We start from the raw sequence: 49,421 nt of genomic DNA on the forward strand, positions 1-49,421 counted from the left end.
GGGAGACCGTCGCCCGGTGGCTGGTCGACTTCTGCGTGGAGGCCGAGGTCCGGCCGCCCGGCGACCCGTTCGCCGACACCGACCAGCGGATCGCCGCCGAGACCCTGGTGCTGTGGGAGACCGAGGACCAGCGGGTGGTCGCGCTCGCCGGGGCCAGCCCGGCCGTCGCCGGGATGTCCCGGATAGGCCCCGTCTACACCCCGCCCGCCGACCGCGGCCACGGCTACGCCAGCGCGCTGACGGCCGCCGCCACCGTGCACGCGAAGTCGCGCGGCGCGGACGAGGTGCTGCTGTACACCGACCTGTCCAACCCCGTCAGCAACGCGATCTACCAGCGCCTCGGCTACCGGCCGGTCAACGACGCGGCCGAGGTCGCGTTCAAGTAGCGGAGGTCGCGGTCAAGTAGCGCGCCACGAAAGGGCCTTGGGGAAGACCCCCCGGGGCCCTTTCGCATGCCCGGGCGCGAGAAACGGCAGCGGCGTCAGCGGCCGCGCAGGGTGCGGTAGCCGGGGTGGACGCCGGGGGTGAGCTGCTGCTGGGCGGCGATCCGGCCGAGCAGGGCGATCAGCTGGGTGTGCTCCTCGGGGGTGAGGGCCTGGGTGACGTCCTGCTCGTGGGCGATGGCGGTGTCGCGCAGGCGGGCCAGCAGGGCCAGGCCCTGGTCGGTGAGGTGCAGGGCGTACAGCCGGCGGTCCTCCGCGTTGCGGCGCCGCTCGATCAGACCGCGTTGCTCCAGGCCGTCGGCGAACGGGACGAAGCGGCTGGGCGGCATGCCGAGCGCGTCGGCGAGCTCGCGCTGGCTGCGGCCCGGGTTCTGCACCAGCAGCCGGAGCAGGCCGGCCTGCGCGGGGGTGAGGTCGAGCTCGGCGATCCGCTGGGCGAACCGCTCGGCGGCGTGCGCGCCGAGCTGGGCCAGCAGGAACGCCGCCCCGCCGCCGGGCGGGCCGCCCGGGCCGGGTGGGCCCTGTGGGGGGCCGCCGTGCCAGTCCTTCTGGTCCGCCGCTCGATCCATGCTCATGCCGACATCGTACCCGTTTGACAATCGTTCCACGGTGTAATCATTATTCGGAGTGTATCGATCGGCGCGTGTCGACGAACGCCACGGGAGGAACCATGAGCACCACCGCCCAGCCCCGCCCGGCCCCGGCCGGACGGCCGAAGAGCCGCCCGCAGACCGGCCCGCCGCTGCTCGCGCCGACGATCTCGGTCACCGCGCTGACGGTGGCCTACACGGTGGTCAACCGCGCCACCCCGCATCCGGACGCCACCGGTGCCGAGGTGGTGCGGTACGCGCAGGAGCACGGCGGGGCGGCCCGGCTGGGCGCGCTGCTGCTGCTCGCCGCGTCGGTGCCGCTGGCGCTGTGCGCGGCGCTGCTCTACCGGCGGCTGCGGGCGCTCGGGATCACCGCACCCGGCTCGGCGATCACGCTGGTCGGCGGCGTGCTGGCGTCGTCCGCGCTGGTGCTGAGCGCGGCGGGGGCGTGGGCGGGCGGCCGGTTGCCGGCCGACGCGCCGCCCGCGCTGGGCCGGGCGCTGGCGGACGTGTCCTTCCTGGCGGGCGGGCCCGCGTTCGCGGCGGGCTTCGGCCTGCTGGCGGCGGGGGTCTCGGTGTCGGCGATGCTCGCCGACCTGCTGCCCCGCGCCGTGACGTGGGCGGGCCTGGTGGTGGCCTCCGCCGCGATGCTCGCGCTGTTCGCCCTGCTGGCGGGCGGCTTCATGTACCTGCTGCCGGTGGTCCGGTTCGGCGGCCTGGTGTGGCTGCTGTTCGTGGCCGCCCTGCTGCCGAAGACCCGCCGCCGCGGCACCGACGACCGACCGATGGGGAGTTGAGCGAGATGACCGGAATGTACGCGGAGCTGAAGGGCCGGACGGTGGTGGTCACCGGCGGTTCGCGCGGGATCGGCGCGCACACCGCGCGGGCGTTCGCCGCCCAGGGCGCGGCCGTGTGCGTGGTCGGCCGGGACGCGACGGCGCTGGCGGCGGTGGTCGAGCAGATCACCGGCGCGGGCGGCGAGGCGATGTCCGCGGTGGCCGACGTGACGGACGGCCGGGCGCTGGACGAGGTGCGGCAGGCGGTGACGGAGCGGTTCGGCGAGGTCGACGTGCTGGCGGCGTTCGCCGGTGGCCAGGGCTTCCCGGTGCCGGTGGCGGAGCTCACCGAGCAGCGCTGGCGCGAGGTGCTGGACTCCGACCTGACTTCGGTGTTCCTCACCGTGCAGGCCTTCCTGCCGGGCATGCTGGCGCGCGGCGCGGGCTCCATCCTGACGATGTCCTCGGCGGCCGGCCGCCAGCCCAGCGGCGCCAACCTGGCGTACGGGGTGGCCAACGCGGGCGTGGTGATGCTGACCAGGCACCTGGCCACCGAGCTGGGGCCGCACGGCATCCGGATCAACTGCCTGGCCCCGTCGGTGATCCTGACCGAGAGGGTGCAGGCCCGGATGCCCGCCGAGGTGCAGAGCAAGGTCGCGGCCACCCACCCGCTGGGCCGGCTCGGCACCCCGACGGACGTGACGGAGGCCGCGCTGTTCCTGTCCTCCGACGGCGCGGGCTGGCTGACGGGGCTGACGGTCGACGTGGCCGGCGGCCGCATCACCAACTAGCGCAGCACCAGCCAGCGGTCTGCTACTCCCAGTCCCAGCGCAGCCCGAGCAGGCAGGGCGGCAGCCCCTCGGCCACCAGGTGTGCGCAGTGGTGCCCGTCGAGGGTCAACTCCTCGGTCTCCAGCGGGGACTGGCCGGGGGTGCGACGGGTGAAGCGGTCGCAGCGGACGGGGAGGGCGGCCGGGTCGAAGGTCACCTGGAGCACGTACTGGCCGGCGCCCGCGTTGAAGCCGCGCACGTACTCGCGGCTGGGCTGCGGCGACGGCGACTCGTCGAAGCCGTAGCCCAGCAGGTGGGTGTCGCCGGTGCGCAGCCGGCGCCGGAAGGGCTAGGCGCCGGCGAAGGTCTTCCGGTAGGCGAGTGGTGAGACGCCGATCGCCGAGTGCAGGTGCTGGCGCAGCGACACCGCGTTGGCGAAGCCGACCCGGCCGGCGATCTGGTCGACCGTCAGGTCGGTGGCTTCGAGCAGGTGACGGGCCAGGGCGACGCGCTGCTGGGTGAGCCAGCGGCCGGGGCTCTGGCCCGTCTCGTCGTGGAAGCGGCGGGCGAAGGTGCGGCTGCTCATCGCGGCGTGCCCGGCCAGTTCGGCGAGGGTCAGCGGCTGGTGCAGCCGGGCCAGCGCCCACTCGCGGGTGGCGGCGGTGCCGGTGGCGCCGGCCGCCGGGACGGGCTGCTCGATGTACTGGGCCTGGCCGCCGTCGCGCCAGGGCGGGACGACGGCCAGCCGGGCGGCGTGATTGGCGACGGCCGCGCCGTGGTCGCTCCGGAGCACGTGCAGGCACAGGTCGACGCCGGAGGCGGCGCCCGCCGAGGTGAGGATGTCGCCGTCGTCGACGAACAGCACGTCCGGGTCGAGCCGCACCTTGGGGAAGAGCTCGCGGAACCGGTCGGCGAGCGCCCAGTGGGTGGTGGCGGGCCGGTCGTCGAGCAGGCCGGCGGCGGCGAGCACGAACGCGCCGGTGCAGATCGAGATCAGTCGGGTGCCGGGCCGGATCAGCGCGAGTGCCTCGGTCACCGCGGGGTCGAGCGCGCCGGTGGCGAGCGCGAAGTCGAAGGGCGGGATGACCACGGTGTCGGCCGTGCGGAGGATCTCCGGGCCGTGCGCGACGGTGATGGTGAAGTCGGCGTCCGAGCGCACCGGTTGGCCGTCGACGGTGCAGGTGGTCAGCTCGTAGCTGCCACCGGCGGCGGCGAACACCCGCCGGGGGATGCCGAGTTCGAAGGGGTACACGCCCTCCAGGGCGAGCACCGTGATCCGGTGCGGCGACGTCTTCGTGGGCTTCGGCACGGCCACCCTCCTGGCAGGATCCCATCGGACAGTGACTATCATGCCACTGCCGCGGGCGCCCCGGGCAAGCCAGGCTGGGGGCATGACGACGAACACGATGCGAGCGATCAGCCAGGACGTCCTGGGCGGCCCCGACGTCCTCAAGGTGGTGGAACTCCCGCGCCCGGAGCCCGGGTTGAGCGAGATCCTGGTGAAGGTCCGGGCCGCGGGCCTGAACCCGACGGACTGGAAGCACCGGGAGGGCGGCCTGTTCCTCGGCGAGCCCCCGTTCGTGCTCGGCTGGGACGTGGCCGGCACCGTGGAGGCGGTCGGCTTCGGCGTCACCCTGTTCAAGCCCGGCGACGAAGTCCTCGGCATGCTGCCCTACCCGCACGGCGTCGGCGGCCACGCCGAGTACGTGACCGGCCCCGCCCGGGCGTTCGCCGCCCGGCCCGCCGGCGTGGACGTCGTCCAGGCCGGCGCGCTGCCGCTGGCCGCGCTGACCGCCTGGCAGGCGCTGGTGGACACCGCGCAGGTCAAGGCCGGCGACCGGGTACTGGTGCACGCCGCGGCCGGCGGCGTCGGACACCTTGCCGTGCAGATCGCCAAGTCCCGCGGCGCGTACGTGATCGGCACCGCCGGCGCCGCGAAGCACGACTTCCTGCGCGGCATCGGCGTGGACGAGCCGATCGACTACCGGAGCACCGACTTCGCCGAGACGGTCCGCGACGTCGACGTGGTGCTGGACGCCGTCGGCGGCGAGTACCAGCTGCGTTCGCTGCGGACCCTGCGGCGCGGCGGCCTGCTGGTGTCGATCCTGCCCGTCCCCTTCGAGGGGCTGGCCGAGGAGGCCGAACGGCTCGGCGTGCGCACCGAGATGATGATGGTGGAGGCCGACCACGCCGGGATGGCGGCGATCGCGGACCTGGCCGAACGCGGCCTGCTGCGCGCCGAGATCGCCGGGACGTTCCCGCTGGAGCACGCCGCGAAGGCGCACGCGCTGGGCGACACCGGCCGCACCACCGGCAAGCTGGTGCTGGTGAACTGACCCGTCAGAGGCTCTGCAGGTGGGCCAGGGCCCGGTCGAGCAGGTCGGCGAGGTCGTCCCGGCCCTCGTGGTCGGCCCAGTACAGCGAGGTCTCGGTGAGGGCGGCGGCGACCGCGGCGGCGGTGATCCGCAGTTCGAGGGTGGGGGTGTCCAGGCCGGCCCGTTCGGTGAGCAGGTCGAGCATCATCGTGCGCGGCTGACCGGCCGCGTCGAGCATCCGCAGCCGCAGGGACGGGACGGAGGCGGTCAGCCGCATCCGCGCGTACAGCTCCTCCCGCTCCTGCTCGGCGATCCGGCGGACCAGCCCGACCAGCACCTCCCGGGCGGAGGTGAGGAACGGCTCGTCCGCCGGCCGGGCCCGGATCGCGGCGGCCATCACCGGGTCGTACTCGTCATTGAGGACGATGTCCTCCTTGGTCGGGAAGTACCGGAAGAAGGTGGCCGGGGAGACCTCCGCCGCCGCCGCGATCTGGTCGACGGTGGTGGCCTCCCAGCCCTGCTCCGCGAACAGCCGGAAGGCCTCCCGGCGCAGGGTCTGGCGGGTCTTCAGCTTCTTCCGCTCGCGCAGCGACATCGGGGCTTCGACCAGCTCCTCCAGCGAACCGGAGGAGCCTTCGGACGGGCGGGGCCGGGCGCTGCGCGGGGTGCTCATGCGGACGATTCTCCGGGATCACCGCCCGCCGCGGCCAGCGGCCGCGCCTCGGGAGCGGCCGGGGCCGGCGGCCGTGCCTGGGGAGCGGCCGGGGCCGGCGGCCGTGCCTGGGGAGCGGCCGGGGCCACGGGGTCGCCGCCGCCCGGCATCCGGGCCGCGACCAGCACGGCGGACAGCGCCGCCAGCACCCCGGCGGCCAGCAGTACCAGGCCCATGCCGTGCACGTACGCGACGTGCGCGGACGCGGCGAGCGACGGGTCGCCCAGCCGTTCGGCGACCGCGTCGGCGGCGATCACCGAACCGCGGACCCGGGGCGCGGCGTCCCCGGGGAGCGCCGGGAGGTGCAGCGCGGAGCGGTAGCCGGCCGCCAGCAGGCTGCCGAACACGGCGACGCCGACCGCGCTGCCGACCTGGCGGAGCGTCTGCACCAGCCCGGAGCCGACCCCGGCCTTGGCGGGCGGCAGCAGGAGCAGCGCGGAGGCGGTCGCGGTGATCAGCACCAGGCCGAGCCCGGCACCGAACAGCGGCAGCCACAGCGCCGTCCACCCGTAGCCGTCGCCGGGCGCGGTGCGGCTGCCGAGCAGCAGGGCGAGGGCGGTCAGTGCCAGCCCGGCGGCGATCACGCCGCGCGGGGCGAAGCGGCGCACCAGGCGTTCGCCGAGCCGGGCGGCCACCAGCAGGCCGCCCATCATCGGCATCAGCCGCAGGCCACTGCCGAGGGCGTCGGTGCCCAGCACGCTCTGGAAGTAGGCGGGCAGCACGAAGAATCCGCCGAAGAGGGCGACCGAGACCAGGGTGACGGCGATCGCGCACCAGCGGAACACCGGTTCGGCGAGCAGCCGCAGGTCGAGCATCGGGTGGTCCTCCCGGCGGCTGCGCAGCACCAGCGCGGTCAGTGCGCCCGCCGCGCCGAGCAGTGCGGCGAGCACCAGGGCGTCGCCCCAGCCGCGTTCGGCGCCCTCGATGATGCCCCAGGTGAGCGCGGCCAGGCCGCCGGCCGCGAGGGCGGCGGAGCGCAGGTCGATCCGGGGCGCGGCCGGGTCGGCGGACTCGGGGAGCAGCAGCAGGCAGGCCAGCACGCCGAGCACCACCAGCGGCACGTTGATCAGGAAGATCGAGCCCCACCAGTAGCCGCGCAGCAGCAGCCCGCCGACGACCGGCCCGAGCGGCACGCCGATGGCCGTCACGGTGGTCAGCAGCGCGGTGGCGCGGCGCTGCTCGGCGGGCGGGAAGACGGCGGGGATCACCGCCATCGACATCGGCATCACGAACGCGGCGGCCAGGCCCATCCCGGCGCGGGCCGCGATCAGCGTGGCGGGGCTGCCGGCCAGGGTGCCGAGCACGGAGGCCGCGCCGAACAGGGCGAGGCCGGTCACCAGGGTGCGGCGGCGGCCGAAGCGGTCGCCGAACAGGCCGGCCGGGAGCAGGGCGGCGGCGAACACCACCGTGTAGGCGTCGACGATCCACTGCTGCTGCCCGGTGCCGGCGTCCAGCTGCCGGGCCAGGTCGGGCAGGGCGACGTTCAGCACGGTGGTGTCGAAACCGATGACGAGCACGCTGAGCGCGACCGCTACCAGCGCGATCCAGCGCCGCGGGTGCGGAGCGGGCATGACGGACCTCCATCCGAGTGGATCTCTCAAATGAGAGTAACTCTCAAAAGATGTTGAGTGTCAACCGAAGCCCGCGCTGTGGGATCCCCACTTCTGGAATTGATGCGCTGTTGATCCCCCGTTCGCCCGCGCTGCGTGCCGAACGTGTCACTGTAGGTGGGGAGTTCTCTGACGACTCGTCAGATGACCTGTCGGCCGGTGGGAGGTTTGCCAATGGAGTACGGAGCGACCGGGTTCTGGAGCGGCGTGGTCGGTGTGCTGGCCGCGCTGGCCGTCATAGCCGGGTACTTGATCGGCGGGGCGCGCGCGGTCTGGCTGGTCTCGGCGGTCGAGGTGCTGGCGGTGATGGCCTGGGTCGCGTACCGCTTCCGCGGCCGGGCGCACCAGCGCACGGCAGGCGAAGGGCCCGACGCGGCGCACTGTGAGCGCTGCCGTCGGGCCCGGGAGCGGCTGGAGGCGAGGGCGGCCCAGCCGGTGCGGTACTGACCGAACGGGTCGGTTCCGCGGGGGATCGTTTCTGTGGGGGGCTCAGGTGGCGGTGTACGCCACCAGCGAGATCCCCACGTACTGCACGATGAACGCGCCGAGGGTGAAGGCGTGGAACACCTCGTGGAAGCCGAACAGGCGCGGTGACGGGTTCGGGCGCTTGAGGCCGTAGATCACCCCGCCGATGGTGTAGAGCGCGCCGCCGACGATGATCAGCGTCAGGACGGCCGCGCCACCCTTGTGCAGGAAGTCCGGCAGGAAGAACACCGCCGCCCAGCCGAGCGCCACGTAACAAGGGGTGTACAGCCAGCGCGGGGCGCCGACCCAGAACACCCGGAACGCTATTCCGGCCAGCGCGCCGCCCCACACCAGCCACAGCAGCACCTGCTGCCGCGCGCCGTCCAGCAGCAGCATGGTGAACGGGGTGTACGTCCCGGCGATGATCAGGAAGATGTTGGCGTGGTCCAGTCGGCGCAGCACCGCCTCGCCGCGCGGTCCCCAGGTGAAGCGGTGGTACACCGCGCTCACGCCGAACAGCATCCAGGCGCTCACCGAGTAGACGACGCAGGCGATTCGCGCCGCCGTCGACTCGGCCAGGCAGATCAACACGATTCCGGCGGCCAGCGAGGCCGGGAACATGCCGGCATGCAGCCAGCCGCGCCACTTGGGCTTTGCGAGATCGAGGGCTTCCGCGGTCATGGCAGCATCTTACGGAACCGTAGGTTACCGGCGCGTAGGAAAGTGGCGATCCTCACTTTTAGACGTTCTGGAGTGTTCGGGGGGTGCCGGGGAGGGTCGAACTGGGTGCGTGGAGCGTGACTCGGAGTCCCCGAATCGGACAGTCTGGAGTAAAGATCTCGTCAATGACGACAGTTTGACGAATGGAGGGCGGGTCGCCAGGTCTACCGTGTAAGGACCCTCAACCCCCGCGATGCCGTCTCCTGGCCGAGATGGTGTGAAACGGAGCGATCGTGTCGACTCAGATCTCTGCGCGCGCCGAGTCCGCGCCCACCCGCCACCAGCGCCTGGTGGAGTGGGTCAACGAGATTGCCGACCTCACCCAGCCCGACCAGGTGGTGTGGTGCGACGGTTCCGAGGAGGAGTACCACCGTCTCGCCGAGCAGCTCGTCGCCCAGGGCACCTTCACCAAGCTCGACGAGACCAAGCGGCCCAACTCCTACTACGCGGCCTCCGACCCGTCCGACGTCGCCCGCGTCGAGGACCGCACCTTCATCTGCTCGGAGAAGGAGGAGGACGCCGGCCCGACCAACCACTGGAAGGCCCCCGCCGAGATGCGGGACATCTTCTCCGGTGAGAACGGCCTGTTCCGCGGCGCGATGAAGGGCCGCACCATGTACGTGGTGCCGTTCTCCATGGGCCCCGTCGGCTCCCCGCTGGCCGCGTACGGCGTCGAGATCACCGACTCCGCCTACGTCGCCGTCTCGATGCGCGTGATGACCCGCATGGGCCAGGCCGTGCTCGACCAGCTCGGTGAGGACGGCGAGTTCGTCAAGGCCGTGCACACCGTCGGCGCCCCGCTCGCCGAGGGCGAGGCGGACGTCGCCTGGCCGTGCAACACCACCAAGTACATCTCGCACTTCCCGGAGACCAAGGAGATCTGGTCCTTCGGCTCCGGCTACGGCGGCAACGCCCTGCTCGGCAAGAAGTGCTACGCGCTGCGCATCGCCTCCACCATGGCCCGCGACGAGGGCTGGCTGGCCGAGCACATGCTCGTCCTCAAGCTCACCCCGCCGTCCGGCGAGGCGAAGTACGTCACCGCCGCGTTCCCGTCCGCCTGTGGCAAGACCAACCTCGCCATGCTCCAGCCCACCATCCCGGGCTGGAAGGTCGAGACCATCGGCGACGACATCGCCTGGATGCGCTTCGGCGCCGACGGCCGGCTCTACGCCATCAACCCCGAGGCCGGCTTCTTCGGCGTCGCCCCCGGCACCGGCGAGGACACCAACGCCAACGCCATCAAGACCCTCTGGGGCAACACCGTCTTCACCAACGTCGCCCTCACCGACGACGGCGACGTGTGGTGGGAGGGCCTCACCAAGGACGCCCCCGCCCACCTCACCGACTGGCGCGGCAACGACTGGACCCCCGAGTCCGAGGCCCCCGCCGCCCACCCGAACTCCCGGTTCGCCGTCCCCGCCGCGCAGTGCCCGACCATCGCCCCCGAGTGGGAGGACCCGGCCGGCGTCCCGATCTCGGCGATCCTGTTCGGCGGCCGCCGCGCCACCGCCGTTCCGCTGGTCACCGAGTCCTTCGACTGGCAGCACGGCGTCTTCCTCGGCGCCAACATCGCCTCCGAGAAGACGGCTGCGGCCGAGGGCACCGTCGGCGAGCTGCGCCGCGACCCGTTCGCGATGCTGCCGTTCTGCGGCTACAACATGGGCGACTACTTCGCGCACTGGCTGAAGGTCGGCGCCGAGGCCGACGCCGCCAAGCTGCCGAAGATCTACTACGTCAACTGGTTCCGCAAGAACGCCGAAGGCAAGTTCGTGTGGCCCGGCTACGGCGAGAACAGCCGCGTCCTGAAGTGGATCGTCGAGCGCCTCGAAGGCACCGCCGAGGGCGTCGAGACGCCGATCGGCGTGCTGCCGACCGTCGAGAGCTTCGACCTCGACGGCCTGGAGATCCCGGCCGCCGACCAGGAGCTGCTGTTCACGGTCGACCGCGAGATCTGGAAGCAGGAGGCCGCGCTGGTTCCGGCCCACCTGGAGATGTTCGGCGAGCACACGCCGAAGGAGCTGTGGGACGAGTACCAGGCCCTGGTGAAGCGACTCGGCTGACGCCGGACGACCACAACGGCAAGGTCCGGTCGAGGAGGGATGCCCCTCCTCGGCCGGACCTTGCTGTGCGTTCCGGGTTGCTCGCGCAGTTCCCCGCGCCCCTGGTTGCTAGGTCTGGACGTAACCCGACAGGAAGTCTCCGATGCGGGTGACCGCGCTGGTGATGTCGTCCGGGTGGGGGAGGGTGACCAGGCGGAAGTGGTCGGGGGCGGGCCAGTTGAAGCCGGTGCCCTGGACGATCAGGATCCGCTCGGCGCGGAGCAGGTCGAGGACCATCCGCGCGTCGTCCTTGATCTTGTAGACCTGCGGGTCGAGCCGCGGGAACGCGTACAGCGCGCCCTTGGGCTTCACGCAGGAGACGCCGGGGATCTCGTTGAGCAGCCGGTACGCGGCGTCGCGGGAGGCGAGCAGCCGACCGCCGGGCAGGATCAGGTCCTGGATGGACTGGCGTCCGCCGAGGGCCGCGGCGACGGCGTGCTGGGCGGGCATGTTGGCGCACAGGCGCATCGAGGCGAGGACGTTGAGGCCCTCGATGTAGGAGCGGGCGCGCTGCCGGTCACCGGAGAGCACCATCCAGCCGCTGCGGAAGCCGGCCACCCGGTAGGACTTGGACATGCCGTTGAAGGTGACGCAGAACAGGTCCGGGGCGAGGGTGGCGAGCGGGATGTGCTCCACGCCGTCGTAGAGGATCTTGTCGTAGATCTCGTCCGCGTAGATCACCAGCTTGTGCTGCCGGGCGAGTTCGACGATCCCCTCCAGCAGTTCGCGCGGGTAGACCGCGCCGGTGGGGTTGTTGGGGTTGATCACGACGATCGCCCGGGTGCGGTCGGTGATCTTCGCGGCGATGTCGGCCAGGTCGGGGTACCACTCGGCCTGTTCGTCGCACCGGTAGTGGACGGCGGTGCCGCCGGCCAGCGAGACCGAGGCCGTCCACAGCGGGTAGTCGGGGGCGGGGACGAGGACTTCGTCGCCGTCGTCGAGGAGGGCGGTCATGGCGAGCTGGATCAGCTCGGAGACGCCGTTGCCCAGGTAGACGTCCTCGACGGTCAGGCCGTGCAGGCCGCGGTCCTCGTAGTGCATGACCACGGCGCGGCGGGCCGACAGGAGGCCCTTGGAGTCGCCGTAGCCGTGCGCGGAGGACAGGTTGCGGAGGATGTCCTGGAGGATCTCGGGCGGGGCTTCGAAGCCGAACGCGGCCGGGTTGCCGGTGTTGAGCTTGAGGATGCGGTGGCCCTGCTCCTCCAGCCGCATCGCCTCGTCGAGCACCGGGCCGCGAATGTCGTAGCAGACATTGGCGAGTTTGCTGGACTGGATGACCTGCATGCCCGATTACTTTACGGGCGCGCCGGGCCCGTCTCCGCGTGGTGTTCGCCACCTGGACACGGACGGGTGAACGGTGGTGCGGCGGTAGGGTCGCGGCGGGCCGTCAGGGGAGGCGTCGGATGCTCGGGGCAGTGCTGGGTGCGGTGCTGGGTCTGCTGGTGGGGGTGCCGCTGCGGTCGGCGGTGGTGCGGTACGCGGTGCCGGGCGGCGAGCCGTGGCGGGCCTGCGCGGTGACGCCGCTGGGCCGTTGCGTGCGCTGCGGGGAGCGGGCCGGACCGCCGCCGCTGGCCGTGGAGCTGACCGCCGGGGCGGTCGGCGCCGCGCTCGCCGGGTACGCGCCGGGGCGGTGGCTGCCGCTGCTGGCGTGGGTGGCGCTGTTCGGCGTGGCGCTGGGGTTCGTGGACGCCGCGGTGAAGCGGCTGCCGGACGCCCTGACGCTGCCGCTGCTGGCGGGCACGGCCCTGCTGGTCCCGCTCGCCGACCACCGACCGGAGGTGTGGCTGCGCTGCGCGCTGGCGGCGGGCGCACTCGGGGGCGTGTTCCTGCTGCTGGCGCTGTTCGCGCCGATGGGCCTGGGGGACGTCAAACTCGCCCCGTCGCTCGGCGCCGTGCTCGGCCTGGCCGGCTGGCGGACGTTCTACGCCGGTCTCCTCTACATGTGGCTGATCGCCGCGCTGTGGGCGGTCGCCCTGCTGGTGCTGCGCCGGGCCGGCCGCCGCACCGAACTGGCCTTCGGCCCGGCGATGCTGCTGGGCACCCTGGCGGCCGTCCTGGTCACCGTCCGCTGAAAAGGGGCGGGGCCCGTCGTACCCCCAGTGGTGCGACGGACCCCTGGTGTGCACCTGCCCCCCCCTCAAGGAGCGGTGCACCGGCGGAGAGTCACGGCATGTTGCGGAGGAAGGCCCCGACGTTGTTGGAGAACTCGTTGCCGTTGTTGGCGTCCCAGTTGGTGGACCAGGTCATCGCGCCGCGGATGGTCGGCCACTTGGCCGGCGGGACGAAGGTGCCGCAGTGGTTGCCGGTGGCCAGGCAGTCCAGCGCGTTGTTGACCACGGTGGAGTTGACGTAGCCGCCGCCCGCCGCCTTGCTGGAGGCGGGGACGCCGATGCCGACCTGGTCGGGCCGCAGGCCGCCCTGGATGTGGGTGCAGACCTGCGCGGTGATGAAGTCGACGGTGCCCTGGGTGTAGACCTTGCCGTCGCAGCCGTTCATGCCACCGGAGTTGTAGAACTGGGTGTTGACGACGGTCAGGATGTCCTTGGTGGCCAGCGCCAGCTGGAAGTACGCGCCGGCGGTGGAGTACATCCCGATGGTCTCGGGGGCCATGGTCAGCACGAAGCCGGAGCCGACCTTGGCCTGCAGGGTGTGCAGCGCCTGCGCCATGTAGGTGGCGTTGACGCCGTTCTCCAGGTCGACGTCGATGCCGTCGAAGCCGTACTGCTGGATCAGCTTGTACGCCGAGTCGGAGAACGCGGTCGCGGCGGCCGAACTGCCCACCGAGATCGCGCCGTTCTGGCCGCCGATGGAGAGCACGACCTTCTTGCCGGAGGCGTGCTTGGCGGCGATGTCGGCCTTGAAGTCGGCGTCGGTGTAGCCGCCGAGCTTGGTGGCCAGCGCCGGGTCCAGGGTGAAGGAGATCGCGCCCTGGGTGGTGGTCGCGTCGGCGAAGGACACCGCGATGATGTCGTACGCGGACTGCACGTCGCGCAGCCGCTGCACGGTCGAGCCGTTGTCGAAGTTCTGCCAGTAGCCGGTCATCGCGTGCTTGGGCAGGCCGGTGTTCGGCGGCGGGGTGGTCGCCGAGCCGGACGGGCTGGGCGAGTTGGACGCCGACGGGGAGGCGCTCTGCGACGGCGAGGCCGACGCGGACGGCGAGGCGCTCTGCGACGGGGAGGCCGACGCGGAGGTGGACGGCTTCGGCGAGACGGAGCTGGCGGACGGCGACGGGGAGGCGGTGCCGCCCGGGCCGATCAGCTGGATGTCGTCCGCGTAGTAGGTGGGCTGGCCGTACCAGCCGTGGATGTACAGGGTGACGCTGGTGGTGTTGGCGCCGGTGGTGAAGGTGGTGTTCAGCTGGTTCCAGCTGCTCTGCGCCGACCAGGTGGACGGGTCGGTGCCGCCGGTGCCGCGGGCGCCCAGGTAGACGTACGAGCCCTGGACCCAACCGTTCAGCGAGTAGGCGGTGTTGGGGAGCACCGAGACGGTCTGGGTGCACTCCGCGGTGTCGCCGGCGCCCGGGGTGGCGGCCAGTGCGCCGGTGCCGGAGTGGACCGGGGTGGTGACCGTGCCGGCGTTGCCGGTGCAGGTCCAGCCGGCGAGGCCGGAGTCGAAACCGCCGTTGGTCACCAGGTTGCCGACCGCGGCGTTCGCGCCGCCGGCCGACAGCGCCAGGCCGGTGCCGGCCAGGGCCAGCGCGGTCGCGGTGGCCAGCACCGCCGGGATCTTGTTGCGGCGCCGGTGGGACGGCTGCTGCAGGGTACGGGCCATGACAGGCTCCAGTGCAGGAGTGGGGGAGGGGGGCGTGGGGGGAGAGCAGACGTGGCGGGGGAAGGAAGAGCCGCCGCGGTGGGGGTCGCGGCGGCTCCGCTGTGGGGGTGGGTCCGCTGTGGTGCTGACCACACGCTGGACTAGACCAATGGCAAGCGTCAAGACCCGGAATCCGGTTTAGGGACCGTTTAAGGATTCGGAGACCGTTCCGTATCCCGCCCCGTGCGCGCACTGTGACAAGACCGGTACCTGCGGTTTTACCTCCGGTAATGCCGGGCGGAGTAGGCTGCGCCAGGGGATTCGCACCCGGAGCAATCAGCACGGAGGGGCCGTTCACGATGGGTCTGCGCGATGTGGTCGAGCGCACGCCGGGACTGCGCATCCTGCTGGACCGGGCCTACCGGCTGTACGGCCGCCGGGTCGAGGTGCACCTGGCCAACACCCCCCGCCACATCGGCGTGATCCTGGACGGCAACCGCCGCTGGGCCAAGGCCACCGGCGGCACCACCGCCTACGGCCACCAGCGCGGCGCCGACAAGATCAGCGAGTTCCTGGGCTGGTGCGAGGAGACCGACGTCCGCGTCGTCACCCTCTGGATGCTCTCCACCGACAACCTGGCCCGCCCCGCCGAGGAACTCGTCCCGCTGCTCGGCATCATCGAGGACGCCGTCCAGGGCCTGGTCGACGCCGGCCGCTGGAAGGTCCACCCGGTCGGCGCGCTCGACCTGCTGCCCGCCCCCACCGCCGAGGTGCTCAAGCGCGCCGAGCAGCAGACCGCGCACATCGACGGACTGACCGTCAACGTCGCCATCGGCTACGGCGGCCGGCAGGAAATCGCCGACGCCGTCCGCTCGTTGCTCCAGGAACACGCCGGCCGCGGCACCTCGATCGAGGAACTGGCCGAAATCCTCGACGTCGAGCACATCGCCGAGCACCTCTACACCAAGGGCCAGCCCGACCCCGACCTGGTGATCCGCACCTCCGGTGAGCAGCGGCTGTCCGGCTTCCTGCTCTGGCAGTCCGCACACAGCGAGTTCTACTTCTGCGAGGCCTACTGGCCCGCCTTCCGCAAGGTCGACTTCCTGCGGGCACTGCGCGACTACCAGCTGCGCAACCGGCGGATGGGGCGCTGACGCCCGGCCAATTCCCTTGGGTGCCCGGTCGGTTCCTCATACCCGTGCTGCCCCCGGGCTGTGCTCATCCGCTATGGTGAGGTAGTGGTGCCCGGTCGGTTCCTCATACCCGGACGCCCACCGGGAAAACGTTCACCCGTTGTGATCCCGCCGTTCGTCCAGGCGCGAATGCGGGCCTCCTCGCCTGGGAATACTCCGCTCAGACCGTCCCCCCGGCCAGCGGGGCCGCGGGGACCGGTGGGCCGCGGGTGACGTCGGGTCACCCGCTCTGGAGGGCTAGTGGTCAGTACCAAGAGCCGCCGGACACCAGACCGGCGCACGTACGTCCTCGACACCAGCGTGCTCCTGGCCGACCCTCTCGCCATGACGCGCTTCGAGGAGCACGAGGTGGTCCTCCCGGTGGTCGTCGTGACCGAGTTGGAGGCCAAGCGGCACCACCCGGAGCTCGGCTACTTCGCCCGCCAGGCGCTGCGCCTGCTGGACGACTACCGGATCCGCTACGGCCGGCTCGACGAGCCGATCCCGGTGGGCGAGTTGGGCGGCACCATCCGGGTCGAGCTGAACCACTCCGACCTGTCGATCCTGCCGGCCGGCTACCGGACGGGCGGCGGCGAGGCGGACACCCGGATCCTCGCGGTCGCCCGCAACCTGCAGGCCGAGGGCTACGACGTCACCGTGGTCTCCAAGGACCTGCCGCTGCGGATCAAGGCGAGCTCGGTCGGGCTGCTGGCCGAGGAGTACCGGGCCGAGCTGGCGATCACCTCCGGCTGGACGGGCATGACCGAACTGCACGTCCCCGCCGACCAGGTGGACGAGCTGTTCGCCGGCCAGGAGCACGCCCTCTCGGTCGACGGCGCCGAGCAACTCCCGGTGCACACCGGACTGGTGCTGCACTCCGAGCGCGGCCGCGCGCTGGGCCGGGTGGCCCCCGACGGCCGGGTGCGGCTGGTCCGCGGCGACCGCGAGGCGTTCGGCCTGCGCGGCCGCAGTGCCGAGCAGCGGATCGCGCTCGACCTGCTGCTCGACCCGGAGATTGGGATCATCTCGATGGGTGGCCGGGCCGGCACCGGCAAGTCCGCGCTCGCCCTGTGCGCCGGCCTGGAGGCCGTCCTGGAGCGCCGCCAGCACCGCAAGGTGATGGTGTTCCGCCCGCTGTACGCGGTCGGCGGCCAGGAACTCGGCTACCTGCCGGGCAGCGAGGCCGAGAAGATGGGCCCCTGGGCGCAGGCGGTGTTCGACACCCTCTCCGCCGTCACCACCCAGGACGTGATCGAAGAGGTCATCTCCCGCGGCATGTTGGAGGTGCTGCCGCTCACCCACATCCGCGGGCGCTCGCTGCACGACGCCTTCGTGATCGTGGACGAGGCGCAGTCCCTGGAGCGGAACGTGCTGCTCACGGTGCTCTCCCGGATCGGCCAGAACTCCCGTGTGGTGCTCACCCACGACGTCGCCCAGCGGGACAACCTGCGGGTCGGCCGGTACGACGGCGTGGTCGCCGTGGTGGAGAAGCTGAAGGGCCATCCGCTGTTCGCCCATGTCACGCTCACGCGTTCGGAGCGTTCGCCGATCGCCGCACTGGTGACCGAGATGCTGGAGGACATCCAGCCGTAGGCATAACCGGACACACCGGGGCAAAGGGGTCTGACGCGTACCGTCAGGCCCCTTCGCTGTCAGCCCTGTTGACGACCCCTCTGCCGATCGTCCGCCAAACGCCCAGGTGGCGAAGTTTGTGAGATCCGCCACGGCACAGGGAATTGCGTAGACACCGTCGCGTGCGGCATGGTGAGGGTTCTGTCAGGCCCCGCGTACGGCAATTCCTCGCCCGGCAACTCCGGTCGGCGGGCGGAAAACTGAACACCGCAAGGCCGTACGCCGCTCGATTCCACCGCCGCTCCGGGCCCGCCCGGGGGGACGGCCGAGCCAGCGCCTCCCGTGACCAGAGTTCGACGGAGGCCAGTGACCAGGGGCATCTTGCGCCCGGAGGTCACACGCCGGGCGACGCTGGAAGGAAACCATGTGACTCGGATCTCGGTCCGGGGAGTCGCTGTCGCCTCCGCCACCGCGGTGACCGCCGTCGGTGCTGTCGTAGGTGCGGCCTCTGGCAGTGAGGGCAAGACCGTTCAGACGGTCGACGTCGCGAGCGCCACCCTGCTCGCCGACGCGCCCACCGGTGCACAGGCCCAGAACGTCAGCGACGGCATCAGCCGCCAGGCCAACGCCCAGCAGGTCTCCGCCGACGCCGCCGCCAAGAAGGCCGCGGAAGAGGCTGCCCGCCAGAAGGCCGCCGCCGACGCCCAGGCGAAGGCCGACGCGGAGAAGGCCGCCAAGGCGGCCGAGGAGAAGCGTCAGAAGGAGGAGGCCAGCCGCGCCTCCGCCCGCAGCGTGCTCGCCACCGTCCCGGCCGGCTCGGTCCAGGACATGGCGCTGCAGATCGTCGGCGACGCCAACCAGTTCCAGTGCTTCAGCCAGATCGTCAAGCGCGAGAGCGGCTGGGACTACACCGCCACCAACGCCTCCTCCGGCGCCTACGGCCTGGTCCAGGCGCTGCCGGGCTCCAAGATGGCCTCGGCCGGCGCGGACTGGCGCACCAACCCCGCGACCCAGATCAAGTGGGGCCTCAACTACATGAACAGCCGCTACGGCAGCCCCTGTGGCGCCTGGTCGTTCTGGCAGTCGCACCACTGGTACTAGGCCCAACGGCTGGTACCACGCCTTAAGGCTTCGTATCGAAGGGCCCCGTTTCTCGCACGGCCGAGAACGGGGCCCTTCGTGCTGCCGCGAGACAGCGGCCTCTGAGCGGGCCGTGCCGCCCGGGCGGCGCTGACCAGTGCGCTGCGGGCGGCGACGGTCCGGTGCGGACGCGGGGGAGCGGAGCGGGTCCTGGTTCCACCACTCCCGGCCGGTCCGCCGACAGAAGGTCCGTTGAGGCCCCTTCCCATCTTTGGCCGGACGAAACGGGCGCATTGATGATGATTTGCCCGGAACCTCCTGGAACCGGTCCTTGATACCACCGCGCCCCGGGGCCCCGTCGGCAGGTAGCGTTTCTGGCCGACGGCCGCGCGACCCGCGGCCGCGGAGCAGACGACGCGGGGGAGACCGGGCAGTGACGGAAGAGACGAACGGCGGCCGCTGGCGCGGTGTCGCCAAGATAGGGGCGTTGGCGGCCGGGCTGTTCGCCGCCGCCGAACGCCGCCGCCGCGCGGCCATCACCGCCGAGGCGCAGGCGCTCGCCACCGAGCAGGCCGTCGAACTCGCCGCCGAGCGGGCCGCCCGGCGCACCGTTGAGCAGACGGCCCGTCAACTCGCCGGTCACGAAGGCGCATCGGCCGAAGGCCCGGCCGTCGCCGTCGCGCCCCAGGAGCCGGCGGCCGGGCCGACCGTCCCCGCCCCGCGCAGCGCCGAACAGCAGGCCGGCGCGCCCTCGTTCGGCCGTCCCGCCACCCCCGCGGACGCGGTGCCGTGGACGCTGCGGGTCGCCGCCGAGTCCACCTGGCGGCTGCTGCTGATCGGCGTCGCCCTCTACGTGGTCTTCCGGGTCATCGACACGCTACGGCTGGTCGCCTTCTCGGCCCTCGCCGCGGTGCTGATCGCCGCGCTGCTGGAACCCACCGTGTCCTGGCTGCGCCGGCACGGCGTCCCGCGCTCGGTGGCCGCCGCCGGCACCTTCATGTCCGGCCTGGCCGGCATCGGCCTGGTCGGCTGGTTCGTGTTCTGGCAGGTGTCCACCAACCTCGACTCGGTCACCGTCAAGGTGCAGGACGGTGTCCGGCAGCTGCGGGACTGGCTGCTCAACGGCCCGTTCCACCTCACCCAGGACCAGCTGAACAACTTCACCAACCAGATCACCACGGCCATCGGCAAGAACTCCGACCAGCTGACCTCGGCCGGCTTCACCGGCGTCAGCATCGCCGTCGAACTGCTCACCGGTATCGCGCTGGCCGCCTTCACCGTCTTCTTCCTGCTCTACGACGGCGCCGGGATCTGGAACTGGACGCTGCGCGGCCTGCCCCGGCACTCCCGGTACGCGATGGCCGGCGCCGGGCCCAAGGCCTGGGCCACGCTGACCGCGTACGTCCGCGGCACCGTCACCGTCGCCTTCATCGACGCGCTGTGCATCGGCATCGGGCTCCAGCTGCTCGGGGTGCCGATGGCGATGCCGCTCGCGGTGATCATCTTCCTGGGCGCGTTCGTGCCGCTGGTCGGCGCGCTGGTCACCGGCACCATCGCGGTGCTGATCGCGCTGGTCACCGTCGGACCGTTCAAGGCGCTGATGGCGCTGGTCGTGCTGGTCGCCGTCCAGCAGCTGGAGGGACACATCCTGCAGCCGCTGATCCTCGGCCGGGCCGTGCGGGTCCACCCGCTGGCCGTGGTGCTCGGCGTCGCCGCGGGCTCCATCGTCGGCGGCATCGCCGGCGCGATCGTGGCGGTCCCGCTGATCGCCGTGACCAACACCGTCACCGGGCACCTGCGGCAGCGGAACGCCGCCGGGCAGGAGGTCTTCCAGGCGATAGAGGCGGCCCGCAAGCAGTAGATACGGCAAACGGAAAGGTCCGCCGATGGAGGGGTTCCCTCCGCGGGCGGACCTTTCCGTCTGTTTGTCGCTGCCCGTCAGGCCAGCTGCGCTTCGGCGTCCAGCACCGAGGCGACGGCCTGGACGGTCGCGGCGATCTTGACGGAGGCCTGGATGACCTCGCGCTCGACGCCGGCCTTGCGCAGCACGCCCTCGTGCGAGTCGAGGCACTGACCGCAGCCGTTGATCGCGGAGACCGCGAAGCACCACAGCTCGAAGTCGACCTTGTCGACGCCCGGGTTGCCGATGATGTTCATCCGCAGACCGGCCCGCATCGTCCCGTACTCCTTGTCGGAGAGCAGGTGCAGCGTCCGGTAGTAGACGTTGTTCATCGCCATGATCGCGGCGGCGCCCTTGGCGGCCTGGTAGGCCTCCGGGGACAGCTGCGACTTGGCCTCGGGCTCCAGCTCGCGCAGCACGGCCGGCGAACCGGTCGCCATCGCGCAGGCCAGCACGGTGCCCCAGAGCTGCTGCGCCGGCAGGTCCGAGTTGCCGATGACCGAGCCCAGGTTGAGCTTCAGGTCCTTGGCGTAGTCCGGCAGCGCGGCCTTCAGTTCGTCGAGAGCCATGGGGGTCAGCCGGCCAGCAGGGCCTGGGCGTCGAGGGTGTCCTCGCCCTTGTTCCAGTTGCACGGGCACAGCTCGTCGGTCTGCAGGGCGTCCAGCACCCGCAGGACCTCCTTGGGGTTACGGCCGACGGAGCCGGCGGTCACCATGACGAACTGGATCTCGTTGTTCGGGTCGACGATGAACACCGCGCGCTGGGCAGTGCCGTCCGCGCCCTCGACGCCGCAGGCGCGCATCAGGTCGTGCTTGATGTCGGCGAGCATCGGGAAGGGCAGGTCGCGCAGGTCCTTGTGGTCCTTGCGCCAGGCGTGGTGGACGTACTCCGAGTCACCGGACACGCCGAGGACCTGGGCGTCACGGTCGGCGAACTCCTCGTTCAGCTTGCCGAACGCGGCGATCTCGGTCGGGCAGACGAAGGTGAAGTCCATCGGCCAGAAGAAGACGACCTTCCACTTGCCCTCGTAGGTCTTGTGGTTGATCTCGGCGAAGGCGTTCGCGGCGTCGAGGTCAACGCAGGCGTTGAGTTCGTACTCGGGGAACTTGTCGCCGATCGTCAGCACGTCGTTACTCCAAGGGTTGAGATGAGGGTTGTCCGTATTGCGGACATTTCAAGCGTCGCACAGGGGCTACTGATCAGTGAAATCGGATCTGCCGCTTTGCCTGATAGGCAATCCCGATCAGTGCGGCACACTGGAGGCAGCATCGGACCACATCGGATCACCGCAGGAAGCGCCGTCGTGAAGCACCCTACGCAACGCACCCCCACCCTCTCCCAGCTGCGGGCCTTCGCTGCCGTCGCCGAACACCTGCACTTCCGCGAGGCTGCCGCCGCGATCGGCACCAGCCAGCCCGCGCTGTCCGGCGCCGTCGCCGCGCTCGAGGAGACCCTCGGCGCGCAACTCGTCGAACGCACCACCCGGCGCGTCATGATCACCCCGCTCGGGGAGCGCGTCGCCGCCCACGCGCGCCAGGTGCTGTCCGCGCTGCACGCCCTCACCGAGGAGGTCGAGGCCGCCCGCCGCCCCTTCACCGGGCCACTGCACCTCGGCGTGATCCCCACCGTCGCGCCCTACCTGCTGCCGACCGTCCTGCGACTCGTCCGCGACGCCTACCCCGACCTCGAACTGCACGTCCACGAGGAACGCACCCCCTCCCTTCTTGACGGCCTCGCCACCGGACGACTCGACCTGCTGCTGCTCGCCCTGCCCGCCGGCGGGAGCGCCCCCGTGGCCGAAATCCCGCTGTTCGACGAGGACTTCGTGCTGATCGTGCCGCCCGAACATCCGCTCGCCGGACGGTCCGACGTCCCGCGCGACGTGCTGCTCGACCTCGACGTACTGCTGCTCGAAGAAGGCCACTGCCTGCGCGACCAGGCCCTCGACATCTGCCGCGAAGTCGGCGCCGACGCCTCCGGCGGCAGCACCCGCGCCGCCGGGCTCTCCACCCTCGTCCAGCTGGTGGCCGGCGGACTCGGCGTCACCCTGCTCCCCGCCACCGCACTCGCCGTCGAGACCGGCCGCACCGACCGCCTCGCCGCCGTCCGCTTCGCCGCCCCCACCCCCGGCCGCCGCATCGGCCTCGCCCACCGGCCCGGCTCCGCCCGCACCCCGGAATACGACCGCTTCGCGGCGGCCCTCTGCGACGCGCTACGGGGCTTGCCGGTCCGCATCGCGCCCACCCACCCGCCCGTGACCCCACCGCCGAGGTGACCCCCCGGGGGCGCTGGCGCTCGGCGGTTGACGTGCACGTTGCCCCGGCCCGCCCACCCGCCCGTGACCCCGCCCCGCCGAGGTGAACCCCCCGGGGGCGCTGGCGCTCGGCGGTTGACGTGCACGCCATCCCGGCCCGCCCACCCGCCCGTGACCCCACCGCCGAGGTGGAGCCGGGGGGCGCTGTCGGCGGCCACGGGCGTTCGCACCACCCCGGCCCGCTCGCTCGCGGCCCCACCGCCCGTGGCCCCGCCGCCGCCGACCGCAGGCGTTGCCCCGCTCGTGGTCCCGTTCCTGCTCGCCGCAGGCGTTGCCCCGCCCGTCTGCCCGCCCGTGACCCCTCCGCAGAGGTGGGGCCGGGGGGCGCTGTCGGCGGCCACGGGCGTTTCGGATCGCCCCGGCCCGCTCGCCCGCGGCCCCGCCGCCGCCGGCCGCAGGCGTTGCCCCGGCTCTCTTCGCCTTCTGCTGTCGGGGTCACGGGTGGGTGGGCGGGCGAGGGCTGGGCATAACACCCCGCAGGGGGTGGTGGCCCGGTGTATGTGTCGCGGATCAGGGTTTCCGGCGTGAAGTGTTTCGGCGGGGCGCGGGAGGTGGATCTGGCGCTCCCTCCGGGGCCGGGGTGGAACGTGGTGGCGGGGCCGAACGGGAGCGGGAAGAGCACGCTGCTGCGGGCGGTCGCGATGGCGCTCGGGGCGTTGCCGGGTGGCGCAAAAACGGCATGGGGCGACGGCTGGGTGGAGGCGGAGCCCGCGCCGCGCTGGCGGGTCGGTGAGGCGCAGGGCGCGCGGCAGGCGCGCTTCGTGGAGCCCGGCCAGGGCCGAGAAGTCCCGTTGGACGCCGAGCTGGTGGCCGGCGTGCTGCCCCCTGGCTGGCGGGTCAGCGATCCGGAGCGGCAGTACGTCGCGCACGGCGCGCTGGAGCTGCCGCTGGACGAACTGGGCGACGGCGTCGCCGCGTTGGCCCGCCTGGTCGGTCAGGTCGCGGCAACCCCGCACCCGGGCCCGGTGCTGATCGACGACGTGGACCGCCACCTGCACCCGGTGTGGCAGCAGCGTCTCGGCCCGTGGCTGACCGAGCACTTCCCGCGCACCCAGTTCCTGGTCGCCACCCACAGCCCGTACGTCTGCCAGGCCGCCGACCCGGGCGCGCTGATCCGTCTCCCGGGCCCGGGCGAGGAGTTCGCGCCGCACCGGCTGGACGAGGACCTGCGGCAGCGGGTGCTGTACGGCAGTGGGGAGGACACCGTCCTGTCGGAGCTGTTCGGGCTGCCGAGCGCCTACTCGCCGGCCGCCGAGGCCGAACGCAGGCTGCTGGTACGGCTGGAGCGCAAGATGTACGCGGGCCGGGCCACCGACGCGGAGCTCGCCGAGTACCGGGAGCTCGGGGCGAAGCTGAACAGCTCGCTGACCGCCCGGGTCGACGAGGTCACCGCGCGGCTGCTCGGCCGGGACCAGTGATCCCGCTCCAGCGGCCGGCCCTGCAGCCGCGGCTGGCCGCCGACCTCGAGCGGGCCACGGCCGGGATCCGGACGGCGGGCCCGAGCACCGCGTCCGGCCGTGCCGCGTGGCGCAAAGCCGTCCGTCCGAAAGCCCAACTGCGGTTGATGCTGCGGCAGATGGCGCCCGGGCTGGAGCGCTGCATGTACTGCGGGGACAACCTGGGCACCGACATCGACCACTTCGAGCCGATCGCCCAGGCGCCGCTGCGCACCTTCGACTGGCAGAACCACCTGCTGGCGTGCGCGCACTGCAACAGCAACCGCAAGCGCGACCGCTTCCCGCGCGACCCGGCCACCGGCGACGCGCTGCTGGTCGACCCGTGCCGCGAGGACCCGGCCGACCACCTGCGGCTCTACCTGGACTCCGGCGCGTACGACCCGCTGACCGTCCGCGGCGAGGCCACCATCGAGGTGTTCGGCCTCAACGAGCGGCCCGAACTGGTGCGCGGCCGACGGCTGATGTTCGCCGTGGTCAAGGCGCTGCTGCTGACCTGGCAGGCGGCCGACGGGGCCGCGGCCGAGGAGTACGTGGCGGCGCTGCGCGAGATCCACCACGCCGACGTGCTGCGCACCGTCCTCGGACTGCGCCGCAGTCGCCCGCTGGCGCTCGCCGTGCTCGGCCCGGACGTCCTCGGCGCACTCGACCAACTTGCCGCCGCCGACCCAAGGTTCAGTGCCTGAAGGCGCTCAGATGCGCTGCTCGAACCAGACCACTTTGCCCGCCCCCAGCCGGGTCGCACCCCACCGGTCCGCACACCGGGCGACTATCTGGAGGCCGCGCCCACGCTCCTCGTCGGGGCCCGCCCGGCGGGTGCGGGGCAGCGCCGCCGAGTCGTCGCCGACCTCGCAGCGCAGCCGCGAGGTGCGCACCAGCCGGAGCGTCACCGGGCGGGTGGCGTGCCGGATCGCGTTGGTGACCAGCTCGCTGACCATCAGTTCGCAGTTCTCCCGCAGATGGTCCAGGCCCCAGTTGTGCAGCGCGTGCCCGGCCAGCCGGCGCGCCCGGCCCGGCGTCTCGTGCCGCGGCTGGAGGTACCAGTAGGCGACGTCGGAGGCCGGGATCCCGTCGAACGCGGCGGCCAGCAGCGCGATGTCGTCGGCCCGGTCGCCCGGCGGCAGGATCCGCAGCGCCTCCTGGCACAGCTGCTCGGGGGTGAGCCGGTTCGCCCCCTCCAACCGGGCCCGCAGCAGTTCGAGTCCGGTGCCCAGCGGGCGGCGGCGGGTCTCCACCAGGCCGTCGGTGAACAGCAGCAGCGAGGATCCGGGCGGCGCGGCCAGCTCCACCGAGGTGAAGTCCACGCCGCCGACGCCGATCGGCGCGCCGGGTGGCAGGTCCAGCAGCTCACTGGTGCCGTCCGGGCCGACCAGCACCGGCGGCACGTGCCCGGCGTTGGCGATCACCACCCGGCCCGCGATCGGGTCGTACACCGCGTACACGCAGGTCGCCAAGTGGTGCTCGCGGCCCAGGCGTTGAGCCTGCTCGTCGAGGTGGTACAGCACCTCGTGCGGCGGCAGGTCCAGGCCCGCCAGGGTCTGCGCGGAGGTGCGCAGCTGGCCCATCACCGCGGCCGAGGTCAGCGAGTGGCCCATCACGTCGCCGGCGATCAGTGCCACCCGGTTGCCCGGCAGCGGGATCGAGTCGTACCAGTCGCCGCCGACCTGCGCCCCGCGCTCGCCCGGCAGGTAGCGGTGCGCCAGGCGCACGCCGTGCGGCTGCGGCAGGTGCGCGGGCAGCATCGAGCGCTGCAACTCGTCCGCGATCTCCCACTCGCGGGTGTAGCGCAGCGCGGTGTCCACGGCCAGGCCCGCGTGGGTCGCCAGGTGCGCGGCCGTCGCGGTGTCCGCCGGGTCGAACGACACCGGCTGCCCGTCCGCGGCCGGGCGCCGGATCAGCAGCAGCATGCCGAGCGCGGCCTGCCGCCCGTGCAGCGGAAGCGCCAGCAGCGCCGTCCCCGCCGGCAGCCGGCCCAGCGCCCGGGCGCCGAGCAACTCGGCGGGCAGGCCGCCGCGCCGCTCGTCCAGCACCGTCGGGCCGTGCGGGGCGCGCCGTTCCAGGGCACGCTCCAGCGCGCTGCCGGGCGGCACCGGGCGCAGGCCGCCGGAGCGGCCCAGCTTCGTCCCGGCGGTGTGCAGCACCCGCAGCGCGCGCGGACGCCCCAGGTCGCGCTCGACGTCCGGCAGGGGGTCGCGGACCAGCACCACCAGGGCGTCCGCGAGCTCCGGCACCAGCACCCGGCCCAGGTTGCGCAGGGTGGCCGTCAGATCCAGCGAACTGTTGATCCGCCGGGCCGCACCGTCCAGGTACGCCAGGCGCTCGGCAAGCCGGGGCAGCCCGTCGGGCGGCGGATGCCGCTGGACGGGGACGGCGGGCTGCTGCCCCGCCAGGGGCTCCAGGTGGTCGCGCACGGGCTGCCCGATTCTGTGCAGATGTGGAGGACGTCGAAGGCGGCGGCTGACTCCCGGTCAGCCGGTGCGCCGACAGCGCAGGTACAGCTGGGTCTCCGGCGGCTGCGCAGACCCCGCCGGGGCGTAGGACTGGCTGTCCACCGCCTCCACGGCGAAACCGGACCGCTCCAGCAGGCCGACCAGGTCCTCACGCAGATAGCCGCTGACCCGGATCCGCTGGTCCAGGAACGGCAGCGCCGCGTCGTCCAGGTCCGCCTCCACCATGCCCAGCGCCAACAGGCCGCCCGGGCGCAGCAGTTCACGGATCCGGCCGAGCGCCTCGGCGATCTCCGTCCGCGGCAGCATCAGCAACGAGAAGAACGCCGCCGCACCGTCCAGCGTCCCCGCCCCGGCCGGCCCCAACTCGGGCACGCCCCACAGTTCTTCGGCGTTCCCGGTGGCCAGATCGACGACGTCGAAGCGGTGGAACACCGCCTCCGGCACCGCCTTCCGGGCCTGCTCCAGCATGCCCGCCGAGAGATCCACACCGATCACCCGCAGCCCACCGTCCGCCAGCTGACGCGCGGTCGGTTCACCCGCGCCACAGCCCACGTCCAACACCACCGCCCCGGCCGGAAGCTGCTCCACCAGCCACCCGGCACACGCCAACTGGCCCGACCTGGCCGGAAACACCTCCTGGTACCGCTCCCCCATCGCATCGAAGGCAGCGGCCTGGCCGGCCCGCTCGGCCCGGCGGCCCTCCCCCGCGGACGCCCGCTCGGCGTCGGCGGGGACTTCAGTCTGTTCGTCCGTCACGTGATCTGGGCACCTCTCCCGCGCGCGTCCTGCCCCACCCGTCGTGGTCCGCACACCACTCCCGACCCTGGTTTATGAGAATAAACGCGATCACCGCACCGTGGAGTCCGTTTCCGGCCAACTCGTTCGCCGTTGGGCGATTATCGCCCGCCGACCGAAGCACACCGTCGCCCGCAACGGAGCGCACCAGCCCCCCGCACGCCGCCCGCCACGCCCGCACCACACCCCTGACCAGTCCCAATACCCCATCAACCACCCAGCCGCCGGCGTTTATCGAACGTCAATCGCGGCCTGGCAGAGTCTTCCTCAGCGCCGGGGAAGCGTCAAAGCGTTCCCGCAGCCGGGGGGCTGCGGGAACGCTGACGCCCCGGGGGGACAGGCCTTCGCCGGGGGACCAGGGGGGTACCACGGGGGAGCGAAGGCCTTACGGCGCGGGGGGAGGAGAAGGCTCGGTGTGCCGAGAGTCGATGAGGTCCTGCACGGGCTGGGCCTCGGGCACACCGAGCCGCGTGAACACCGTCAACGCCTCCTGAAGACACGCCAGACCGCGCGAAGGCTGCCCGAGTTCGAGCAGCGCCTCGCCGAGAGCGGCGTTGGCCATGCCCTGGCAGTACGCCGCCTCGATCTCCTGCGCGATCGACAACGACTCCTCCGCCGCCTCCGCCGCCGCCGCGAACTGACCGTCGGCCAGCAGGCAGGCCGCGAGGCGGGCGAGGGAGTAGCCCTCCCAGATCGGGTGTTGATGAGCGCGGTACAGCTGATGAGCTTCACGCAGGTGTATGGCCGCCTCGCCCGGCTCGCCGGTGGACCGCAGCACCACGCCCAACTGGTAGAGGGTGTCCGCCAGACACGGCACGTTGCCGGACGCCCGGGCAGCCGTCACTGCCGCGCGGGCGGCCTCCACTGCCTCCTCGTGCCGGTCCAGGCCTGCGTAGGCACGAGCCATATTGGCGAGCAGCCGGGCCTCGTTGATCGGCGCGTCCATTCGGGACACGATCAGGCGGGCCTGCTCGTAGAACGGCAGCGCCTCCGCCGGTCGACCCGCCATGATCAGAACGATCGCGAGTGCATTGGTCGTGACCAGCCGCAGCATGGTGGCCCGATCATCCGAAAGAAGCGCCAGGCTGGCGGCCAAAGCCTCTTCTGCCTCGGCGAGTTCGGCTGCCACCTGATGCATGTGACCGAGCGCGTAGTGCACCCGGGCCAGGGTCGCCGCGTCTCTCCGCGCTGCCGGATTCGCTGCGACGCCGTGCAGCACACTTCGGATGCGCGGGGCGAGCGATGGGTCTTCGACCACGCTGGTCATGCTCTGCAGGATGTCCACTGCTGGCTGCAGCAGCTCCAGCGGGGCACTGGCCGTCGCCTCCACCGCGCCGAGCAGGACCGCAACCTCGGAGCGGAGCCACTCGCGGGCCGTTGCGGTGTCGGAGAACGTCAGCCCGGACGACTGCGCGACGTGCAGTGGCTCTACCGAAATGTCGTCAGGTTCGAGTACCTGCTCGGCGTTCCGCATGGTGGCATGAACCAGATCCAACAGCCTCAGCAGCGCATCCTGCTGGAGCTCAATGTCCGCGATCTTCGCATTCTGCCGCTGAGCGTAGAGCCGCAGCAGGTCGTGGTAGCGGTACCGGCCGGGCGTGAAGCACTCCAGCATGTTGGCCTCGACCAGCGCCTCCGCCAGGTCCTCCGCTTCCTGCTCGGGAGCGCCGAGCAGCGCGGCGACGGCCGCCAGCGGGAGGTCCGGCGAGTCCACCAGCGCGAGCAGCCGGAACGCCCGGGCCTCCTCGGGCTGGAGCTGGGCGTAACCGAGCCCCAGGGTGGTCTCCACGGCGAGGTTGCCGAGTTGGAGCTCCTGGAGACGGTTGCGCTGGTCCGCTAACCGGCGCGCGAGGTCCGAGACGCTCCAACGCGGCCGACTGGCCAACCGGGCGGCGGCGATGCGGACCGCCAGCGGCAGGAAGCCGCAGGAGGTCACCACCTGGAGCGCGGCCTCGGGTTCGGCGGCCACCCGCTCGACACCGACGATCGCGGAGAACAGCGCCAGTGCCTCGTCCGGGGTCAGCTCCTCGATGTCCACCAGGTGCGCGCCGGGGATGTCCGCCAGCCGCGAACGGCTGGTCACCATCACCGCGTTGCCGGAGACACCAGGGATCAGCGGCCGCAACTGCTGGGCGTCGCGGGCGTTGTCGAGCAGGATCAGCATCCGCTTGTCGGCCAGCAGCGAGCGGTACATCGCGGAGCGCTGGTCCAACGAGTCGGGGGCGTCGGGCGTGCCGAGCGCGTGCAGGAAGTCACCGAGCACGACAGCCGGGTCGGCCGGGGACGCACCCGCGCCGCGCAGGTCCACGTACAGCTGCCCGTCCGGGAATTCCGGCCGCAGCAGGTGTGCCACGTGCACCGCGAGGGTGGTCTTCCCGACACCGCCGATGCCGGCCAGCGAGGTGACGACCACGGCTTGGCCGGAACCTGCCCTCAGCACGTCCCGGAGCTCGTTCACAATCTTGCTGCGACCGCTGAAGTCCGATACGTCGGCCGGGAGTTGAGCAGGCGGGACGAACGGGGTCGACTCCTCCGCGGCGGCCTTGGACGGTGCGGCGAGGACCGCCATCAACTCCGGGTCGCCAGCCAGGATGCGGGCGTGCATAGCGGCCAGCGCGGTGCCGGGCTCCACGCCCAGTTCCTCGATCAGCAGCTTCCGGGTGTCCGCGTACACACCCAGGGACTCGGCCTGCCGGCCGCTGCGGTACAGCGCCAGCATCAGCAGCTCGCGCAGCCGTTCGCGCAGCGGATGGGCGGCGGAAAGCGAGTTGAGCTCGGCCACCACGTCGGCGTGCAGGCCGATCTCCAGCGCCATCGCGCAGCGCTCCTCGGCGACTGCGAGTCGACGTTCCGTCAACCGACTGCGCTGTGACTCCGCGTAGGGCCCAGGCACTCCCGGAAGCGGGCGGCCGCTCCACAGGTCGAGCGCCGACACCAACCCGTCGTGGGCGGAGCGGAACGCACCCTCCGCCCGCGCGTTCGTGGCCTCGGCGACCCGCTGCTCGAAGACCGCCAGGTCCATGGACTCCGTCGGAATCCGCAGTGCGTAGCCGTCGCTCACCGAGACCAGAACCTCGGCGGGCTTGCGGACTTCGCGGTTCGGTTCCAGTACCGAGCGCAGCCGGGAGATGTACGTGCGCAGTGCGGCGACCGCCTGCGGCGGGGTTCGATCACCCCAGATGCCGTCCACCAGGTCGTCGGTGGTCACCGGGCGGCCCTCGCCGAGCAGCAGGGCGACCAGGACCGCCTGCTGTTGCGGCGATCCGAGTGCGAGCGGTGCATCACCGCGCCATGCCTGGACAGGGCCGAGCACTTGGAAGCGCAACGCCTCGGCGGAGCGCGTGCCCTGAAGCTCCATGTCCTCCCCTGTGGCCGATGAACCGTCTGTTCCCCACGCTGACACCGGTCGTGTGGGGGCGTCAGCTTATGAGGGTGTGAGCAAACGTCCACCAAGCGGATGCAGGGTACGACGTTTATGAGACATTTAGCGCCCCCTACGATACTGGCCGCGAGCCCGGGGAGAGTCGTCCGGGCAATCACCCTTTAGCTGAAAGGCGGCCCACCCCATGGCCGACGAGACCATCACGGCTGCGCCCGCGACCGAGCACACCGCTGCCCCCGCCGACCCGAACTCGATCGAGAAGGCCCTCGAGGTGCTGGCCGAGCAGCCGGCTGCGGCCCCGGTCGAGAAGCAGATCGAGAAGCCGATCGCGCCGAAGGACGACGAGACCTTCGAGCCCCTCGGCACCATCATCAACTGCCCGTGACCAGTACCCGCGTCACCAGAACGAGCCCCGACCCTCACCGGCCGGGGCTCGTCCCGTTTCAGCGGGTCACTGCGCCGAGCGCACCCGCAGGTTGGTGATCAGCGGGCCGTCCGTGACCTCGGCGAAGAAGTCGTTGCCCTTGTCGTCCACCACGATGAACGCCGGGAAGTCCTCGACCTCGATGCGCCAGACGGCTTCCATGCCGAGCTCGGGGTACTCCAGGACCTCGACCTTCTTGATGCAGTCCTGCGCGAGTCGCGCCGCCGGGCCGCCGATCGAGCCGAGGTAGAAGCCGCCGTGCTCGTTGCAGGCCTTGGTGACCTGCTTGGAGCGGTTGCCCTTGGCGAGCATGACCATCGAGCCGCCCGCGGCCTGGAACTGGTCGACGTAGGAGTCCATCCGGCCGGCCGTGGTGGGGCCGAAGGAGCCGGACGCGTAGCCCTCGGGGGTCTTGGCGGGGCCGGCGTAGTAGACCGGGTGGTCCTTCATGTACTGCGGCATGCCCTCGCCGGCGTCCAGGCGCTCCTTGATCTTGGCGTGCGCGATGTCGCGGGCGACGACCAGCGTGCCGGAGAGCGAAAGCCGGGTCTTCACGGGGTACTTGGAGAGCTGCTCGCGGATCGCGGCCATCGGCTGGTTGAGGTCGACCCGGACCACGTCGCCGTCCAGGTGGGCCTCGGTGGTCTCCGGCAGGTACTTGGCCGGCTCGGTCTCCAACTGCTCCAGGAACACGCCCTCGGCGGTGATCTTGCCGAGCGCCTGGCGGTCGGCCGAGCAGGAGACGGCCATCGCGACGGGCAGCGAGGCACCGTGGCGGGGGAGGCGGATGACGCGGACGTCGTGGCAGAAGTACTTGCCGCCGAACTGGGCGCCGATGCCGATCTTCTGGGTGAGTTCGAAGACCTTCTGCTCCAGCTCCAGGTCGCGGAAGCCGTGGCCGGTCTTGGCGTCGCCGCCGGTCGGCAGGTTGTCCAGGTAGTGCGCGGAGGCGTACTTCGCGGTCTTCAGGGCGAATTCGGCGCTGGTGCCGCCGACCACGATCGCCAGGTGGTACGGCGGGCAGGCCGCGGTGCCGAGCGAACGGATCTTCTGCTCCAGGAAGTTGAGCATCGACGATTCGTTGAGGATCGCCTTGGTCTCCTGGTACAGGTACGACTTGTTCGCCGAGCCGCCGCCCTTGGCCATGAACAGGAACTTGTAGGCGTCCCCGTCGGTGGCGTACAGCTCGATCTGGGCCGGCAGGTTGTTGCCGGTGTTCTTCTCGTCCCACATGGTCACGGGGGCCATCTGGGAGTAGCGCAGGTTCAGCTTGGTGTACGCGTCGTACACGCCGCGGGCGATCGCCGACTCGTCCTGACCGGAGGTCAGCACGTTCTGGCCGCGCTTGCCCATCACGATCGCGGTGCCGGTGTCCTGGCACATCGGGAGGATGCCGCCGGCCGAGATGTTGACGTTCTTCAGCAGGTCCAGCGCGACGAAGCGGTCGTTCGGGCTGGCGTCCGGGTCGTCCAGGATGCGGCGCAGCTGGGCCAGGTGGGCCGGGCGCAGGTAGTGCGAGATGTCGTGCATCGCCTCGGCGGTGAGCAGCCGCAGGGCCTCCGGCTCGACCTGCAGGAAGGTGCGGCCGCCGGCCTCGAAGGTGGAGACGCCCTCGGAGGTGAGCTTGCGGTACGGGGTGGTGTCCGCACCGAGCGGGAGCAGGTCGCGGTAGGCGAACTCTGAAGCCATGGGGGAGATCCTTCAGTTCTTTCGGCGTCGTCGACGAGGCACCCTCCAGGTTAGGCGCACGGAGCACGGCCCCGGCGCTCAGGTCGGCCTGCGTGACGCGGGTCACGCGTGCGCGCCCGTGAGTGAGCCGCCCGCTCGCGCCATCCGTACGCGCCCGCCGTGCTTCCGGTCCGTGCCACGCGCATTGCGTCGAACCGGCGTTCGGGCCGGGAGTGGGCTCGCTAGGCTTGTGACGTGGACAACTCTCCCGAGCAGCAGCAGCCGCAGGGCCAGCCGCCCGCCCCGATGAAGAAGAACGAGCCCGCGCCGGCTCCCGGCACCGACCTGGCCGGCGAGCTCCGGGCCGCCGACGCCGACCGCGAGCGGGTCGCCGACCTGCTGCGGGACGCCTACGCGGAGGGCCGGCTCACCGTCGACGAGCACGCCGAACGGATCGAGGCCGCCTACAACGCCCGCACCTTCGGCGAACTGGAACCGCTCACCCGCGATCTGCCCAGCCACCCGGGGCCGATCCGGCACAACCTGACCAAGCCGCCGCTGGACGCCCCGGCCCCCGCCCCGCAGCAGCAGCAGCCGCTGCCGCCGGCCCGGGCCGAATCGCCCACGATGCTCGCGGTGTTCGGCGGCGCCGCCCGCAAGGGCCGCTGGCGGGTGAGCTCGCACCTGAAGGCCGTGGCCGTGTTCGGCGGCGTCGAGATCGACCTGACCGACGCGGTGTTCGAGTCGCCCGAGGTGGTCATCGAGGTGTTCGCGGTGTTCGGCGGCGTCGAGATCCGGGTCCCGGAGAACGTCACCCTGCAGGGCAGCGGCGCCGGCATCTTCGGTGGTTTCGACGTCCGCGAGCAGACCTCGCCGGACCCGTACGCGCCGGTGGTGCGGATCAAGGGCGCGGCGGTGTTCGGTGGCTGCGAGGCCAGGCCGAAGCGCGGCAAGAAGCTCAAGGAGTGGGTGCGCCGGCAGCTGGAGGGCTGACCTGCGGAAACCTCACGGGGCGTCAACTCACCTGGCGGCACTCGTCGTTGTTCCGAGTGCACTGGGTAGTCGATTGCGTGCGGTGTGCATGAATCCGGGGGCGGCGGGGTAGTTCCAATCGCACATCGTTCCTGTACGGCTGTGACCCCGCGGGTCGGCGACGGTGCCACGGCGAGGGAGCACGGGGCAGTCGGGCAGGAGGCGACCGATCCCCGAGCCTTGAGCCTGGTCAGGAGTCACCGTGCTGCATCCGATCGAGTCCACCGCCGCCGCCCGCCGCCCCGCGGCCCCGCCGGATCAGGACGACAGCCCCTGGCACACTTCGGCCGCCTGCCGCAGCGACGAGGCCGGGTTGTTCTTCGCTCCCTCCAAGGAGCCGACGGCCACCCGGCTCTCCCGCGAGGAGCAGGCCAAGCGGGTCTGTGCGCGCTGCCCGGTGCTGCTCGAATGCCGCGAGCACGCGCTGGCCCAGCCCGAGCCGTACGGCGTCTGGGGCGGGCTGACGGCCGCCGAGCGCCGCGTGGTGCTCGCCCGCCGGCGCCGCCGGGAGGCCGAACTGCTGGACGCCAGGCGCCTGACGGGCCGGATAGCCGGCTGAGAACGGACGCGGGGCCGGCCGGGGAGGTTCTCCCCGGCGGCCCCTGAACGCCTGCTCGTCATCGCCGACCGGTCCACGCCGATCCGTCAACGCCGATCCGTCAACGGCGATCCGTCAACGGCGACCGGTCAACGCCCGTTCGCGGGCGTCTCGTTCGCGTACGCGCCGGTCCGGCCTCAGTTGGCCCGGCCGAAGTCGATCGCGCTGTAGGCCCGCAGCTTCGACAGCTTGTGGGTGGAGTCGATCTGCCGGATCGTTCCGCTCTTGGAGCGCATCACCAGCGACGAGGTGGTGGCGGTCTCCGAGCGGTAGTGGACGCCGCGCAGCAGCTCGCCGTCGGTGATGCCGGTGGCGACGAAGAACACGTTCTCGCCGCTGACCAGGTCGTCGGTGTGCAGCACCCGGTCCAGGTCGTGGCCGGCGTCCAGCGCCTTGCGCTTCTCGGCCTCGTCCTTGGGCCACAGCCGGCCCTGGATGGTGCCGCCCATGCACTTCATCGCGCAGGCCGCGATGATGCCCTCGGGGGTGCCGCCGATGCCCATCAGCAGGTCGACGCCGGTGCCCTCGCGGGCCGCCATGATCGCGCCGGCCACGTCGCCGTCGGAGATGAACTTGATCCGGGCGCCGGCCTCGCGGATCTCCCTGACCAGGCCGTCGTGGCGGGGCCGGTCGAGGACGACGACGGTGACGTCCTCGACGGCGGAGCCCTTGGCCTTGGCGACCCGGCGGATGTTGACGGCCGCGGGGGCGGTGATGTCCACGAAGTCGGCGGCCTCGGGGCCGCAGACCAGCTTGTCCATGTAGAAGACCGCGCTGGGGTCGAACATGGTGCCGCGGTCGGCGACCGCGAGGACCGCGACGGCGTTGTTCATGCCCTTGGCGGTCAGCGTGGTGCCGTCCACCGGGTCGACCGCCACGTCGCATTCGGCGCCGGTGCCGTCGCCGACCCGCTCGCCGTTGTACAGCATCGGGGCTTCGTCCTTCTCGCCCTCGCCGATGACGACGACACCGTTCATCGAGACGGTGGACACCAGGGTGCGCATCGCCTTCACGGCCGCGCCGTCGGCGCCGTTCTTGTCGCCCCGGCCGACCCAGCGGCCGGCGGCCATCGCGGCGGCCTCGGTGACCCGGACCAGTTCGAGGGCCAGGTTGCGGTCGGGGGCTTCCGGCGCGACCTCCAGGGCGCTGGGAAGGTGGTGCGGGTACTGCGTGGTCATCGTCGTTACCTCTCTGTACGCGACGACAAGTCAGCATCGGGTCACGGAGGGTCACCGGCGCTGCTGCGAGGGTTGCTGCGATCGTATCGGCAGGTGGAACGGGAGTCTGCGGCGCACTCCGCGCGCACCGTGACGGGGCGGCCCGAGCGCCGGTCTTCCGTAAGCGCCGCCTACCATGGGCGGGTGGCAGGCAACAGCAGCAAGAAGGGCCGTCAGTCGGTACGGGACATGGTCCTGTCGATGGCGGCGGTCGGCATCGTGGTGGCGGTCGCGTACTTCAGCATCCCCAGCGCGGACGGCAAGGGCGGCGTGCACCGGGTGCCGTTCCAGGCGGAACTGTCCTCGGCGAAGCGCGCCGCGCCGTACCCGCTGCTCGGCCCGCAGCCCCTGCCGGAGGGCTGGCAGGCCACCTCGGTGAGCTACAGCCCGAGTGACAAGGGCCACGCCGTCTGGCACCTGGGCCTCAGCACCGCCTCCGGCCAGTACGCGGCGGTCGAGCAGAGCGACGGCAAGCCCGACGACGTGGTCGCCAAGAACGTGCCCGGCGGCAAGCCGGACGGCACCTCCACGGTGGCCGGCCAGGAGTGGCAGCGGGTGCAGGGCGACCGCTACCGGGCGCTGACCCGCCCGGCCGGCGACAAGGGCACCACGGTGCTCACCGGCACCGCCTCGTACGAGGAACTCGCGCAGCTCGCCGAGACGCTGAAGTAGTCACGCGAGCACGCGGAAGGCCCCCGCCGGGGAACGGCGGGGGCCTTCGCTGTCACGGTGCCGAGCGGACTCAGACGGTGGTGACGACCTCGTCGTAGGCCAGGCGCGGGCTGCGCGGGAACCAGGCGTCCTCGCCCGGCTTGCCGATGTTGACGACGGCCAGCACCGAGTGGTCGCCGTCGCCGAAGAACTCCTTGTTGATGCCCTCGGCGTTGTAGCCGGTCATCGGGCCGGCGGCCAGGCCGGCGGCGCGCACGCCGATGATGAAGTAGGCGGCCTGCAGGGCGCCGTTCAGCGCGGCGGAGGACTCGCGGACCGGGCGCTCGCTGAAGAACATGTCCTTGGCCTGCGGGAAGTGCGGCAGCTGCGAGGGGAGCTCCTCGTGGAACTCGTTGTCGGCGGCCAGGATGGCGACCAGCGGCGCGCCGGCGGTCTTGGCCTGGTTGCCCTCGGCCATGTGCTGCACCAGGCGGGCGCGGCCCTCCTCGGAGCGGACCAGGACGATGCGCAGCGGCTGCTGGTTGAACGCGGTCGGGCCGAACTTCACCAGCTCGTAGATCGCCTGGATCTGCTCGTCGCTGACGGGCTCGTCCGAGAAGGTGTTGGCGGTGCGGGCCTCGCGGAACAGCAGGTCCTGGGCGGCGGCGTCGAGGGCCAGGGTCATGGCGTTGTCCTACCTCAAAGCTGTGGGGCGGTTCGGGGCACGGCCGGTGCCGTACAGACCGATTCAACTTCGGTGAAAGTTAAACCATTCCCAAGATCCACTGTGATGCGCGCCACACCTCGCTGCGGCTACTCGCCGGCGGACTCCTCGGCCGCCAGCGCCGCGTCCAACCGGGCCCGGGCACCGTCCAGCCAGCGCTGGCACACCTTCGCCAGCTGCTCGCCGCGCTCCCACAGCGCCAGCGACTCCTCGAGCGTCGTCCCCCCGGTCTCCAGCCGCCGGACCACCTCCAGCAGCTCGTCCCGCGCCTGCTCGTACCCGAGCACCTGCTCGACATCCGCACCCTGCTGATCAGCCATGCCGCCCACCCTAGGGGCTCGCCCGGACAAAGCACTTGCGCCCCCGCCTACGCTGCCCGACATGAGCACCCCACGCCCGGCCCGCCCCGAGGACGCCGCCGAACTCGTCCGCCTGCGCACGCTGATGTTCGAGTCCATGCAGGGCGAATCGCGCCCCGGCCACTGGCAGCACACCGCCCAGGACCTGGTGGCCCGCCGGCTCGCCGAGCCCGACCGGCGCCTGCAGGCGTACGTGATCGACGACCCGGACAACCCCGGCCGGCTCGCCAGCTGCGCCGTCGGCACCCTGGAACAGCGACTGCCCGCCCCCGGCCACCCCGACGGCCTGTTCGGCTTCGTCTTCAACATCTGCACCGACCCCGACCACCGCGGCCGGGGCCACGCCCGGGCCTGCACCGAGGCGCTGCTCGCCTGGTTCGACGAACGCCGCGCCACCCGGATCGATCTGCACGCCAGCGAGGGCGGCGAGGCGCTCTACCGCAGCCTCGGCTTCCACGAGCACTCCACCGCGCTCTCCCGCCAGCGGCTGCTCACCGACCTCCCCGACTGAGCCGTCAGCCCTGCTCGGGCACCCGCACCTCGAACGCGCCGCCCGCCACCCGGGCGTGCAGCGCCTCGCCGCCGGCGACCTGCGCCGGGTCCGTCACCACCGCGCCGTCCTCGCGCTGCAGCACCGCGTACCCGCGCTCCAGGGTGGCCAGCGGCGACAGCGCCACCACCCGGGCCAGCGCGTGGCCCAGGTCGGTCTGCGCGTGGTCCAGCCGGTGCCCCAGCACCCGGCGGGCCCGCTCCACCAGCGCCGTCACCTCCGCGCCGCGCGCCGCCACCGCCTCGGTCGGTGCCGCCAGCGCCGGACGGCTGCGCACCGACGCCAGGCCCGCCGCCTCCCGGTCCACCCGGTGCACCACGTACCGCCGCGCCCGGTCCCGCAACTGCCGCACCCGGGCCAGCTCCTCGCCCACGTCCGGCACCACCCGCTTCGCCGCGTCGGTCGGCGTGGACGCCCGCAGGTCCGCGACGAAGTCCAGCAGCGGCTGGTCCGGCTCGTGCCCGATCGCGCTCACCACCGGCGTCCGGGCCGCCGCCACCGTCCGCACCAACTCCTCGTCGGAGAACGGCAGCAGGTCCTCCACGCTGCCGCCGCCGCGCGCCACCACGATCACCTCGACGTCCGGATGCGCGTCCAGCTCGCGCACCGCGGCACTCACCTGTGACACCGCCTGCGGCCCCTGCACCAGCACGTTCCGCACCTCGAACCGCACCGCCGGCCACCGCCGCCGGGCGTTCTCCAGCACGTCCCGCTCGGCCGCCGAACCCCGACCGGTCACCAGGCCCACACAGCCCGGCAGGAACGGCAACGGCTTCTTCCGGGACTCCTCGAACAGCCCCTCGGCGAACAGCTTGCGCTTCAACTGCTCCAGCCGGGCCAGCAGTTCACCCAACCCGACGAGCCGGATCTCGGACGCCCGCAACGACAGCGTGCCGCGCGCCGCGTACCACTCCGGCTTCGCCAGCACGATCACCCGCGACCCCTCCTGCACGGCATCCGCGACCTGCTCGAACACCGACCGGAAGCACGTCACGGTCAACGAGACGTCCCGATCGGGGTCGCGCAGCGTCAGGAACACCATCCCCGCCCCCGGCCGCCGCGAGAGCTGCGCGATCTGCCCCTCCACCCACACCTCGCCCAGCCGATCGACCCACCCGCCGATCAGCGCCGAGACCTTAGCCACGGGCAGGGGCGCTTCGGGACTGCTCGCATTAGCCATTCCCAGAGGCTATGCGAACAGGGCGACAGGGCGCGGGCAAGGAGCGCACGTCCGCAAGATCGCGATCACGTGCAGGTCATTGTCCTGCGTCGTGATCCTGCGGTCGGGTGCCTCCCGATTCGCGCCGTTCCCCCCTCCCCTGACCTCGCATCCCCGCCAGCAATACCAACAAGCCCACCGCCAGCCAGATCCCGCCCACGATCAGCGCCGTGTGCGAAGCCTCCACCAGCACCGCGACGATCACCGCGATGCCCAGCAGCGGAACGACGGCGTGGCGCAGCCAGTCGCGGGAGTGACCACGCACCATGTACCAGCCCACCACCGAGGCGTGCAGCAGGATGAACGCGGTGAGCGCGCCGACGTTGACCACCGAGGTGAGCCGGTCGAGTCCGTCGTCGCGGCGGGCGGCCCAGACGGCGGCCACCAGCGTGATGACGGCGGCCGTCAGCAGCGCCCGCCGCGGGGTGGACGTGCGTTCCTCGACCACGCCGAGCCGCCGGGGCAGCCGCCCCTCCCGTCCCATCGCGAACACCAGCCGCCCGGCGGCGGCCTGCCCGGCCAGCGCGGCGAACGCGGCGCCGATCGCCTTGGACGCGGCGATCAGCACGTGCAGCCAGTGCCCGACGGCGGCTTCGACGGTGTCGTAGAACGCCGACCCCTGCGCGGCCGGGTCGGCGGCCAGCTGGCTCGGTGTCATGGGTTCCAGCACCGCCGCCAGGTAGGTCTGGACGACGAACAGCAGGCCGGCCAGCGCCAGGCACCACAGCACGGCCCTGGCGACCGCCGCCGACGCGCCGACCGCTTCTTCCACGAACGAGGCGATCGCGTCGAAGCCGAGGTAGGAGAGCACGGCGACGGACACCGCCGACAGCACCGCCGTCAACGAGAACCCGCCGGTTCCCCCGAACGGGGACCCCCAGCTCCGGGCCGCCCCGTGCAGCGCGAGTTCCACCGAGGCCGCGACCACGAACACCGCCAGCACCACGATCTCCATGGCCAGCACCGCGAAGCCGACCACGGCCGCCGTCCGCACCCCGATCAGGTTGAGCGCGGTGGTGATCAGCACCGCCAGCGTGGTCCACACCCACCGGGAGACGCCCGGCACCAGCGAGTTCAGCGCGATGCCGGAGAACAGGTACGCGACCGCGGGAATCAGCAAGTAATCGAGCATCGCCATCCACCCGGCGATGAACCCCGGCCCCTCGCCCAGTCCGGCCCGCGCGTACGCGAACACCGACCCGGCCCGGGGCACCGCCCGCACCATCTCGGCGTAGGACAGGGCGGTGAACCCCATCGCCACGGTGGCCACCAAGTAGACGGCGGCCACCGCCCCGTGGCTCTTGGCGTCCAGCACGCCGAACACGCCGACCGGCGCCATCGGGGCGATGAACAGCAGCCCGTACACCATCAGATCGCGCACCCCGAGAGTGCGCCGCAGTTCCGTCGAAGCCGCCTGTGTGCTCACCCTCGCCATTCCACCGGCCGCACCTGCCCCGACAGTGGCGACTCGCGTCCGTGCGGGCGGGACTCGCCCGTACGATGGAGCCATGTCCGCCAGTGCTCAGCGCCGTGTCCTGCTCGCCGCCCCCCGTGGCTACTGCGCGGGTGTCGACCGCGCCGTGATTGCCGTGGAGAAGGCCCTGGAGCAGTACGGGGCGCCCATCTACGTCCGTAAGCAGATCGTCCACAACAAGTACGTCGTGCAGACCCTGGAGAAGCAGGGCGCGATCTTCGTCGACGAGACGGAGGAGGTGCCCGAGGGCGCGATCGTGGTGTTCTCCGCGCACGGTGTCGCCCCGTCGGTGCACGACGAGGCCGAGGCCGGCAAGCTCGCCACCATCGACGCGACCTGCCCGCTGGTCACCAAGGTGCACAAGGAGGCCCGCCGGTTCGCCGACGAGGACTACGACATCCTGCTGATCGGCCACGAGGGCCACGAGGAGGTCGTCGGCACGATGGGCGAGGCCCCGGACCGGATCCACCTGGTGGACGGTGCCGAGGACGTCGCCAACGTGAAGGTCCGCGACGAGTCCAAGCTGGTCTGGCTCTCCCAGACCACCCTCTCCGTGGACGAGACCATGGAGACCGTCGGCGCCCTCAAGGAGCGCTTCCCGCTGCTGGTCTCGCCGCCCAGCGACGACATCTGCTACGCCACCCAGAACCGCCAGGTCGCCGTCAAGCAGCTCGCCCCCGAGGCGGACCTGCTGATCGTGGTCGGCTCGAAGAACTCCTCCAACTCGGTCCGCCTGGTCGAGGTCGGCCTGGAGTACGGCGCCAAGGCCGCCCACCTGGTCGACTTCGCCGACGAGATCGACCTCGCCTGGCTGGAGGGCGTGCAGACGGTCGGCCTGACCAGTGGCGCGTCCGTGCCGGAGATCCTGGTCGACGGCGTGCTGCAGCTGCTCGCCGCCCACGGCTTCGAGGACGTGCAGATCGTCAAGACCGCGGAGGAGCACCTGATCTTCTCGCTCCCCAAGGAGCTCCGCCGCGACCTGCGCGCCGAGGCCGCCGACAAGCTCTGAGCCCCCGTCAGCCCCGTCCGGCGCCCGGTTCCCTCACCTGCGGGGGCCGGGCGTCGCTCGTGCGGGCGCCGACCGTCCGGGAACGGCTGCGCCCGCCCCCGCGCCCCCGTACGTTGGTGCGAGAGCAGGCGGGCAGCGGAGGCCCCCGGCGGTACGGAAGGCGACGGCAGTGACGACGGTCTTCGGCGTGGACATCGGCGGCTCGGGCATCAAGGGCGCACCGGTCGACCTGGACAAGGGCGTGCTCGCGCAGGAGCGGCTCAAGGTGCTCACCCCGCACCCGTCCGGCCCGGACGCGGTGATCGACGCGGTCTGCGAGGTCGTCCGGCACTTCGGCCACCACGGGCCGGTCGGCCTGACCTTCCCCGGCGTGGTCGTCGACGGGCAGACCCGCACCGCCGCCAACGTCGACAAGAGCTGGATCGGCCTGGACGCCGCCACCCGGTTCACCGAGGCGCTCGGCATGCCCGCCACCGTGGTCAACGACGCCGACGCGGCCGGCCTCGCCGAAGTCACCCACGGCGCCGGCCGCGGCCGCTCAGGCGTGGTCCTGCTGCTCACCTTCGGCACCGGCATCGGCAGCGCGCTGTTCTCCGACGGCGTGCTCGTCCCCAACACCGAACTCGGCCACCTCGAAATGCGCGGCAAGGACGCCGAACGGCGCGCCTCCTCCGCCGCCAAGGAACGCCACGACCTCAGCTGGCCCCAGTGGGCCGGGCGGGTCGACGAGTACCTCGACCTGGTCGAGATGCTCTTCTCCCCGCAGCTGGTGATCGTCGGCGGTGGCGTCAGCCGCAAGCACGAGAAGTTCCTGCCCCTGCTCAAGGACCGCCGCGCCGAGATCGTCCCCGCCGAGCTCCGCAACGACGCGGGCATCGTCGGCGCGGCGATGGCCGCCGGCCGGCAGCCGCTGACCGCCGGGCGCTGACCGGCAGCCGCTGACCGCCGGGCGCTGACCGGCCGCCGCCGGCCTACCGGGCCCGGTGGCGGCGGCGCTGGGCGATGTAACGCGCGGTGACGATCGCGGCGGCCAGGCCGGTGCCGGTGAACAGCCAGCCCGCACGCAGTGCCAGTCCGCCGGCCAGCGCCACCACCTGCCCGGTGACGCCGTTGGTGGCACCCGGCTGCAGCAGCACCAGCGCCGCCGCGAACGCGATCGGCCCGCAGATCGGGGCCGCCGGGAGGTCCGGGTACCGCACCCGCACGGCCAGCTGGAAGCACACCACCAGATAGCCGAGCCCGAACAGCACCCCGAGCCCCCCGAACACCAGCCGGTCCACCCCCGCGGCCACCAGCGTCCCGGCCGCCGCGACCACCCCGGTGCCCACCGCCGTCAGCCGGGCGGGCCGCCCGCCGGCCCGCCTCCGGCGGGCAGTCAGCAGCCGGTGCGGCAGCCGCTGCAGCCACTGCACGGCGGGCGGCCCGGTCCGGCCGCCGGCGGCCGTCCGCAACCGGGACTCTGGGGGCCGGCTCTGCCCCGGAACGGCGGCCTCGTCGGCGCCGCGCCCCGGCGCTCGTCTTCTCGGCCCTGGCGGCTGGGTACGGATGCTCTGCTCCACCCGACCAACGTACGGTCCGATCATCGACACCCTGTGTAATGGCTTCCCGGCAATTGGTCCGTGTCCGGCCGGTGCACGCCCCACCACGCTGCTTCGGGCCCGCGCACGCCCCGTAGACTGGGGGATCGGCCCGCACGGGCCACCTCGACGCCCTCCAAGCCACGGGACACCACTCTCCATGTCGCTCACGATCGGAATCGTCGGCCTGCCGAACGTCGGCAAGTCGACCCTGTTCAACGCCCTGACCAAGAACGACGTGCTGGCGGCCAACTACCCGTTCGCCACCATCGAGCCCAACGTGGGCGTCGTCGGCGTCCCGGACCCGCGGCTGGACAAGCTCGCCGAGATCTTCGGCTCGCAGCGCATCCTGCCCGCCACCGTCGACTTCGTGGACATCGCCGGCATCGTCCGCGGCGCCAGCGAGGGCGAGGGCCTGGGCAACAAGTTCCTCGCCAACATCCGCGAGGCCAACGCGATCTGCCAGGTCGTCCGTGCCTTCACCGACCCCGACGTGGTCCACGTCGACGGCAAGGTGTCCCCCAAGGACGACATCGACACCATCCACACCGAGCTGATCCTCGCCGACCTGCAGACCATCGAGAAGGCGCTGCCCCGGCTCCAGAAGGAAGCCCGGCTCAAGAAGGACACCGCCCCCGTCCTCGCCGCCGCCGAGGCCGCCCAGGCCGTCCTGGAAACCGGCAAGACCCTCTTCGAGGCCGGCTTCGACACCACCCTCGTCCGCGACCTCCACCTGATGACCGCGAAGCCGTTCCTCTACGTCTTCAACGTCGACGAGGACGCCCTCTCCGACGAGGACTTCAAGAACACCCAGCGCGCCCTGGTCGCCCCCGCCGAGGCCATCTTCCTCAACGCCAAGATCGAGTCCGAGCTCATCGAACTCGAGGACGACGAGGCCCTCGAACTCCTCCAGTCCATGGGCCAGGACGAGCCCGGCCTCGCCACCCTCGCCCGCGTCGGCTTCGCCACCCTCGGCCTCCAGACCTACCTCACGGCAGGCCCCAAGGAAGCCCGCGCCTGGACCATCAAGCAGGGCGCCACCGCCCCCGAGGCCGCCGGCGTCATCCACACCGACTTCCAAAAGGGCTTCATCAAGGCCGAGGTCACCTCCTTCGAAGACCTCGTCGCCACCGGCTCCATCGCCGAAGCCCGCGCCAAGGGCAAGGCCCGCATCGAAGGCAAGGACTACGTCATGCAGGACGGCGACGTGGTGGAGTTCCGCTTCAACGTCTAGTTCGGGCGTTATCTGCGCAGGTCGGACGGGGTTCGTCTCTCTTGAGGCGGGCCCCGTCCGCTTTTCCGTGCTGACCTGGTGCTGACTTTTCAGCCCGCTGAACCGCCTGAGTGGTACGTTATGTGGTACCAGTCTTGGAGGGAGTTCAGTCGATGTCGATCACTGCCAGCGAGGCGCGCAAGGCTCTCTTCCCGTTGATCAAGAAGGTCAACGACGACCACGAGGCCATTGAAATTGTCTCCAAGCACGGCAACGCCGTACTCGTGTCGGCCGAGGACTACGCCGCCCTCCGCGAGGGTTCCTACCTGCTGCGCTCGCCGGTGAACGCCCGCCGCCTGCTCAAGGCGTACGAGAACGCCCTTGGCGGCGCAGGACTCTCCGAGCGGGAGCTCATCGACCCTGATGAGGCGGATGCCGAGAAGGGCGCCGCGTGAGGCTCGTCTTCGAAGAGGGCGGCTGGGAGGACTACACGTCCTGGCTCAAGAACGACCGCAAGATGCTCGCCCGGATCAACAAGCTCATTGAAGATGCCGTGCGCGACCCGTTCACGGGGATCGGCAAGCCCGAGCCGCTGAAGTACCACCTGCCCGGGGCCTGGTCGCGACGGATCGATGACGAGCACCGTCTCGTCTACCTCGTCACGGACCGGGAAATCGTCATTCTGGCGGCCCGCTACCACTACTGATTGCCGGTTGGGTGCATGCTCCCGCTGGTTGACGTTCCCAGCACCATGAAGGGGTCGGCCCGCCAGGGCCGGCCCCTTCGGTGCGTTCGGTCAGAGATCGGCGACGAGTTGGTCGAGGTCGAGGTCGATCTTGAACGGGACCGGACGTTGGAGTGCGCCCCGGAAGATGCCGGCCGGGGCGTAAATCCGGGTGGCGTCGTCGAGTTCGTAGACGTGGACGGCGGGATGGCCGTCCTCGTCTTCGATGCGCCAGTAGTGCGGGATCCCGGCTTCCGCGTACTTGCGGAGCTTGACGGTGCGGTCGCGGTGGGCGGATTCGGGGGAGACGACTTCGACGGCCAGCGCGACCTCTTCCGGGGCGAGCCACGTGCGGTCGCGGTCGACCGGGGCGTCGGTCACCAGCAGATCCGGTTCGGGTCGGTTGCGGGAGTCGAGCCTGATGGTCATTTCCCTGCCCACTTTGAATCCCTGCGGGCACTGGCCCATGAGCGCGACGGTGAGCATAGTGACGAGGTGGCCGTGCCACCACCGCTGCGGCGACATCATGAAGACGAGTGCTCCGTCGATGAGTTCGGTGTGTCGAGGCGCCTCGGGGAGGCGGTCGAGATCCTCCGCGAACCAGCCCTCCGCGCGCGGCGGGCGCATCCAGTCGGGCAGTGAGGTCATGCTCCTCAGGGTAGTGGGTAGACACTGTCTGCGCTCCGCTGGTAGACAGTGTCTATGGATGAGGAGCAGACGTCCCTGCGTGAGCGCCTGGTGGATGCCGGGGTGGAGTTGATGCTGGCGGAGGGGTCGGGGGCGGTGGGGTTGCGGGAGATTGCGCGGCGGGCGGGGGTGTCGCACGGGGCGCCGCGGCGGTATTTCGCTACGCATCGGGAGTTGTTGTCGGCGGTGGCGCGGCGGGGGTTCGAGGAGTTGGGGCGGCGGTTCGCGGGGGTGCGGGCGGAGGGGGCGCGGGGGCGGTTGGAGGGGGTGGCTCGGGAGTACTTGGCGTTCGCGGCGGAGCGGCGCGGGATGTTCGAGCTGATGTTCCGTCATGACCTGCTGAGCAGTGACGGGCGGGAGCCGGAGGGGCCGAGGCTGCGGGAGTCGACGGGGCCGCTGTTCGGGGGGATGGTCGGGCTGGTGGCGGAGTGCACGGGAGACGGGGAGCGGGCGCCGGTGGTGGCGGCGGCGTTGTGGGCGAACCTGCACGGGCTGGCGCAGTTGCAGGGGTGGGGGAGCGTCGAGTTGATGCTGGGGGCGGGGCGGGAGGACGCGCTGCTGGAGGCGGTCCTGGTGGCGCACCTGGGCGCGCGGTGAGCCGGTTCGCGCTGCCGGTGAGCGTCGCGGCCGCGATGCTGGTGGCCCTGGACGGCACCGTGCTGCTGATCGCCCAGCCGAGCATGCGACGCGAACTCGGGGCGGGTGCGGCCGCGTTGCAGTGGACCAGCACCGGCTACCTGGTCGCGGTCGCCGCCCTGCTGGTGGTGGCCGGCCGGCTCGGCGACCGGTACGGGCACCGGGGGACGCTGCTGGCGGGGGTGCTGGGGTTCGGCGCGGCCTCGGCCGGGATCGCGGTCGCCCCCGACGTCGGCTGGGTGATCGGGTTACGGGTCGCCCAGGGCGCGTTCGGGGCGCTGCTGCAGCCGGGAACGCTCGCGCTGCTGCGGCTGTGCTGCCCGCCGGAGCGGCTCGGCCGGGCGATCGCGGTGCGGACGGGCGCGATCGCGGTCGCCGCCGGCGCGGGCCCGCTGCTCGGCGGTGCGCTGGTGGCGCAGTTCGGCTGGCGGGCGGTGTTCTGGATCAACGTGCCGGTCGCCGTTCTGATCGCGGCCATGACGCTCGCGCTGCGACCGCCCGAGGTCGAACGGGGCCGCCAGCGGCTCGACCTGGCGGGCGCTGCGCTGCTCGCCGCCGCGCTTGCCGTCCTTGTGCATGCCCTCGCCGGGATTCCCGACCGGGGTTGGCGCGACGCCGGCATCGTCGTCGAACTGGCCGTTGCCGCAGGTCTGTTGGTGGCGCTGGTCGGTCACGAGCGGCGTACCGCCGAGCCGGTGGTGCCGCGTCCGGTGGCCCGGTCGCGTCCGGTGATCGGCTCGCTGGCGTTGCTCCTGACGTCCTCCGCCGGGCTGTTCGGCACCCTGTTCAGCACCACGTTCCGGCTCCAGGACGCGCTGCGCCTCGGCCCGCTGGACACCGCGCTGCGCATGCTGCCACTGACCGCGCTGATGGTGCTGGGCGCCCCGGTCGCCGCGCGGGCGCTGCGCCGGTACGGTCCGCGCCGCACCGCGTTCGGCGGAACGCTGCTGCTGGTGACGGGAATTGCCGCACTCGCCGGCCCGGGCGGCGGCGGGGCGGCGCCCGTCGCGACGGCGGTGGCCTCGGCGCTGCTGGGAGCGGGGTTCGCCGTGGTGATGGTGACGGCTACCGGCAGTGTCGTCGGCGATGCCCCGCCGGGGTACGCGGGCGCGGTCGGCGGGCTGAAGCAGACCGCGATGAACATCGGCCCCACGCTGGGCATCGCCACCGCCTCCGGCGCCGGCTCGCACGGCGCCCTGCCGGCCCTGGCGCTGCTGGCCGCCGTCGGACTGCTCCCGGCCGCGACGCTGCCTGCCGCACGGCACCGGCCGGGCACGGGAGTTGCTGTCAGGAGTGGGTGATGCGTCGGTCCGCGGCGGGAGAGCTCGCGGCAAGGCAGCAGGTGTCAGGTCGTCGGGTTCGCCGAGGTCGGCTGCTTTCGGCCTGGTTGCCGCGCAATGCTCGCGGTGATGGGGAGGCGCTGCCCCGGGGCGTGTCGGGGCGGTGGTGGGAGTGCGGTTGGCGGCATGGCAGTTGTCGGGTTCGGCGGTGTCGGCCGCCCAGGGTTTCCTTGCGGCCTGCCCGCTGCGCCGGGGCGTAGTTGTCCCGGCGGGTGATGTGTCGGGGCGGTGGTGGGAGTGCGGTTGGCGGCGCGGCAGTTGCCGGGTTCGGCGGTGTCGGCCGCCCAGGTCTCCCTGCGGCTTGCCGACTGCGCCGCGTTAGCCGTGGTGGGAGTTGATGTTCCGGCGGGTGGCGGGTCGGGGCGGTGGTGGAAGGGGCGGCGGCGGTGTCGGCTGCCGTTGGTCTACCTTCGGCCCTGCCCGCTGTGCCGGGCGTTGCTGTCCCGGCCTGCTTGCCCCCGCAGCACCCGCCGGGCCGGGGAGGCGCCGGTCCGGCGGGGTTGCCGGCGACACGGGTCGCGCCGAGGAACGGCTGTCGGTGGCGCGTGACACGCTGGGCCGGTGACGGAAGAGCGAATGACAGGACGTCGGCCGGTCGGGGCGCTGAGTTCGACGGTGTTGGACTGCCCGGATCCGGAGCGGCTGGCGGCGTTCTACCAGCTGTTGACGGGCTGGGAGGTGACGTACCGCAGCGAGGCGTACGTGTTCATCGGGGACGGGCCGGTGCGGATCGGGTTCCAGCGGGTCGGTGGGTTCCGGCCGCCTGCCTGGCCGTCCGACGGGGCCCGTGCCCATCTCGACTTCACCGTGCCCGAGTTGGCGCCGGCGGTGGCCGAACTGCTGGCGGCGGGCGCGACGAAGCCGGAGCACCAGGCGGGCGGCGACCACTGGGTGACGCTGCTCGACCCGGACGGGCGCCCGTTCTGCCTGGCGATCCCCGAATGACGACGGCCGGTACACCCACGCTGGCGGCGGACGGCGAACGCCTGGCCTGCACCGTGGTCGAACCCGCCGTCCCGGCCCGCCCCGGTACGGCGCTGCTGATGCACGGCGCGGGGAACAGCGGCAGGCATCGATGCCTGCCGCTGGCCCGGGAGTTGGCGGCTGCGGGCTGCCGCTCGGTGGTGTTCGACTTCGCCGGGCACGGCGAGAGCACCGGCGAACTCGGGCAGCTCTCGCTGGCCCGCCGCGCGCGTCAGGCCCGTGCGGTGCTGGAGCGCCACGCGCCGGACGGGCCACTGCTGCTGGTCGGGTTCTCGATGAGCGGCCAGACCGTCGCCGACCTGTTGGGTGAGCCCGACATCGGCGACCGGGTGCGGGCGATCGCCCTCGGGGCCCCGGCCGCGTACGCCCGCGACGTGCGTGAACTCCCGTTCGCTGCACCGGAGTTCACGGCCACCTTGCGCAGCCCGGGCAGTTGGCGCAGCAGCACGGCGTTCGAGACCTTCGCGGCGTTCGACGGCCGGGCGGTGCTGGTACTGCCCGAGATGGACGAGGTGATCCCGGCCGAGGTAACGAACGCTCTGGACGCCGCCCTGCGCACCCGTGCCGCGTACACCCGCCTCGTCCTGCCGGGCGCCGATCACATGCTCGGCACCTGGCTGAGCGGCCACCCGGAGCACCGCGCCCAGGTAGCTGCCGCGCTTCTCGGCGACGCCTGAACGGCTGTTGGGGCAGTTGCACGGCCATCCCGCCGCCGGTCGGGTCGGCACAAACCTGGGCGGTTTGGAGCGGCGCGCCAGGTGCCTGAACGGCCGTCGGGGCAGCCGCACGGCCGATCCCGCCGCCGACCGGGTCGGCACAGACCTGGGCGCCCACCGGAGCGCCGCGCCCAGGTGGCCATCGCGTCTCTTGCCGACGCCTGAACGGCCGTCGCGCCCAGCCGCACGGCTGGCCCGCCCCGCCGACGTCTGAACAGTCGCAGGAGGGGGCATGGTCGGCCCGCCGCTG

At 72.2% G+C, this 49,421-nt stretch carries 49 protein-coding genes (1 of these 49 cut by a window edge); 28 read left to right on the forward strand and 21 right to left on the reverse strand.

What is annotated here, in order from left to right:
* On the forward strand, positions 1-386 hold the end of the coding sequence (locus tag ACIHEI_RS02010) for a GNAT family N-acetyltransferase (RefSeq protein WP_396605293.1). Its footprint begins 466 nt before the window's first position; the window shows 386 of its 852 coding nt (coding positions 467-852); the start codon falls outside the window, past its left edge; the stop codon is at positions 384-386.
* A 95-nt stretch (positions 387-481) separates the two neighbouring features.
* On the opposite strand, the gene ACIHEI_RS02015 is transcribed toward ACIHEI_RS02010, so the two are convergent.
* On the reverse strand, positions 482-1,018 hold the full coding sequence (locus ACIHEI_RS02015; RefSeq protein ID WP_387868220.1) for a MarR family winged helix-turn-helix transcriptional regulator: 537 nt from the start codon (positions 1,016-1,018) through the stop codon (positions 482-484).
* A 95-nt stretch (positions 1,019-1,113) separates the two neighbouring features.
* Between ACIHEI_RS02015 and ACIHEI_RS02020 the strand changes: the two genes are divergently transcribed.
* Complete coding sequence (locus ACIHEI_RS02020) at positions 1,114-1,830, forward strand: DUF4386 domain-containing protein (protein ID WP_396605294.1); 717 nt, start codon at positions 1,114-1,116, stop codon at positions 1,828-1,830.
* 5 nt (positions 1,831-1,835) lie between these two features.
* Positions 1,836-2,600, forward strand: coding sequence for an SDR family NAD(P)-dependent oxidoreductase (locus ACIHEI_RS02025; protein WP_392952029.1), 765 nt, complete (start codon positions 1,836-1,838; stop codon positions 2,598-2,600).
* 22 nt (positions 2,601-2,622) lie between these two features.
* On the opposite strand, the gene ACIHEI_RS02030 is transcribed toward ACIHEI_RS02025, so the two are convergent.
* Positions 2,623-2,838 carry a hypothetical protein gene (locus ACIHEI_RS02030; RefSeq protein ID WP_396605295.1) on the reverse strand — a complete coding sequence of 72 codons (216 nt, stop codon included), beginning with the start codon at positions 2,836-2,838 and terminating at the stop codon, positions 2,623-2,625.
* A 90-nt stretch (positions 2,839-2,928) separates the two neighbouring features.
* On the reverse strand, positions 2,929-3,930 hold the full coding sequence (locus ACIHEI_RS02035; RefSeq protein ID WP_396605296.1) for a GlxA family transcriptional regulator: 1,002 nt from the start codon (positions 3,928-3,930) through the stop codon (positions 2,929-2,931).
* Between the two features lie 40 nt (positions 3,931-3,970).
* On the opposite strand from ACIHEI_RS02035, the gene ACIHEI_RS02040 reads away from it, so the two are divergent.
* Entirely contained in the window at positions 3,971-4,915 is a 945-nt protein-coding gene (locus ACIHEI_RS02040; protein WP_396605297.1) for an NADP-dependent oxidoreductase, read from the forward strand.
* Between the two features lie 4 nt (positions 4,916-4,919).
* Here the strand turns inward: ACIHEI_RS02040 and ACIHEI_RS02045 are convergent, their stop codons facing one another.
* Together ACIHEI_RS02045 and ACIHEI_RS02050 are read right to left on the reverse strand one after the other, a co-directional pair.
* A complete protein-coding gene (locus tag ACIHEI_RS02045; RefSeq protein ID WP_396605298.1) occupies positions 4,920-5,567 on the reverse strand; it encodes a TetR family transcriptional regulator in 648 nt (215 codons plus the stop codon).
* Entirely contained in the window at positions 5,564-7,177 is a 1,614-nt protein-coding gene (locus ACIHEI_RS02050; protein WP_396605299.1) for an MFS transporter, read from the reverse strand. Before ACIHEI_RS02050 ends, ACIHEI_RS02045 begins: the two co-directional genes overlap by 4 nt.
* Positions 7,178-7,390: 213 nt before the next feature.
* On the opposite strand from ACIHEI_RS02050, the gene ACIHEI_RS02055 reads away from it, so the two are divergent.
* Positions 7,391-7,663: a hypothetical protein gene (locus tag ACIHEI_RS02055; RefSeq protein ID WP_392953753.1), complete on the forward strand. Its 273-nt coding sequence runs from the start codon at positions 7,391-7,393 to the stop codon at positions 7,661-7,663.
* 42 nt (positions 7,664-7,705) lie between these two features.
* Here the strand turns inward: ACIHEI_RS02055 and ACIHEI_RS02060 are convergent, their stop codons facing one another.
* Positions 7,706-8,362 (reverse strand): hemolysin III family protein, encoded by a 657-nt coding sequence (locus ACIHEI_RS02060; protein ID WP_392953756.1) that lies wholly within the window; start codon positions 8,360-8,362, stop codon positions 7,706-7,708.
* A gap of 272 nt (positions 8,363-8,634) precedes the next feature.
* Here ACIHEI_RS02060 and ACIHEI_RS02065 point away from each other — a divergent pair, with 272 nt between their 5' ends.
* Entirely contained in the window at positions 8,635-10,461 is a 1,827-nt protein-coding gene (locus tag ACIHEI_RS02065) for a phosphoenolpyruvate carboxykinase (GTP) (RefSeq protein WP_396605300.1), read from the forward strand.
* A 108-nt stretch (positions 10,462-10,569) separates the two neighbouring features.
* On the opposite strand, the gene ACIHEI_RS02070 is transcribed toward ACIHEI_RS02065, so the two are convergent.
* On the reverse strand, positions 10,570-11,784 hold the full coding sequence (locus ACIHEI_RS02070; protein ID WP_387868241.1) for a pyridoxal phosphate-dependent aminotransferase: 1,215 nt from the start codon (positions 11,782-11,784) through the stop codon (positions 10,570-10,572).
* A gap of 119 nt (positions 11,785-11,903) precedes the next feature.
* On the opposite strand from ACIHEI_RS02070, the gene ACIHEI_RS02075 reads away from it, so the two are divergent.
* Positions 11,904-12,572, forward strand: coding sequence for a prepilin peptidase (locus ACIHEI_RS02075; RefSeq protein ID WP_387868242.1), 669 nt, complete (start codon positions 11,904-11,906; stop codon positions 12,570-12,572).
* Positions 12,573-12,663: 91 nt separating this feature from the next.
* On the opposite strand, the gene ACIHEI_RS02080 is transcribed toward ACIHEI_RS02075, so the two are convergent.
* Positions 12,664-14,271 (reverse strand): chitinase, encoded by a 1,608-nt coding sequence (locus ACIHEI_RS02080; protein WP_396605301.1) that lies wholly within the window; start codon positions 14,269-14,271, stop codon positions 12,664-12,666.
* A gap of 338 nt (positions 14,272-14,609) precedes the next feature.
* Here ACIHEI_RS02080 and ACIHEI_RS02085 point away from each other — a divergent pair, with 338 nt between their 5' ends.
* From ACIHEI_RS02085 to ACIHEI_RS02100, 4 genes are all read left to right on the forward strand, one after another.
* The gene (locus ACIHEI_RS02085; RefSeq protein WP_387637841.1) at positions 14,610-15,404 is read left to right on the forward strand and encodes an isoprenyl transferase; all 795 of its coding nucleotides are present in this window, start codon (positions 14,610-14,612) and stop codon (positions 15,402-15,404) included.
* 279 nt (positions 15,405-15,683) lie between these two features.
* Positions 15,684-17,015 carry a PhoH family protein gene (locus ACIHEI_RS02090; RefSeq protein WP_392953771.1) on the forward strand — a complete coding sequence of 444 codons (1,332 nt, stop codon included), beginning with the start codon at positions 15,684-15,686 and terminating at the stop codon, positions 17,013-17,015.
* A gap of 405 nt (positions 17,016-17,420) precedes the next feature.
* Positions 17,421-18,095, forward strand: coding sequence for a transglycosylase SLT domain-containing protein (locus tag ACIHEI_RS02095; RefSeq protein WP_387637835.1), 675 nt, complete (start codon positions 17,421-17,423; stop codon positions 18,093-18,095).
* A 412-nt stretch (positions 18,096-18,507) separates the two neighbouring features.
* A complete protein-coding gene (locus tag ACIHEI_RS02100; RefSeq protein WP_396605302.1) occupies positions 18,508-19,935 on the forward strand; it encodes an AI-2E family transporter in 1,428 nt (475 codons plus the stop codon).
* A gap of 77 nt (positions 19,936-20,012) precedes the next feature.
* Here ACIHEI_RS02100 and ACIHEI_RS02105 read toward each other — a convergent pair whose 3' ends face one another.
* On the reverse strand, positions 20,013-20,543 hold the full coding sequence (locus ACIHEI_RS02105; protein ID WP_387637829.1) for an alkyl hydroperoxide reductase: 531 nt from the start codon (positions 20,541-20,543) through the stop codon (positions 20,013-20,015).
* Positions 20,544-20,548: 5 nt separating this feature from the next.
* A complete protein-coding gene (locus ACIHEI_RS02110; RefSeq protein ID WP_387637826.1) occupies positions 20,549-21,100 on the reverse strand; it encodes a peroxiredoxin in 552 nt (183 codons plus the stop codon).
* Positions 21,101-21,277: 177 nt separating this feature from the next.
* Here ACIHEI_RS02110 and ACIHEI_RS02115 point away from each other — a divergent pair, with 177 nt between their 5' ends.
* From ACIHEI_RS02115 to ACIHEI_RS02125, 3 genes are all read left to right on the forward strand, one after another.
* Entirely contained in the window at positions 21,278-22,249 is a 972-nt protein-coding gene (locus tag ACIHEI_RS02115; protein ID WP_392953778.1) for a LysR substrate-binding domain-containing protein, read from the forward strand.
* A 539-nt stretch (positions 22,250-22,788) separates the two neighbouring features.
* Positions 22,789-23,706, forward strand: a complete 918-nt coding sequence (locus tag ACIHEI_RS02120; protein WP_396605489.1) for an AAA family ATPase — start codon at positions 22,789-22,791, stop codon at positions 23,704-23,706.
* Positions 23,703-24,428, forward strand: a complete 726-nt coding sequence (locus ACIHEI_RS02125; protein WP_392953781.1) for an HNH endonuclease — start codon at positions 23,703-23,705, stop codon at positions 24,426-24,428. Before ACIHEI_RS02120 ends, ACIHEI_RS02125 begins: the two co-directional genes overlap by 4 nt.
* A gap of 6 nt (positions 24,429-24,434) precedes the next feature.
* Here the strand turns inward: ACIHEI_RS02125 and ACIHEI_RS02130 are convergent, their stop codons facing one another.
* The 3 genes from ACIHEI_RS02130 to ACIHEI_RS02140 all read right to left on the reverse strand — a co-directional run bounded on the left by ACIHEI_RS02130 (position 24,435) and on the right by ACIHEI_RS02140 (position 30,345).
* On the reverse strand, positions 24,435-26,153 hold the full coding sequence (locus tag ACIHEI_RS02130) for a SpoIIE family protein phosphatase (protein WP_396605303.1): 1,719 nt from the start codon (positions 26,151-26,153) through the stop codon (positions 24,435-24,437).
* A gap of 57 nt (positions 26,154-26,210) precedes the next feature.
* A complete protein-coding gene (locus tag ACIHEI_RS02135) occupies positions 26,211-26,948 on the reverse strand; it encodes a methyltransferase (RefSeq protein WP_396605304.1) in 738 nt (245 codons plus the stop codon).
* A 424-nt stretch (positions 26,949-27,372) separates the two neighbouring features.
* Positions 27,373-30,345: an AfsR/SARP family transcriptional regulator gene (locus ACIHEI_RS02140; protein WP_396605305.1), complete on the reverse strand. Its 2,973-nt coding sequence runs from the start codon at positions 30,343-30,345 to the stop codon at positions 27,373-27,375.
* A gap of 208 nt (positions 30,346-30,553) precedes the next feature.
* Here ACIHEI_RS02140 and ACIHEI_RS02145 point away from each other — a divergent pair, with 208 nt between their 5' ends.
* Positions 30,554-30,754, forward strand: a complete 201-nt coding sequence (locus tag ACIHEI_RS02145; RefSeq protein ID WP_387637807.1) for a hypothetical protein — start codon at positions 30,554-30,556, stop codon at positions 30,752-30,754.
* A gap of 66 nt (positions 30,755-30,820) precedes the next feature.
* Here the strand turns inward: ACIHEI_RS02145 and ACIHEI_RS02150 are convergent, their stop codons facing one another.
* Complete coding sequence (locus ACIHEI_RS02150) at positions 30,821-32,482, reverse strand: fumarate hydratase (protein ID WP_387868259.1); 1,662 nt, start codon at positions 32,480-32,482, stop codon at positions 30,821-30,823.
* Positions 32,483-32,716: 234 nt separating this feature from the next.
* On the opposite strand from ACIHEI_RS02150, the gene ACIHEI_RS02155 reads away from it, so the two are divergent.
* Together ACIHEI_RS02155 and ACIHEI_RS02160 are read left to right on the forward strand one after the other, a co-directional pair.
* Positions 32,717-33,454: a DUF1707 domain-containing protein gene (locus ACIHEI_RS02155; RefSeq protein WP_396605306.1), complete on the forward strand. Its 738-nt coding sequence runs from the start codon at positions 32,717-32,719 to the stop codon at positions 33,452-33,454.
* A gap of 244 nt (positions 33,455-33,698) precedes the next feature.
* Entirely contained in the window at positions 33,699-34,052 is a 354-nt protein-coding gene (locus tag ACIHEI_RS02160) for a WhiB family transcriptional regulator (protein WP_387638868.1), read from the forward strand.
* 176 nt (positions 34,053-34,228) lie between these two features.
* Here the strand turns inward: ACIHEI_RS02160 and glpX are convergent, their stop codons facing one another.
* The gene (gene glpX / locus ACIHEI_RS02165) at positions 34,229-35,269 is read right to left on the reverse strand and encodes a class II fructose-bisphosphatase (RefSeq protein WP_387637798.1); all 1,041 of its coding nucleotides are present in this window, start codon (positions 35,267-35,269) and stop codon (positions 34,229-34,231) included.
* Between the two features lie 183 nt (positions 35,270-35,452).
* On the opposite strand from glpX, the gene ACIHEI_RS02170 reads away from it, so the two are divergent.
* Positions 35,453-35,980 (forward strand): DUF4245 domain-containing protein, encoded by a 528-nt coding sequence (locus ACIHEI_RS02170; protein ID WP_396605307.1) that lies wholly within the window; start codon positions 35,453-35,455, stop codon positions 35,978-35,980.
* A gap of 70 nt (positions 35,981-36,050) precedes the next feature.
* Here the strand turns inward: ACIHEI_RS02170 and ACIHEI_RS02175 are convergent, their stop codons facing one another.
* Complete coding sequence (locus ACIHEI_RS02175; protein ID WP_396605308.1) at positions 36,051-36,644, reverse strand: malonic semialdehyde reductase; 594 nt, start codon at positions 36,642-36,644, stop codon at positions 36,051-36,053.
* A gap of 128 nt (positions 36,645-36,772) precedes the next feature.
* Positions 36,773-37,003, reverse strand: a complete 231-nt coding sequence (locus ACIHEI_RS02180; RefSeq protein WP_387637792.1) for an exodeoxyribonuclease VII small subunit — start codon at positions 37,001-37,003, stop codon at positions 36,773-36,775.
* 61 nt (positions 37,004-37,064) lie between these two features.
* Here ACIHEI_RS02180 and ACIHEI_RS02185 point away from each other — a divergent pair, with 61 nt between their 5' ends.
* The gene (locus ACIHEI_RS02185) at positions 37,065-37,553 is read left to right on the forward strand and encodes a GNAT family N-acetyltransferase (protein ID WP_392953806.1); all 489 of its coding nucleotides are present in this window, start codon (positions 37,065-37,067) and stop codon (positions 37,551-37,553) included.
* 4 nt (positions 37,554-37,557) lie between these two features.
* Here ACIHEI_RS02185 and xseA read toward each other — a convergent pair whose 3' ends face one another.
* Both xseA and ACIHEI_RS02195 read right to left on the reverse strand, forming a co-directional pair.
* Positions 37,558-38,772: an exodeoxyribonuclease VII large subunit gene (gene xseA, locus ACIHEI_RS02190; protein WP_396605309.1), complete on the reverse strand. Its 1,215-nt coding sequence runs from the start codon at positions 38,770-38,772 to the stop codon at positions 37,558-37,560.
* A 76-nt stretch (positions 38,773-38,848) separates the two neighbouring features.
* A complete protein-coding gene (locus tag ACIHEI_RS02195; protein WP_396605310.1) occupies positions 38,849-40,246 on the reverse strand; it encodes an APC family permease in 1,398 nt (465 codons plus the stop codon).
* Positions 40,247-40,319: 73 nt separating this feature from the next.
* On the opposite strand from ACIHEI_RS02195, the gene ACIHEI_RS02200 reads away from it, so the two are divergent.
* Together ACIHEI_RS02200 and ppgK are read left to right on the forward strand one after the other, a co-directional pair.
* On the forward strand, positions 40,320-41,294 hold the full coding sequence (locus ACIHEI_RS02200; protein ID WP_396605311.1) for a 4-hydroxy-3-methylbut-2-enyl diphosphate reductase: 975 nt from the start codon (positions 40,320-40,322) through the stop codon (positions 41,292-41,294).
* A gap of 169 nt (positions 41,295-41,463) precedes the next feature.
* Positions 41,464-42,222: a polyphosphate--glucose phosphotransferase gene (gene ppgK / locus ACIHEI_RS02205; protein ID WP_396605312.1), complete on the forward strand. Its 759-nt coding sequence runs from the start codon at positions 41,464-41,466 to the stop codon at positions 42,220-42,222.
* 43 nt (positions 42,223-42,265) lie between these two features.
* Here ppgK and ACIHEI_RS02210 read toward each other — a convergent pair whose 3' ends face one another.
* On the reverse strand, positions 42,266-42,853 hold the full coding sequence (locus ACIHEI_RS02210; RefSeq protein ID WP_392953816.1) for a DUF6542 domain-containing protein: 588 nt from the start codon (positions 42,851-42,853) through the stop codon (positions 42,266-42,268).
* 178 nt (positions 42,854-43,031) lie between these two features.
* Here ACIHEI_RS02210 and ychF point away from each other — a divergent pair, with 178 nt between their 5' ends.
* The 3 genes from ychF (at position 43,032) to ACIHEI_RS02225 (ending at position 44,790) form a co-directional block, all read left to right on the forward strand.
* A complete protein-coding gene (ychF, locus tag ACIHEI_RS02215) occupies positions 43,032-44,105 on the forward strand; it encodes a redox-regulated ATPase YchF (protein WP_387637775.1) in 1,074 nt (357 codons plus the stop codon).
* A gap of 152 nt (positions 44,106-44,257) precedes the next feature.
* On the forward strand, positions 44,258-44,539 hold the full coding sequence (locus ACIHEI_RS02220) for a type II toxin-antitoxin system Phd/YefM family antitoxin (RefSeq protein ID WP_387868271.1): 282 nt from the start codon (positions 44,258-44,260) through the stop codon (positions 44,537-44,539).
* A complete protein-coding gene (locus ACIHEI_RS02225; RefSeq protein ID WP_396605313.1) occupies positions 44,536-44,790 on the forward strand; it encodes a Txe/YoeB family addiction module toxin in 255 nt (84 codons plus the stop codon). The genes ACIHEI_RS02220 and ACIHEI_RS02225 overlap by 4 nt, the downstream gene beginning before the upstream one ends.
* A 90-nt stretch (positions 44,791-44,880) precedes the next feature.
* Here the strand turns inward: ACIHEI_RS02225 and ACIHEI_RS02230 are convergent, their stop codons facing one another.
* Complete coding sequence (locus ACIHEI_RS02230) at positions 44,881-45,456, reverse strand: Uma2 family endonuclease (protein WP_396605314.1); 576 nt, start codon at positions 45,454-45,456, stop codon at positions 44,881-44,883.
* A 54-nt stretch (positions 45,457-45,510) separates the two neighbouring features.
* On the opposite strand from ACIHEI_RS02230, the gene ACIHEI_RS02235 reads away from it, so the two are divergent.
* The 4 genes from ACIHEI_RS02235 to ACIHEI_RS02250 all read left to right on the forward strand — a co-directional run bounded on the left by ACIHEI_RS02235 (position 45,511) and on the right by ACIHEI_RS02250 (position 49,132).
* Entirely contained in the window at positions 45,511-46,092 is a 582-nt protein-coding gene (locus ACIHEI_RS02235; RefSeq protein WP_396605315.1) for a TetR/AcrR family transcriptional regulator, read from the forward strand.
* A complete protein-coding gene (locus ACIHEI_RS02240; protein WP_396605316.1) occupies positions 46,089-47,432 on the forward strand; it encodes an MFS transporter in 1,344 nt (447 codons plus the stop codon). The genes ACIHEI_RS02235 and ACIHEI_RS02240 overlap by 4 nt, the downstream gene beginning before the upstream one ends.
* A 615-nt stretch (positions 47,433-48,047) precedes the next feature.
* Complete coding sequence (locus tag ACIHEI_RS02245; RefSeq protein ID WP_396605317.1) at positions 48,048-48,416, forward strand: VOC family protein; 369 nt, start codon at positions 48,048-48,050, stop codon at positions 48,414-48,416.
* Complete coding sequence (locus ACIHEI_RS02250) at positions 48,413-49,132, forward strand: alpha/beta hydrolase (RefSeq protein WP_396605318.1); 720 nt, start codon at positions 48,413-48,415, stop codon at positions 49,130-49,132. The genes ACIHEI_RS02245 and ACIHEI_RS02250 overlap by 4 nt, the downstream gene beginning before the upstream one ends.
* The last annotated feature ends 289 nt before the right edge of the window (positions 49,133-49,421 follow it).

It is taken from the genome of Kitasatospora sp. NPDC051984 (assembly GCF_044593455.1).
GTDB lineage: Bacteria > Actinomycetota > Actinomycetes > Streptomycetales > Streptomycetaceae > Kitasatospora.

What these genes read in the sequence shown, in the direction of transcription:
- ACIHEI_RS02040 (WP_396605297.1), top strand. Translation starts at nt 3,971, where the DNA reads ATGACGACGAACACGATGCGAGCGATCAGCCAGGACGTCCTGGGCGGC.
- ACIHEI_RS02105 (WP_387637829.1), bottom strand. Translation starts at nt 20,543, where the DNA reads ATGGCTCTCGACGAACTGAAGGCCGCGCTGCCGGACTACGCCAAGGAC.
- ACIHEI_RS02235 (WP_396605315.1), top strand. Translation starts at nt 45,511, where the DNA reads ATGGATGAGGAGCAGACGTCCCTGCGTGAGCGCCTGGTGGATGCCGGG.
- ACIHEI_RS02055 (WP_392953753.1), top strand. Translation starts at nt 7,391, where the DNA reads ATGGAGTACGGAGCGACCGGGTTCTGGAGCGGCGTGGTCGGTGTGCTG.
- ACIHEI_RS02075 (WP_387868242.1), top strand. Translation starts at nt 11,904, where the DNA reads ATGCTCGGGGCAGTGCTGGGTGCGGTGCTGGGTCTGCTGGTGGGGGTG.
- ACIHEI_RS02025 (WP_392952029.1), top strand. Translation starts at nt 1,836, where the DNA reads ATGACCGGAATGTACGCGGAGCTGAAGGGCCGGACGGTGGTGGTCACC.
- ACIHEI_RS02045 (WP_396605298.1), bottom strand. Translation starts at nt 5,567, where the DNA reads ATGAGCACCCCGCGCAGCGCCCGGCCCCGCCCGTCCGAAGGCTCCTCC.
- ACIHEI_RS02060 (WP_392953756.1), bottom strand. Translation starts at nt 8,362, where the DNA reads ATGACCGCGGAAGCCCTCGATCTCGCAAAGCCCAAGTGGCGCGGCTGG.
- ychF (WP_387637775.1), top strand. Translation starts at nt 43,032, where the DNA reads ATGTCGCTCACGATCGGAATCGTCGGCCTGCCGAACGTCGGCAAGTCG.
- ACIHEI_RS02230 (WP_396605314.1), bottom strand. Translation starts at nt 45,456, where the DNA reads ATGACCTCACTGCCCGACTGGATGCGCCCGCCGCGCGCGGAGGGCTGG.
- ACIHEI_RS02085 (WP_387637841.1), top strand. Translation starts at nt 14,610, where the DNA reads ATGGGTCTGCGCGATGTGGTCGAGCGCACGCCGGGACTGCGCATCCTG.
- ACIHEI_RS02150 (WP_387868259.1), bottom strand. Translation starts at nt 32,482, where the DNA reads ATGGCTTCAGAGTTCGCCTACCGCGACCTGCTCCCGCTCGGTGCGGAC.
- ACIHEI_RS02185 (WP_392953806.1), top strand. Translation starts at nt 37,065, where the DNA reads ATGAGCACCCCACGCCCGGCCCGCCCCGAGGACGCCGCCGAACTCGTC.
- ACIHEI_RS02180 (WP_387637792.1), bottom strand. Translation starts at nt 37,003, where the DNA reads ATGGCTGATCAGCAGGGTGCGGATGTCGAGCAGGTGCTCGGGTACGAG.
- ACIHEI_RS02070 (WP_387868241.1), bottom strand. Translation starts at nt 11,784, where the DNA reads ATGCAGGTCATCCAGTCCAGCAAACTCGCCAATGTCTGCTACGACATT.
- ACIHEI_RS02080 (WP_396605301.1), bottom strand. Translation starts at nt 14,271, where the DNA reads ATGGCCCGTACCCTGCAGCAGCCGTCCCACCGGCGCCGCAACAAGATC.
- xseA (WP_396605309.1), bottom strand. Translation starts at nt 38,772, where the DNA reads ATGGCTAATGCGAGCAGTCCCGAAGCGCCCCTGCCCGTGGCTAAGGTC.
- ACIHEI_RS02250 (WP_396605318.1), top strand. Translation starts at nt 48,413, where the DNA reads ATGACGACGGCCGGTACACCCACGCTGGCGGCGGACGGCGAACGCCTG.
- ACIHEI_RS02140 (WP_396605305.1), bottom strand. Translation starts at nt 30,345, where the DNA reads ATGGAGCTTCAGGGCACGCGCTCCGCCGAGGCGTTGCGCTTCCAAGTG.
- ACIHEI_RS02195 (WP_396605310.1), bottom strand. Translation starts at nt 40,246, where the DNA reads ATGGCGAGGGTGAGCACACAGGCGGCTTCGACGGAACTGCGGCGCACT.
- ACIHEI_RS02175 (WP_396605308.1), bottom strand. Translation starts at nt 36,644, where the DNA reads ATGACCCTGGCCCTCGACGCCGCCGCCCAGGACCTGCTGTTCCGCGAG.
- ACIHEI_RS02200 (WP_396605311.1), top strand. Translation starts at nt 40,320, where the DNA reads ATGTCCGCCAGTGCTCAGCGCCGTGTCCTGCTCGCCGCCCCCCGTGGC.
- ACIHEI_RS02035 (WP_396605296.1), bottom strand. Translation starts at nt 3,930, where the DNA reads ATGATAGTCACTGTCCGATGGGATCCTGCCAGGAGGGTGGCCGTGCCG.
- ACIHEI_RS02020 (WP_396605294.1), top strand. Translation starts at nt 1,114, where the DNA reads ATGAGCACCACCGCCCAGCCCCGCCCGGCCCCGGCCGGACGGCCGAAG.
- ACIHEI_RS02015 (WP_387868220.1), bottom strand. Translation starts at nt 1,018, where the DNA reads ATGAGCATGGATCGAGCGGCGGACCAGAAGGACTGGCACGGCGGCCCC.
- ACIHEI_RS02145 (WP_387637807.1), top strand. Translation starts at nt 30,554, where the DNA reads ATGGCCGACGAGACCATCACGGCTGCGCCCGCGACCGAGCACACCGCT.
- glpX (WP_387637798.1), bottom strand. Translation starts at nt 35,269, where the DNA reads ATGACCACGCAGTACCCGCACCACCTTCCCAGCGCCCTGGAGGTCGCG.
- ACIHEI_RS02050 (WP_396605299.1), bottom strand. Translation starts at nt 7,177, where the DNA reads ATGCCCGCTCCGCACCCGCGGCGCTGGATCGCGCTGGTAGCGGTCGCG.
- ACIHEI_RS02220 (WP_387868271.1), top strand. Translation starts at nt 44,258, where the DNA reads ATGTCGATCACTGCCAGCGAGGCGCGCAAGGCTCTCTTCCCGTTGATC.
- ACIHEI_RS02245 (WP_396605317.1), top strand. Translation starts at nt 48,048, where the DNA reads ATGACAGGACGTCGGCCGGTCGGGGCGCTGAGTTCGACGGTGTTGGAC.